Genomic DNA, 55444 nt, shown 5'->3' with positions numbered 1-55444 from the left:
GCGCGCGAGGATGCCGCGACGGCCGAGCGGCTGGCCGAGGCCGCCGCGCGCGATCTCGCAGTTGCCGAGGCGGCGCTGGCCGAGTTGCGCGCCACCCTGGCCGCCCGCGCGGGCGCGATCCTGCCCGGCCGCGACCCGGCCGATCCTCTGGCGGACCTGTCCGGCTGGCTTGCCCGGCACGAGCGGGCGCTGAACCTTGCCGACGAGGCCGAGGCTGCCGCCCGCGCCGCCGAGCGTGCCGAAGCCGAAGCGGCACAGGCCGAGGAGGCCTTGCGCACCCAACTGGAGGCCGCAGGCGAAACCCCCGAGGGCGAGTTGCGCGCGCTTGCCGCCCAAGCCCAGCGCTTGCTCGACCGCCACGAGGCGGAGGCCGCGCGCCGGGCCGAACGGCTGCGCCTGACGCGGGAACTCGCCGCCCGCCGGCAAGCCGAGGCGGCGGCGCGGCGGGCGCTGGACGACTGGCAGCGCACCCTGACCGAGGCCTGCGCCCCGACCTTCCTGGCCGAGGCCCCGCCCGATGCCGCCCGGCTGCGCGCCCTGCTGTCCCCGTTGCGAGAGCTTGGTGCAGCACTGGCCGTGACCGAGGACCTGCGCCACCGCACCGAGGCCATGCAGGAGGACCAGCACCGTTTTGCAGACGCCGTGGACGCGCTGGCCAGCGCGCTGGACCTGCCCCCCGGCGACCCGCTGGCCCGCCACGCCGTCGCCGCTGCCCGGCTGGCCGAGGCCCGCCGCACGGCCGAGCGCCGCGCGACGCTGGCTGAGGACCTCGCCCGGGCAGATGCTGCCCGCCATGCACTGGCCCAGCGCCGCGCGCGGCTGGACGTTGAGGCGGCGACCATCACCGCCCATCTGGGCGCCCCGGACCTGACCCATGCCCAGGCGGCGCTGGCCCGCATCGCCCGCCGCGCCGAACTGCGCGACCGCGCCGCACGCCTGGATGCGCAGATCCGCGCCGCTCTGGGTGTCCCCTCGCTGGATGAGGCGCGCGCGCGCCTTTCCGGCACCACACCCGACGAATTGCGCGCGGCCTTGGTCCGGGCCGAGGATGCTCAGGCCGAGACCGAGGGGCGGCTGGAATCCGCCCGCGCCGCCCTTTACGCCGCCCGCCACGCGCTGGACGCGGTCACGGGCGACGACCGCGTGGCGAGGATCGAGGCCCGCCGCCGCGCCCTGCTGATCGGGATCGAGGAGGAGGCCCGTGCCTGGCTGCGCCTGCGGGCGGGGGTGATCGCCACGGACCACGCGCTGCGCAGCTATCGCGACCACCACCGCAGCGGGATGATGGCCCGCGCCTCGGACGCCTTTGCCGCCATCACGGGCGGCGCCTACCGGGGCCTGACCTCACAGCCGGGCGAGGGAACCGAGCGGCTGATCGCCGTCGCGGCGGATGGCGGGTCCAAGGAGCCGGGGGCGCTGTCCAAGGGCACGCGCTTCCAGCTTTACCTCGCGCTGCGCATCGCGGGCTTCCACGAATGGACGGGGGCGCATGGGCCGGTGCCGGTGATCGCCGACGACATCATGGAAACCTTTGACGACACCCGCACCCGACTGGCGCTGAGGGCGCTGGCCGAGATGTCGCGGTCGGGACAGGTGATCTACCTGACCCACCACCGCCATGTCTGCGAACTGGCGCGCGAGGCCTGCCCCGAGGCCCGTATCCTGGAACTCGGCCCCTAGGCCGCCAGCGCCGCCCGCAGGTCCCAGTCCAGCCCCTGCAGCCGGTCCCACATGACCGGCGCGCCCGCCAGCAGCTTGCGCGCGGCCATGTGCCGCCCGGCCTGATTCACCGCTTCGACCGCGATCAGCCGCTCGTCGCGGAAGGCCAGCACCGTATCCACCGCGCCCGTGGCGTCGGTCAGGACATGGGTATCGTCCCAGCCGGTGGACAACCCCGCGATCTGCAGCTTGAGCGGCCCCTGGTCCGACCAGAACCAAGGCAGCGCGTCATAGGGCGGCTGCCCGGCCCCGGTGATCGTGCGGGCGACATGGCGGGCGTGATCGACCGCCGCCTGCACCGATTCCAGCCGCGTGGCGATCCCCCCCAGCGGGAAGTTCGCGCAATCGCCGATGGCGAAGATGCGCGGGTCGCTCGTGCGCAGGTGTCCGTCGACGACGATGCCGTTGGCGACCGCAAGCCCGGCTTCGGCGGCAAGTTCCATGTTCGGGCGGACGCCCACGGCCAGCAGGACGAGATCGGCCGCGACCTCCTGACCATCGGCCAGCGCGACGCCCTCGGCCGCCCTGCCGCCCAGGACGGCGGTGCCGAGCGCGCCCAGGCGGACATCGACCCCCGCCGCGCGATGGAAGTCCAGGAAGCGCTGCGAGATCGGCGGCGTCACGGCACGGGACATCAGCCGGTCGGCGGCCTCGATCACGGTGACATGGATGCCGCGCGCGGCGGCGACGGCCGCAAACTCGAGCCCGATGAAGCCGCCCCCGATCACCGCGGCGCGGCGGACGCCCTCGGCCATGGCGCGCAGCCGGGCGGCATCGGCCAAGCCGCGCAGCTCGTGCACGCCGGGCAGGTCGATCCCGGGCAGCGGCGGGCGCAGGTTGCGCGCGCCGGTCGCCAGCACGAGATGATCGAAGCCCAGCCGCTCGCCATTGTCCAGCACCACCTCGCCCGCCGGCCGGTCGATCCCGGCGACAATGATGCCGGGACGGTAATCGATGCCGGCCGTTTCGAAAAACGAGGCGGGCTTCAGCGCCAGCCGGCTTTCGTCACCGTCCTTCATGTAGGCCTTGCTCAGCGGCGGCCGCTGGTAGGGCAGGCCGGGCTCGTCCCCGAGCAGCGTGACGGGTCCGGCGAAGCCTTCCTGCCGCAGGCTGGCCGCGACCTGCAGGCCCCCCTGCCCCGCGCCCACGATCACCACCCTGTCCGACATGCCTGTCCCCGCACCGCTCGATCGCGCGGACTTTGGGCAAGGGTCGGGTCGGGCGCAACCCCTCAGGTCCTACAGCGGCCAGCCGCCCCGGCGCATGGCCGCCAGCATCCGCGCGTCCGCGTTGGGCGCCTGCGCGTCGATCGCCTGCGACTTGAGGAACCAGTGAACATAGCGGTCGAGCGGGGGAGAGGCCTTGGCCGCCCGGGCCAGCGCGGCCCCGGCACCCAGGTCGGCCACGTTCAGGGCCACGTGGTGAAAGTCGATCTGCGCGAACAGGACCGCAGGCTTGCCCAGGATCATGCCATCGAAGGCGACCGCACTGTTCTGGGTGGCGACAAAGGCGCAGTCCCGCAGCAACGCCATGGTATCGCCACCCAGCACCAGCTTCGGATGCCGGGCCGCCAGCCGGTCCAGCGCGGCATGGTCGGCGGCATCGTAGCTTTCGGACGGATGGAGCGTCGCCACCACCGGGCGACTGGTGCGGCAGACCGCCTCCAGCATCTCGATGGGGCTCATGGTCTGGAAGGACCGGGTGCGGCGCAGGTGGCCCTGCAGCGGCACAAGGACGTGATCCCCGCGCCGGGGCTCGGGACCCGGCAGGACGCGGGCGCGCAAGCGGCGGACGAAGGCGGCGGCCTCCTCGGCATCCACCGCGTCGGGGTCGAACCGCGCCTGCGCCACGGCAAAGCGCCACCGCTCGGCCACGGGCTCGATGCGCCAGAAGGGATAATGATAGGCGCGGCGCAGGGTCAGGGTGCGGGGATGGCGGGGCTGCTTCATGTGAAGCAACGCGTAGTCGCCCGGAGGGGGCGGGTTGTCCTGCGCGTGCGGCGAGGCGCGCTCGAACAGTACGCGCCAGCCCTGCGCCTGGACCGCACGCGCCAGCACGGCCATCGCCGGAAAGGTCCCCGCCCGCGCCGTGCGCAGCATCTGCCCGTGAAGATAGACGCGAAGGGTGGGGGGCGGCGGCATGGCGGCAGCGTAATCGGCGCGCCCGCGTTGCGGAAGCGGGCGCGCGCCCATATCTGGGGCCCGCAAGACCAAGAAGGGGAAGACAGCATGACCACGATCCTGGCGGTGCGCCGCGGCAATGAGGTCGTCGTCGCGGGCGACGGGCAGGTCAGCGTGGGCCAGACGGTGATGAAGGGCACGGCGCGCAAGGTCCGCCGCCTGTCGCCCGGCGGGCGCGACGTGGTGGTGGGCTTCGCGGGCTCGACCGCCGACGCCTTCACCCTGCTGGAACGGCTGGAGCGCAAGCTGGAATCCGCGCCGGGCCAGTTGCAGCGCGCCTGCGTCGAACTGGCCAAGGACTGGCGCACCGACAAGTACCTGCGCAACCTGGAAGCCATGCTGATCGTCACCGACGGTGCGCAGGTCTATGTCGTGACCGGCGCGGGCGACGTGCTGGAACCGGAACATGACGTGGCCGCCATCGGCTCGGGCGGGAACTTCGCGCTCGCGGCGGCGCGGGGGCTGATGGAAAGCAACCTCGACGCCGAGACGGTCGCCCGCCGCGCCATGGCCATCGCGGCCGACATCTGCGTCTACACCAACGCCAACCTGGTGGTGGAGCGGATCGCCGCCTGAGCGCAGACTTGGTCGGGAAGACCGGCTCAGCCCTCCGCGCCGGCCTCTCCGACCAGCACCGCCCCTGTCCAGGCGCCGTCCCGCACCAGGCCGCGCAGCGTGTCGCGCGCCAGTCCCAGCACCGCCGCGACCGCGCCCGTCACCGGGCGCCGCGCGGCATGGGCCAGGTGCACGTGGCGGCGCAACTGCGGGTCGCGGATCGGCCAGACCTGCAGCGCGCCCTGCGCCGCCTCGGCCGCGACCGCGTTGCGCGGCAGGATCGACCAGCCCATCCCCTCGGCCACCAGCGCCTTGATGTTCTGGTAGGAATCGACGTCGATCAGCGTCGCGAGCGGCTGGCCCAGGGTGGCCGCCTGCGCGTCCAGCAGCGCGCGCAGCCCGTGGCCGTCGCCGGGCAGGATCAGCCCGGCCCGCAGCGCCGTGACCAATGGCAGCGCCCCGTCCGGCATCTCGGCGGCCCGCGCGGGCGCGCCGATGACCACCAGTTCCTCCTCCAGCAGCCGCTCGGTCAGGATGCCCCGCCCGCCGGCCTCCTCGTACAGCACGGCGATGTCGATGCGCCCTGCCTCCAGCCAGTCCAGCACGAAGCCGCTCATCGCCTCGGCCACGCGCAGTTCGATCCGGGGATGACGGGCGCGGACCGCCCGGATCAGCGGCACGGCGAGGATCTGCCCAATGGTCCCCGGCAGCCCCAGCCGCACCAGCCCCGCCGGGTCGTCGCGCTGACCCCGGATCTCCTCCTCGGCTAGAGCCAGCTGGTCCAGCATCAGCCGCGCGTGCCGCGCCAGCGCCTGCCCGGCTTCCGTCGGCTGCACCCCCTTCGGCGTGCGCAGCAGCAACGCCGTGCCCAGATGCGCTTCCATCCGCCGCACGTGGCCCGACAGGGCGGGCTGGGCGACGCGCAGCACCTCGGCCGCGCGCGTCAGGCTGCCCTGCTCGACGATCGCCAGGAAATAGCGCAGCTGCCGCAACTCGATCATCCATATCGCTCCGTTATGGCGGGCAGACGCATCATGTATTTGGCTTATCGCTCTCGCCAGCCCTAATCTGCCGCCCAGCGACAGGAGGCCCGCGATGATCGCCCAGCCCGCCGACCAGTATCAGGACATCCGCGACGCGGTGCGCGCCCTTTGCGCGCAGTTCCCCGACGACTACCACCGCCGCGTGGACGAACAGCGCGCCTATCCCGAGGAATTCGTCGAGGCCCTGACCCGCGCCGGCTGGATGGCCGCCCTGATCCCCGAGGAATACGGCGGCTCGGGCCTCGGCCTCGCCGAAGCCTCGGTCATCATGGAGGAGATCAACCGCTCGGGCGGCAACTCGGGCGCCTGCCACGGGCAGATGTACAACATGAACACGCTGGTCCGGCACGGGTCCGAGGAACAGCGCCGGACCTATCTGCCGAAGATCGCCTCGGGCGAATTGCGGCTGCAGTCCATGGCCGTGACCGAGCCCACCACGGGCACCGACACCACCCAGCTTCGCACCACCGCTGTCCGCAAGGGCGACCGCTACGTGATCAACGGCCAGAAGGTCTGGATCAGCCGGGTCCAGCATTCCGACCTCATGATCCTCCTGGCCCGCACCACCCCCCTGTCCGAGGTCAGGAAGAAATCCGAGGGCCTCTCGATCTTCCTCGTGGACGTGAAGGAGGCGGTGAAGGGGGGCATGACCGTCCGCCCGATCCCCAACATGGTCAACCACGAGACCAACGAACTGTTCTTCGACAACCTGGAAATTCCGGCCGACAGCCTGATCGGCGAGGAAGGCAAGGGCTTCAGGTACATCCTGACCGGGCTCAACGCGGAACGCACGCTGATCGCGGCCGAATGCATCGGCGACGGCTACTGGTTCATCGACCGCGTGACGAAATACACCAGCGAGCGCACGGTCTTCGGCCGCCCCATCGGCCAGAACCAGGGCGTCCAGTTCCCCATCGCCGAAAGCTTCATCGAGATCGAGGCTGCCAACCTCATGCGCTGGGAGGCCTGCCGCCTGTACGACGCCCGCCAGGATTGCGGCGCCCAGGCCAACATGGCCAAGTATCTCGCCGCGAAAGCAAGCTGGGAGGCCGCGAACGCCTGCCTGCAGTTCCACGGCGGCTTCGGCTTCGCCGCCGAATACGACGTCGAACGCAAGTTCCGGGAAACGCGCCTTTACCAGGTCGCGCCGATCTCGACGAACCTGATCCTGTCCTATGTGGCCGAGCACGTCCTCGGCCTGCCGAGGAGCTTCTGATGCGTCCCCTCGAAGGCCTGACCGTTGTCGCCATCGAACAGGCGGTGGCCGCGCCCTTTGCCACCGCGCGGCTGGCCGACGCGGGTGCCCGCGTCATCAAGATCGAGCGTCCCGAGGGCGATTTCGCCCGCGGCTACGACTCGGTCGCCAAGGGCCAGTCCAGCTATTTCGTCTGGCTCAATCGCGGCAAGGAGTCGCGCGTCCTCGACCTGACCACGCCCGAAGGCAAGGACGCCCTGACCGCCCTGCTCGACGGCGCCGATGTGCTGGTCCAGAACCTCAAGCCCGGCGCGCTGGGGCGGCTGGGCTTTCCGCCCGAGCGGCTGGCCCGCGACTGGCCGAGGCTCATCACCTGCTCGATCTCGGGCTACGGGGAAAGCGGGCCGATGGCCGACCGCAAGGCCTATGACCTGCTGATCCAGGCGGAATCGGGCCTGTGTTCCATCACCGGCGGCCCGGGCGAACCCGCCCGCGTCGGCATCTCCATGGTGGACATCGCCACCGGCGCGACCGCCCATGCCGCGATCCTCGAGGCACTGATCGCGCGCGGCGTCACCGGCCGGGGCGCGGCGATCACGCTGTCGATGTTCGACGTGCTGGCCGACTGGCTGACCGTGCCGCTGCTGCAGCACGAGGGCGGCCAGACGCCCAGGCGCGTGGGCCTCGCCCATCCCTCGATCGCGCCCTACGGCGTCTTCCGCTGCAGGGACGGGGCCGAGGTGCTGATCTCGGTGCAAAGCGATCGCGAATGGCGCAAGCTGGCGGAAATCTTCCTCGGCCAGCCCGGTCTCGGCAGCGATCCCCGCTTTGCTACCAACACCGCCCGCGTGGCGAACCGCCCGGAAACCGACGCGGCCGTCGCCGCCGCCTTCGCCGCCCGCAGCCTGCCCGAGGCCACCGCCGCCATCGAGGCCGCCGACATCGCATTCGCCACGGTCAATGACATGGACGGCCTCTCGCGCCACCCGCATCTGCGGCGTATCACCGTGGACACGCCGAACGGCCCCGTCAGCTATCCCGCCCCCGCGCCCGTCTTCGCGGGCGAGATGCGCGACTACGGCTCCGTTCCCGGACTGGAGACAGCATGACCGACCTGGACATCGACCACCTGCGCCAGTGGATCGGCCGCGAGGAAACGAAATCCGAGCTGCTGACCCCCGCCGCCGTGGACCGCTTCAACGCGACCTTCGACTTCACGGGCGAGCCCCGCGACGGCGACGCGGCCCCGGTGATGATCCACCTCTGCCTCGCGCCGCCTGCCGCGCCGACGGCGCAGCTCGGTCCCGACGGCCACCCGGCGCGCGGCGGCTTCCTGCCCCCCGTGCCCCTGCCCCGCCGGATGTGGGCGGGCGGCAGCTTCGCCTTCACCGGCGACATCCGCGTGGGCGAGACGGTCACGCGGCGTTCCACCATCCGCGACGTTTCCGTCAAGCACGGCCGCACCGGCACGCTCTGCTTCGTGATCGTGGACCACCGCATCGACAGCAACGGCCGCGAGGCTGTCCGCGAGCGCCAGGACATCGTCTATCGCGGCACCGACTCCGCCCCCGCGAAGCCCGCCGAGCCTGCCCCTTACGGCGCCCACCGCCGCCGGGTCGAGCCCTCGGCCGCGCTCCTGTTCCGCTACTCGTCCCTGACCTTCAACGGCCACCGCATCCATTACGACGCGCCTTACGTCCGCGATGTCGAGGGCTACCCCGGCCTGATCGTCCACGGCCCCCTGCAGGCCACCCTGCTGGTCCAGTTCGCCGAGAAACTGCGCGGCCGCCGCCCTGCCCTTTTCGAGTTCCGCAGCCTTTCGCCCCTGTTCGACGACGCCGACTTCACGCTGAACGCGGCCGAGGACGGGGAGGCGCTGAGCCTCTGGACCTCCTACGCGGATGGTCCCGTCGCCATGCAGGGGCGCGCGACCTGGTGACTTGGCGTTTCCGCCCCGGCTGCATAAGTCGGCGGCACGGAAACCCTGAGGACGCCATGACCGACCTGACCCCCCGCGAGATCACCGCCGAGCTTGACCGCTTCATCATCGGACAGGCCGAGGCCAAGCGTGCGGTGGCCGTGGCGATGCGCAACCGCTGGCGCCGCCAGCAGCTGGCCGACGACCTGCGCGACGAGGTCTATCCCAAGAACATCCTGATGATCGGCCCGACCGGCGTCGGCAAGACCGAGATCTCGCGCCGTCTGGCGAAGCTCGCCCACGCCCCCTTCGTCAAGGTCGAGGCCACCAAGTTCACCGAGGTCGGCTATGTCGGCCGCGACGTCGAACAGATCATCCGCGACCTGACCGACGCCGCCATGGTCGAGACGCGCGAGCGGATGCGCGACGCCGTCAAGTCCCGCGCCCGCGAGGCCGCCGAGGCCCGCGTGATCGAGGCACTGGCCGGCGAGAACGCCCGCGACCAGACCCGCGAGCTTTTCCGCGGCAAGCTGCGCCGGGGCGAACTGGACGACACCGTGATCGAACTGGAACTGAACGACACCTCGAGCCCCCTCGGGATGGAGGTTCCCGGCCAGCCCGGCATGGGCCAGATGATGGACCTCGGCGCGCTGATGAAAGCCTTCGGCGGCCGCCGCGTGCGCCGCAAGGTCACGGTGGCGCAATCCTACGATCTGCTGATCGCCGAAGAAGCCGACAAGCTGCTGGACGACGAGCAGATCAAGGCCGCCGCCCTCGAGGCCGTGCAGCAGTCCGGCATCGTCTTCATCGACGAGATCGACAAGGTCTGCGCCCGCGCCGAGACCCGCGGCGGCGACATCAGCCGCGAGGGCGTCCAGCGCGACCTGCTGCCGCTGATCGAGGGCACGACGGTCAGCACGAAATACGGCCCCGTCCGCACCGACCACATCCTGTTCATCGCGAGCGGTGCCTTCCACGTGGCCAAGCCCTCGGACCTGCTGCCCGAGCTTCAGGGCCGCCTGCCGATCCGCGTCGAACTGCGCGCGCTCACCGAGGCCGACTTCGTCCGCATCCTGACCGAGACCGACAACGCCCTGACCCTGCAATATGCCGCCCTCATGCGGACCGAGGGCGTCGAGGTCAGCTTCACCGCCGACGGCATCGCGGCGCTGGCCCGCATCGCCGCCGAGGTGAACGGCAGCGTCGAGAACATCGGCGCCCGCCGCCTCTACACGGTGATCGAGCGCGTCTTCGAGGACCTCTCCTTCACCGCCCCCGACCGCAAGGGCGAGGCGATCACGGTCAACGCCGGTTTCGTCGAATCCCAGCTTGGCGACCTCGCCCGCTCGGCCGACTTGTCGCGCTACGTGCTGTAAGGGGAACCCCGGCGCGGCCAGCCCGTTGACGCAACAACGGGCCGGTCGCGCCCCCTCACTCACGGAGCCATCCCGATGAACTTCTTCGGCAGCATCTTCGGCCTGATCATCTTCGTCCTCGACATCTGGGCCATCGCCTCGATCATCAACTCGGGCGCCACGGGCCGTAGCAAGATCATCTGGGTGCTGGTCGTGGCGATCCTGCCGGTCGCCGGGCTGATCGCCTGGTGGATCGCAGGGCCGAAGGCGAAATACGGGGGGCGGAGGTGAGGGAGGCGGGTAGCGCATTTACCGAGCGTCTGGTCGGTTCTCGATGATTGTGTAGTAAGCTAGGACCGAACTGGTCTTGGCCTTTGAACGTCCACAAGGCGGAACGAAGCTGCTGTTCGGTGCACTTCTATTGTTGACGATAGAACTTTTCAGCGTTTTCGATTGTGGCGGGTGACTAGGTGACGTCCGGAGGTTGCTTTCGTCGGGCCAGAAGCTTGATTAGCAGACGGTCACCCTTTTGGGTGATGCCCCAGTAGCTTCCCCTATCATTAACTCCACGCTTCTTTATGCCTTGAGTTATCAATCCGAGGGCACGGAACTGTACCAGTATTTCACTCCAACACTCAACGGCCAGCGTGACGCTCAAGACTTCGTTCTCAGTATGGTGCAGTGAGTTAAACCTAGAAATCAGATTGATCAACTTATCTTCGGTCGTTTCGTTGATCAACGCTGGACCTATATCTCGAAAAAGCTCATTCCAAGACACGCTAACATGCCAGTTGGCTTCAATCCGGTTCCACTCCACATCACGTTCACGTCGCCACCCGTAAACGGTTACTCTATCGTCTCCTGATTCAAGACTATCATCATCCTCCTCGGCCTTCTGAGCCTCAAGCTGCTCCTGGAGCCGCTGATTTTCTTCTGAAAGATCATTAATCCGCTCCAAAAGAGAAATGGGGGAGGAGCCGTCGTTCCGTATCCAACCGGGCCGAGGAGAAATCTTTATCTCTCTAACCAATGAGCGCGACACAAGGCCACCTAGTTCTGAAGGAGTTTTCCAGCTCCTTATGGGATGAATAGCCATAACTTCAGACCGGAAGGAATCGAGTTTTTGACGCGAACCCGCATCCTTCTCTGTCTTTCCCACTGGAATGCTCTCGGGTTCGCCGTGGACAAACGCCAAGACGGGTAAACCTATCTCCTTTGCGTAACGATACTCTTTTTCTGTGTAACTCATACCTTCAGGGGTCATGGATCCGTAACGTCCCCCGATGATAAGAATGTAGTAGTCACACTCATCTATAACACGCTTGATCACATCCCATTGCCCCTCGTTGGATGCAACAAACGCCTCCATGCCGGTCGGGATGCAGTCTAACTCCCAGATCGCTTGAATAACTTCCGCCCTCTCAGCGGCGAGATCCGTGAACGTAGAGCTGACAAAAACTTGGTAACGAACAGAATAAGACAAAATCTTCCCACGTATCTCTAAATGAAGCCTCACGTCACATGGCACAAAAAAGGCTGACGACAAAGGCTAAAAGATCGCCGCGCCACTTTCAGCACGGCTGGGGCATCTGCTGTAGGTTCTTCGTGTCTATTGCTCACCTGACGAAGAACTTCGATTTCCTTTGAACGAAGCACCGGATCGTGCCGGCGGCCCGCCCGTACCATGCTCCACCCGGATCAACCCCTCCACTTGGAACCCCCGGTCCACCGCGATCCCCACGAGCTGCCGGTATAGCTCCTCCTCCATTCCCGGCTGGCGGGCGAGGATCCACAGGTAGCCCCGGTCCGGGCCCGAGATCATCGCCCACTGGTAGCCCTCGTCCAGGGCGAAGACGTGGTAGCCGCCGGGAAAGCCGGGGAAGAAGCTGACGGCGAGGCTCGCCACATCCGGGGAGCCCTTGAAGCGGGCGGTGCCCTCGACCGACTTGCGGCGGCCGTTCCTGACGCCGCTGTTGATTACCCGCACGCTGCCGTCCGCGTTCAGCGCATAGTCGGCGGTCACGTCACTCATGCCGCGCTCGAAGCGGTGGTTCAGGCGCGCGATCTCGTACCAGCGGCCCATGTAGAGCCGGGCGTCGAAGCCGGTAACGGGCTCGATGCCCCTCGGCACGCGGGTCATGATCGCGCGCGAGGCGGCGGAGAGGGCGGCGAGGGCGGCAAGCCCCGTGGCGATGGTGCGGATACGCATGGGTGAACCTCCGTCAGTCGGGGGTCCAACGCCCCGAGGGGGCAAAAGGGTTGCGTCTGCATCACCCGTGCATCGGATGTGCATCGGTCGTGCATGGTCCGTGCGGGGAACGGGATCAGAACAGCGGCGGCGCCGAGAAGCTCATCGTCGCGTTGCTGTCGGGGTGCCGCAGCCGCAGCGACTCGGCATGCAGCATCAGCCGCGGGTGGTCGGCGGCGGGTCCCTCGGCGTAAAGCGGATCGCCCAGGATCGGATGCCCGAGGCTCGCCATGTGGACCCGCAGTTGGTGGCTGCGCCCGGTCAGCGGATAAAGGCGGACGCGGGTCTCGGCGTCGGAGGCGCGGATCACCCGCCAGTCGGTCTGCGCCGGGCGGCCCTCGGCATGGTCCACCTTCTGCCGCGGCCGGTTCGGCCAGTCCACGATCAGCGGCAGGTCCACCCGGCCTTCCTTGCCCTCAAGCCGACCCCAAACCCTTGCCACGTATGCCTTTTTCACCTGCCGCCGCTCGAACTGCTGGCCGAGGTGCTTCTGCGCGTGCGGCGTCAGCCCGAAGACCATGATGCCCGAGGTGTCCATGTCCAGCCGGTGCACCAGCAGCACCGTCGGAAAGGCCCCGCGCAGCCGGTTGATGAGGCAGTCGGCCCGGTCCTCTCCCCTGCCCGGCACGGACAGAAGGCCCGCGGGCTTTTCCACCACGAGGATCTGGTCGTCATGGTGGATCAGGCGGGGCTGTTCCTGGGTCGGCTGATAAACGAAGCTCATGGCCCCGACTTAGCGGGCGACCAGCCGCACCGCCAGCCCGGCGAACATCACCGCCGCGATGCGGTTGAGGATGCCCAGCCGCCCCGCCAGCCGCATCCCCAGCCAGCCCGCCGCGATCCCGTAGGCCATGGTGATCAGCGTGCCGGTGAAGGCGAAGATCAGTCCCAGACCCAGCAGCTGGTGCCAGACCGGCCCATGCGCAGGACTGGTGAACTGCGGCAGGAAGGCCAGCAGGAACAGCACCGGCTTGGGGTTCAGCACGTTCGACAGGATGCCCCGCCGGATCACGTCGCGCGAGCGCACCACCGGCCGCGCCGAGGGGTCCGGCGCGGGCGCGGTCCAGGCCTTCCACGCCAGATACAGCAGGTAGCCTGCCCCGATCCACTTGATCGCCGACAGCGCCTCGGGGTGGGCGGCGATTACCGCGCCCAAGCCCAGCGTCGTCATCGTCACGTGGAACAGCACGCCGATGCCAACGCCCAATCCCGCCAGCGCCCCGGCCCTTGGCCCACCCTGGATGCCCGAGGCGGTGGCGAAGAACACGTCCTGCCCGGGCGCGGCGTTCAGCACCAGCCCCCCCGAGATAAAGGCCAGAAGTTGCGGCAGGGGGATGTTCCCCAGCGTGTCCCAGATCATTCCTGTCCGTCCTGCGGCACGCCGTCCGCGATCTCGTAATAGTCGCCCTTGTCGCCCACCCAGATGTGGCGCTGCAGGTGCAGGCCGGTGGGCGGCTCGATGCAGCCCAGCGCCACGTCGGTCTCGCCCCGGCCGAAGGCGCGCCAGAAGATCGAGCTGCCGCAGGTGTCGCAGAAGCCGCGTTCGGCCTTGTCCGAGGACTTGAACCAGCGGAGGTGATCCTCGCCCTCGATCTCCAGCCCGTCGTCGGGGACGGGGACGGCGGCCCAGACATGGCCGGACCAGCGGCGGCACTGGCTGCAATGGCAGGCGGCGATGTCGTCCAGCTCGCCCCGGATGGTGGCGCGGACCGCGCCGCAGAGGCAGCGGGCGTGGCGCGTGGTCATGACTGCGCCTGCTGCGGCAGGCCGTCGGCGATGTCGTAATAGTCGCCCTTGTCGGCCACGTAGATATGTCCTTCCAGCCGCAGTCCCGTCGGCGGCGTGATCGCGCCCGCCGAGACGACCGTGCGGCGCGAGCCGACCTCGCGCCAGAAGAGCGACGATCCGCAGTTCGAGCAGAAGCCGCGCTCGGCCTCCTGGGACGAGCGGAACCAGCGCAGCGGCTCGCCCTCGATCAGCGGATCGCGCAACTCGGCACCGGCCCAGAAATGCCCGCTCCAGCGCCGGCATTGGGAACAGTGGCAGGCGCCGACCGGTTCGGAGGTCAGCCGCCCGGTGAAGTGGACTGCGCCGCAGAGGCAGGCGCCGCTGATCTCAGAGCGTTCCGAAGACATCGCGCATCATCCCTTCCAAGGCCTCGGCATCGGCTTCAGTGAACGCCTCCGGCCGGTCACTGTCGATATCCAGCACGCCGATCAGCCGATCATTCGCGCCGATCACCGGCACGACGATCTCGGACCGGGTCGAGGAGGAGCAGGCGATATGGCCCGGGAATGCCTCGACATCCGGCACAAGCTGCGTCTGGCGGGTGCGGGCGGCGGCTCCGCAGACCCCCCGCGAGAAGGGGATCACCAGGCAGCCGTGGCCGCCCTGGTAGGGGCCGATCTTCAGCACCTCGGGTCCGGTCACGCGGTAGAAGCCGGTCCAGTCGAAACGCGCGTCGGCATGGTGCAACTCGCAGGCGACGGTGGCCATCAGCGCGACCTCGTCGCTTTCGCCCTCGGTCAGGGCGCGGATGCGGGCGGAAAGCTCGGTGTAATCTGTCATGCGCGCCACGCTACAGCCGCGGCCTTCGGCGGAAAAGGGGCGGCGCGCTGGACTGTCGCGGCCCGTGACGCTAGGGACGGCGCGACTCCCCGGCTTGCCATCGAAGGCCCGTCCCATGACCGACCGCATCGACCTGCGCCGCGCGCTGATTTCCGTCTCGGACAAGCAGGGGCTTGTCGACTTCGCCAAGGCCCTGGCCTCGCGCGGGGTCGAATTGCTCTCCACCGGTGGCACGGCCAAGGCCCTGCGCGACGCCGGGCTGGACGTCCGCGACGTTGCCGACGTCACCGGCTTCCCCGAGATGATGGACGGCCGCGTCAAGACGCTGCACCCGGCCGTCCACGGCGGCCTTCTGGCGCTGCGCGACAATGCCGAGCACCGCGCCAGCATGGAAGAGCACGGAGTCGCCCCGATCGACCTGCTGGTGGTCAACCTCTATCCCTTCGAGGAAACGGTGGCGAAAGGCGCAGCCTACGACGACTGCATCGAGAACATCGACATCGGCGGCCCGGCGATGATCCGCGCCGCGGCCAAGAACCACGCTTACGTCACGACAGTGGTGGACGTGCAGGATTACGACGCCGTGCTGGCGGAACTGGACGCCAACGGGGGCGCCACTACCCTGCCCTTCCGCAAGCGCATGGCGCAAGCCGCCTATGCCCGCACCGCCGCCTATGATGCGGCCGTCTCGACCTGGATGGCGCAGGCCATCGGCGAGGAAACCCCGCGCCGCCGCGCCTTCGCCGGGACGCTGGCGCAAAGCCTGCGCTATGGCGAGAACCCGCACCAGGCCGCGGCCTTCTATACCGACGGCTCGGCCCGTCCGGGCGTGGCCACCGCGCGGCAGTGGCAGGGCAAGGAACTCTCCTACAACAACATCAACGACACCGACGCGGCCTTCGAACTGGTGGCCGAGTTCACCGAAGGCCCCGCCGTCGCCATCATCAAGCACGCCAACCCCTGCGGCGTGGCCCGTGCCGAGACGCTGGAACAGGCCTATCGCCGCGCCTTCGACTGCGACCGCACCTCGGCCTTCGGCGGCATCGTCGCGCTGAACGGGCGGCTGGACGCACCCACGGCCCGCGCCATCGCCGAGATATTTACCGAGGTCGTCATCGCGCCCGAGGCGGACGACGAGGCCCGCGAGATCTTTGCCGCCAAGAAGAACCTGCGCCTGCTGACGACCGGCGGCCTGCCCGACGCCCGCGCGGGCGGGCTGACCTTCCGGCAGGTGGCGGGCGGCTTCCTCGTCCAGACCCGCGATAACGGGCATGTGACGCAGGCTGACCTGCGCGTGGTGACAAAGCGCCAGCCCTCCGAGGCGGAGCTTGCCGATCTCATGTTCGCCTGGACCGTCGCCAAGCACGTCAAGTCGAACGCCATCGTCTATGCGCGTGACCGCGCCACCGTGGGCATCGGCGCGGGGCAGATGAGCCGGGTCGATTCGACCCGCATCGGTCGCCGCAAGTCCGAGGACATGGCCGAGGCCTTGGGCCTTGCCGCCCCGCTGACCGAGGGTGCGGCGGTGGCATCCGACGCCTTCTTCCCCTTCGCGGACGGCATCGAGGCCCTGGCCGCGGCGGGCGCCCGCGCCGTGATCCAGCCTGGCGGGTCCATGCGCGACGAGGAAGTGATCGCGGCGGCCGACCGCCTCGGCCTCGCCATGGTCTTCACCGGACAGCGGCACTTCCGCCACTGATGAGCGACGACGCCGAAGCCCCCAAGCCGAAGAAGCCGCGCCGCAAGATCGCGGCTACCGCCGGCGACGCCGTGCCCCCGGCTGCGGTGCCGGCCGGCAGCGCCCCCAAGCGCCGCCGCAAGCCCCCGGCGCCGCCTGCTCCTGCGCCGCGACCAACCAGCCTCTGGTGGGCGGCGGGTACGGCACTGGTGATCCTGGCGCTGGACCAGCTGACGAAATGGATCGTGGTCCATGCGCTGAACCTCCCCGAGGTGCAGGCCATCGACGTGATCGATCCCTGGCTGAACCTGCGCATGGCCTGGAACCAGGGGGTGAACTTCGGGCTCCTGTCCTCGGATGTCGAGGTGATGCGATGGGTGCTGATCGCTGTGGCCGTGGTGATCTGCGCCTGGGTCGCGGTCTGGCTTTTCCGCGCGCGCCCCAGGCGGCTGGCACAGGTCGCGGCCGGGCTGCTGATCGGGGGGGCGGTGGGCAATGTCATCGACCGCCTGGCCTATGGCGCGGTCGCGGATTTCCTGAACATGTCGCTGCCCGGCTGGCGCAACCCCTACAGCTTCAACGTGGCCGACATCGCGATCTTCGCGGGCGCGCTGGGGCTGGTCTTCCAGCCGGGTCCGGCCACCCCTGCCCCGGCCCCCGACAAGAGCCGTGACGACCGGCGCAAGACACGCTAGAAGGGCCGCGACGCTTTTCCTTGGGTGGTGCCATGCGGGCCTTTCTGCTGACCCTTTCCGTGCTGGCGCTTGCGGCCTGCGGCAACGACGGACGGCTGATGAACCTGTCCGGTTCGGACGACGGCCCCGAGGAATTCGCCATCGTCCCCACCCGGCCGCTGGAATTGCCGCCCGACCTCGCGCAGCTGCCCGCGCCCACGCCGGGCGGCGCCAACATCACCGACCCGAACCCGGCGGGCGACGCCATCGCCGCCCTGGGGGGCAATCCGGGCCACCTGGCCCAGCAGGGCATCGGCGCGGGTGACGGGGCGCTGGTCACCTATGCGGGCCGCGCGGGCGTGACCCCCGGCGTGCGTCAGGTCACGGCCGCCGAGGACCAGGCCGTGCGCGCCCGCCGCGGCCGCCGCCCGCTTGAGGTTCTGGGTCGCGTCAACGTCTACCAGCGCGCCTATGAGCCGCAGACGCTGGACAGTTGGGCCGAGCAGGACCGCTGGCGCCGCGCGGGCGCGCAGGTTCCGGCCGCGCCCCCCACCGCCTCGGACCGGTAAAGTCCCGCTCACCACCGCTTGACCGGGGCCCCGCTTGCGCGCGGCTTCCGATGCGACCAACCTGCGCCGGCACCCGCAACCCCGGAGGCCGCCCGATGATGCGCCGCACCCTCGCCTTCCTGCTGGCCACCGCCGCCACCCCGGCCCTGGCCGAGATGCCCGCGGGCGTCAGCCATTTCACGCTCGACAACGGGCTTGAGGCGGTGGTGATCGAGGATCACCGCGCCCCGGTCGTGGTCCAGATGCTGTGGTACCGGATCGGCTCGGCCGACGAGGTGCCGGGCAAGTCGGGGCTGGCGCATTACCTGGAACACCTGATGTTCAAGGGCACCGAGAAGCTGGACGCGGGCGAGCTGTCCAAGACGGTCACCGCGAACGGCGGCATGGACAACGCCTTCACCAGCTATGACTTCACCACCTATTTCCAGCGCATCGCCTCGGACCGGCTGGACCTGGTGATGGGAATGGAGGCCGATCGCATGGCAAACCTGCGGATCGGCGAGGACGACTGGCAGGCCGAGCGGCAGGTCGTGCTGGAGGAACGCGCCCAGAGGACCGACAGCGACCCCCGCGCGCTGTTCGGCGAGGAACGCTCGGCCGTCCAGTTCTACAACCACCCCTATGGCCGCCCCGTGATCGGCTGGCGGCAGGAGATGGAGGCGCTGACCCGCGAGGATGCGCTGAAATGGTATGACGACCATTACGCCCCGAACGTGGCCGTGCTGGTCGTCGCGGGCGACGTGACGGCGGACGAGGTGCGGGCCCTGGCCGAGAAGCACTATGGCCCGATCCCGCCCAAGCCCGATGCCCCCCGCGACGCCCGCCCGCAGGAGCCCGAGCAGCGGGCCGAGCGGCGCATGACCATGACCGACCCGCGCGTGCCCCAGCCCGTGCTGACGCGCAGCGTGATCGTGCCCGAACGCAACCCGGGCGACCAGAAGACCGCCGCCGCGCTCAGCGTGTTGGCCGAGCTGCTGGGCGGCTCGCCCCAGACCTCGTTTTTGGGCCAGCGGCTGGTGCTGACCGGGCAGGCCCTGGGCGTGGGCGCCTGGTATGACGGGCTCAGCGTCGATCCGACGACCTTCACCGTGACGATGGCCTATGCGCCCGGGACGGACGACGCTGGGGCCGAGGCTGCGCTGGATGCAGCGATCCGCGACTTCCTGGCGCAGGGGCCCGATCCGGCGCATCTGGAACGCGTCAAGACGCAGCTGCGCGCGGCCCGCATCTATGAACGCGATTCAGCCCATGGGCGGGCCTATGACTATGGCCAGGGCCTCGCCGTCGGCCTGACGGTCGAGGACGTGAACGACTGGCCCGACATCCTTGCCGCCGTGACGGTCGAGGATGTCCGCGCCGCGGCCGAACGGGCCTTGGGCGGCCGTGCCGGCGTCACGAGCCTGCTGAAGCCTGCCCCGACCGGAGAAGTGGGCACGGTGCAGGCAGCCGCCGAAACGGACGCTGCCTCCGTCGCGGTGCCGGGCGCGGCGGCAGGTGGCCCTGCCCCGGTTACGGCCGATGCGGATGCGGCCCTGGCGGACTCGCCGGAGGAACTGGGCACCCCGCCCATGGCCCTGGATGCGACCGCCGGGGCAGCGCCCGTTCCCGCCGACACGCCGCATCCCGCGCAACCGGCCCCGGCCTCGCCCGCCCCTGCGGCGCCCGCGAGCGATCCCGCGCAATCCCCGGCACCGGAGCAGACCCGATGATCCGCAGCTTCCTTTCCGCCATCGCGCTTTCGCTTCTTGCGGCGCTGCCCGCCCACGCCATCGACATCCAGGAGGTCACCTCGCCCGGCGGCATCACCGCCTGGCTGGTCGAGGACGATTCGATCCCCTTCGTGGCGCTCGAGATCGCCTTCCGGGGCGGCGCCTCGGTCGATGCACCCGACAAGCGCGGCGCGATCAACCTGATGACCGCGCTGCTGGAGGAAGGCGCGGGCGACCGCGACGCCGTGGCCTTCGCGCAAGGGATGGAGGAGCTTGCCGCCTCGGCCGGCTTCGACGTCTCGGACGACGCGGTCAGCATCAGCTTCCGCGCGCTGACGGAAAACCGCGACCAGGCCGCGGACCTGCTGGCCGACGCGCTGGTCCGCCCCCGCTTCGACGCCGACGCGATCGAGCGGGTGCGCGCGCAGGTCCAGTCCTCGATCCGCGCGCAGGACAGCGACCCGCAGGCGATCGCCTCGAAGGAGATGGCGCTGCGGATGTGGGGCGACCACCCCTATGGCTCGGTCATCAGCGGGACCGGGCAATCGGTGGCGGGCCTGACCCGCGACGACCTGCTGGCGGCCAAGGACCGGGTGCTGGCCCGCGACCGGGTGCTGGTTTCGGCGGCGGGCGACATCGACGCCGAAGCCTTGGGGCTGCTGATCGACCGCATCCTGGGCGGCCTTCCGGCCGAGGCCACGGCGCCGCTGCCGCCGGACGCCGAGCTGAAGGTGACCGGCGCGACCGAAGTGATCGACTGGGACAGCCCGCAGACCGTGGTCAGTTTTGCCCAGCCCGGCCTGCCGATGGACCATCCCGATTATTTCGCGGCCTTTGTGCTGAACCATATCCTCGGCGGCGGCGGTTTTTCCTCGCGCCTGATGGAGGAGATCCGCGAAAAGCGTGGCCTGACCTATGGCGTGGGCACGGGCCTGTCGAACATGGTGCTGGGCGAGACCTGGGCAGGCGGCATGGCCACCGCCAACGACCGCACGGGCGAGGCCGTGGCGCTGGTGCGCGAGGTCTGGGGCGCGATGCGCGAGGGCGTGACGGACCAGGAGCTGCGCGACGCCAAGACCTACCTGACGGGCGAATATCCCCTGCGCTTCGACGGCAACCGCCGGATCGCGGGGATCCTGTCGGGGATGCAGCTGATGGGAATGCCGCGCGACTACGTCAACACGCGCAACCAGAAGATCGAGGCCGTGACCGCCGCCGATGTCCAGCGCGTCGCCCGCGAGGTGCTGGACCCCGGGAAGCTGGAATTCGTCTTGGTCGGCCGCCCCGAGGGGATCTGAGCGCCGCTTATGAAAAGGGCACAGGAGGGGTTTCCCGTCCTGCGCCCTTGCATCGTCCGTGCGGGTCTTCGGCTCAGGGGTTGACCTGAACCGCGCCGGTGCCGCCCAGGACCGCGCCTGCGGCCGCCCCCACCGGGCCGCCCACGACGGCGCCCGCGCCCGCGCCGGTCGCCGCGCGCTCGGTCATGTTGTCGCCGCAGCCGGCCACGGCCAGCGTCAGGCCGCAGATCAGGATTGCTGCCGTCTTCTTCATGATGATCTCCTGCGAATTGTGAACGTCTGCTGCACTTGACAACGACGCAACGGACGCCCCCGGTTCCCTTCCGATTTGCGCAAACCCGCAAGGTGGCGCGGAAATCTATCCTGCACCGTCCTGTTCATGCTAGATCGGGACCCATGACGCGCCATGACCCCGACATCCGGCCGGTGATCCGCCAGCTCGACGAATCCGCCGCCAACCGCATCGCGGCGGGCGAGGTGGTGGAACGTCCCGCCTCGGCCGTGAAGGAACTGGTCGAGAATGCGCTGGACGCGGGCGCGACCCGGATCGCCATCGCCATCGCGGGCGGCGGCAAGCGTCTGATCCGCGTCAGCGACGACGGCTGCGGGATGACGGCCGAGGACCTGCCGCTGGCGCTGGCCCGTCACGCGACCTCGAAGATCGACGGCTCGGACCTTCTGGACATCCGCTCCTTCGGCTTTCGGGGCGAGGCGCTGCCGAGCCTCGGCGCCGTGGGCCGCCTGACCATCACCAGCCGCGCGGCCGGGCACGAGGCCGCGCGCATCGCCGTTTCGGGCGGTCGGCTGGAACCGGTCCGCCCCGCCGCCGCCAACCGCGGCACGGTGGTGGAACTGCGCGACCTCTTCTTCGCGACGCCCGCCCGGCTGCGCTTCCTGCGGAGCGACCGGGCCGAGACGCAGGCCATTGCCGAGGTCGTCCGCCGCCTCGCCATGGCCGAGCCCTCGGTGGCCTTCACCCTGACCGAGGAGGACGAGGGCCGCGTCCTCTTCCGCGCGGACGCCGAGCAGGGCGATCTGTTCGATGCGCTCTCGGCCCGCATCGGCCGGGTCATGGGGCGCGAGTTCATCGAGAACGCCATCCCGCTCGACTCCGAGCGCGACGGGCTGCGCCTGACGGGGCTTGCCGCGCTGCCCACCTATTCGCGCGGCGCGGCGGTGGCGCAGCATCTCTTTGTCAACACGCGCCCGGTCCGCGACAAGCTGCTGACAGGGGCGCTGCGGGCGGGCTACTTCGACGTGCTGCCGTCGGGCCGGCACCCGGCGGCGGTGCTGTTCGTCGCCTGCGATCCGCAGGGCGTGGACGTGAACGTCCATCCCGCCAAGGCCGAGGTCCGCTTCCGCGAGCCCGACGCCGCGCGCGGGCTGGTCGTCGCCACGCTGCGCCATGCGCTGGCCGGGGCAGGGCATCGCGCATCCTCGACCGGAGGGGCGGCCACGCTGGCGGTGATGCGCCCCGAAACGGCGCCGAGCTTCTGGCGCAGCCAGACGCCGTCACCTGCGGCGGTCGCCGCGGCCCACGCGGCCCAGGCACCGCTGGCGCCGGTTCCCACGGCACCGCAGGGCTTCGCGGAAACCTCCGGCCCCGCCTTCCCGGCCGCCGCACGGGTCGAGCCGATGGTCGAGGCCCCCGACGCCCCCTTGGGCGCGGCACGGGCGCAGCTGCACGGCAACTGGATCGTGGCGCAAAGCCGCGACGGGATCGTGATCGTGGACCAGCACGCGGTCCATGAGCGGCTGGTCTATGAGCGGCTGAAGGCGCAGGCGGCGCAGGCGCGGGTTCCCTCGCAGGCGCTGCTGATCCCGGCCATCGTGGATCTCGGGCCGGAGGCCGAGCGGGTACTGGCGGCGGCTGGCGAACTTGACCGGCTGGGCCTCGTCGTCGAGCCCTTCGGCCCGGGCTGCGTGGCAGTGCGGGAACTCCCCGCCGCGCTGGGGCAGGCGGATGCCGCGGCGCTCTTGCGCGACATCGCCGACGATCTGGCCGAGCATGGCGCCTCGGACCGGCTGCAGGGGCGGCTGGACGCGGTGCTGTCGTCCATGGCCTGCCACGGCTCGGTGCGCTCGGGCCGCAGCCTGACGGGCGAGGAGATGAACGCACTGCTGCGAGAGATGGAGCGGACGCCGCGGTCAGGCCAGTGCAACCACGGCCGCCCGACCTGGGTGGAGCTGCGGCTTTCCGACATTGAGCGGCTGTTCGGGCGCTGATTGACGCGGACCCGGCTGCGGGCGAGAGTCGGGGAAAAGGGGAAGTGCCATGCTGGAACTCGGCGCCGACAAGATCGCCTTCGTCATCCTCCGCGCCCGCGACTATGACCACGGGCCGGATGGCCGCGGCGGGCGGAACGCCTTCGAGCTGCGCGACTTCATCGCCGACCTGACCGAGGACGAGCAGGCGGAGCTGACCGCCGTCATGTGGATCGGCCGCGGCACCTTCGAGGCGGATGACCTCGAGGAGGCGATCTCGACCGCGAAGGCGGAACGGACCACGCCCACCGAGGACTACCTGATGGGCGAGCCGCACCTGGCCGATTACCTGGAAGCCGGGATGGAGGCTCTGGGCCTGACGCCCGGCGAGGAAGAGGACGACCTGCTGCGGGGCTGAAGGCCCCCTGAAGGGCGGGGATGCACCCCGCCCTTGCCTGAAAGGCTGCGCTTGGCCGGGTTTACTGCCGCGTCACCCGCACCAGTTCACCGTTGTCCTTGTCGGTCAGCAGCAGGATCGAGCCGTCTGGGGCCAACTCCACGTCGCGCACGCGGCCAATGCCCTCGAGGTGACGCGCTTCGCCCGCGACCCGGTTGCCTTCCAGCTGCAGCCGGACAAGGCCATGGTCGCCCTGCAGCGCGCCGGTCAGCAGGTGGCCGTTCCATTCGGGGAACATCTCGCCTTGGTAGAAGGTCAGCCCCGCGGGCGCGATCACCGGGTCCCAGTAATAGACCGGCTGCTCCATGCCCTCGCGCGCGGTGATGCCCTCGTTGATGGGCGCGCCCGAGTAATCCACCCCATAGGTGATGACCGGCCAGCCGTAGTTCTTGCCGGCCTCGATCCGGTTCAGCTCATCCCCGCCCTTGGGCCCGTGCTCGATGGTCCAGAGCTGCCCGCTGCCGTCCAGCGCCGCCGCCTGCACGTTGCGCAATCCCTTGGCATAGGTCTCGGGCAGGCCCATCGCGGGATTTCCGGGCGCGGGCGCCCCGGTCAGGGCATCGATGCGGACGATCTTGCCCAGGTGGTTGTCGTCCCGCTGCGCCGTGTCGCGGATCGGCACGTCCGAGCGCTCGCCCAGTGTCACGAACAGGTTGCCCTGCCCGTCCGGCACCACCCGGCTGCCGAAGTGCTTGTCGCCGTCATAGACGGGAACCTGCGCGAAGATCTGTTGGACACTTTCCAAGGTCGCGTTGTCCGTCGACAGCGTGGCCGTAGCAACGGCCGTGTGGTTGCCGCCCTCGGCCGGGGCGGCGTAGCTGATCCACAGCCTGCGGCTTTCGGCGAAATCGGGGGCGATCGCCACGTCCAGAAGACCACCCTGCCCACCCGCCGAGATCTCGGGCAGCCCGCCGATGGGATCGGACAGCGCGCCTTGGGCCGAGACGATCCGCAGCCGGCCCGGACGCTCGGTCACCAGCCAGCCGCCGTCGGGAAGCTGCGCCATACCCCAGGGATGTTCCAGCCCGTCCGCGATGACGGTGGTTTCCAGCTCGATGTCGTCGGCCAGAGTGGGTGCGCGGGTCTGGCCCTCAAAGGCGGGCGTCTGGCCGGATGCGTTCGGAGGGGCGCTGTTGAAGCCTTGGGCGCAGGCGGCCAGCGGGGCGAGGATCAGGGCGGCAAAGGCCGCGGTCGAGCGGAGGAACAGCATCGGCGACTCCATTGGCATATGCCTGAGGGAACGGAAGCCGCAGAAAAACGTTCCGGCGGTTGACTGAAGCGTGAAGGCGGGCAGGCGCCAAAAGGGGGCGCTGCACCCGGCCTTCGGCCTCCCCCGGGATATTTGCGCGAAAAAGAGGATCCTTGGGCCGCGCTGACCTGGAGCACGGCCCTGGGTTGCCGTCAGGCTTTCAGGTGATCCACCTTGGCCATGTGATCGGCGATCCCGCCCACTTCGGCCAGCCAGCGGTCCACGAGTCCCGGGTCATCCGGGGCGGCGTGGACGCCGGGCGGGAAGGCGTCAGCCAGCACGGATTCAACCGCCATGGCCACGGGGATCGACACGAGCTGCGCCATGGCCGTGCCCTTGTCGTTCCCCTGCGCGTCCAGCACCCATTCCTTGTCGAAGACCGGCTGGCCGTCGCGGCTCGCGCCCAGGCGGACGAACAGCACGACTCGGTCGGGTTCGCCTTCGGCATAGGCGTGCCGGGACCAGAACTCGTCGGCCATCTCGCGCAGGCGGGCATCGCCCTCGGGACCCGACAGGCCCTCGACCTCGGTGAAGACGGGGGCCCAAGCCTCGGCCCAGCCCTTCAGCCGGATGGTACCGCGCACGAAGTCGCGCAGCTTCCAGTCCGGGTCGAAACCGTATTGACCCACGAAGGCAGTGGAGTCGCGGTTCGGATAGACCTCGAAGCGTTCGGGCACGGGCAGGGGCGCGTCATAAGGCTCGATCGCGTGCCAGGGGCGGTCCACCCGGCGCTCGGCGCCATCGCGGATCGACAGCGACGGCGAGCGCAGGGCGCGCAGCACCCCCAGGGGCGACCACGAGAACTTGTAGCGGAAGGGGTTCGGGTGCTTCGGGATGCCGCCGCAGTAGCTTGCGAAGCTGATCTCGTCGCCCGGCTGCGCCACATGGCGATAGTCGGCGACCAGTTCATGCGCCATCAGGTGGTCGATGCCGGGGTCGAGGCCCACCTCGTTCACCAGCGCCACGCCCGCGTCCATCGCCGCCTGCTCCAGCGCCGCCATCTCGGGCGAGATATAGGAGGAGCTGACGAAATGCGCCTTTCTCTCGATGCAGATGCGCGCCAGCGGCGGATGCTGGTCGGCGGGCAGCATGGACACCACCACGTCACCGGGCTGGAGGGCCGCCGCCAGCGCCTGCGAGGTGTATTCGCGGATGTCGGAGGTCAGGTCGCCCACGGCCTCGCGGGCCTTCTCGACCGTGCGGTTCCAGACGGCGACGGGCGTTCCGCCCTTCAGCAGCCGCCGCAGTCCGGGGACGGCGGAAAGTCCGGTCCCGACCCAGTGGATCGTCATGGCGCAAGCCCTTTCAGATGGGTGTCACAGATGTCGGCGGCGCGGCCCCAAGGGCCCGTCTCGATGGCGTCAAGCGCCCGCAGCACCGGCAGCAGCTGGGCGGCATAGTCGAGGCTCGATTCCCGCGGCAGCATTGAGGGCAGGTTGTCGATGGCCATGACGTCCAGCGGCGGGTGTTCCGCCACGCGCAGGACCGGGGCGTCCCAGGTCGTGGTGCGGTCATAGACGCGCACCGGGTTGAACGCGCTGGTCGGGTCGCAGGCGATGTCGCCGATCGCGGTCAGGGCGCGGCCGGGGTTCACGGCGCTTTCGGGGACGAAGACCGGGCAGCCGGGCTGCGCGAGGATGCAGTTGAGGAAGACCTCGTGCAGCAGGATTTCCGGGAAGGGGCCGCCATGCGCGGTTTCCGCCATGTCCCACTTGGTGACGCGCACGCCGACCTCGGCGCACAGGTCCGAGGCGCCGCTGCCCACGCGGCCCCTGGCGCCGATGACGATGGCGCGGGGACGCGGCAGGCCCGTGCCGTCGAGTTCCGCCCGCAGTTCGGTGGCAAGCGCGTCCTTGTCGGGATAGGTGCCCACGGGCGGGCAGATCTCGCCCCGGTGCTGCGCGGCCCAGGCCTTCAGCGTGACCGCCGCGCCCGCGTAGCCCGCCCAGTAGCCGAAGGCGGCGAGCCGGCGGCCATTGTCGTCCAGCAGGTATTCGAGGTCGTAAAGCCGCCCGCCGCCCTCGCGGAAGCGGCGCAGCAGGTCCTGCCCAGCGGGCTGGCCCTTGAAGGCATGGCCGAACATGATGTGGCGGTGCATCAGCGGGCTGCCGTCCTCGGGCAGTTCCTTGAGGCCGAAGACGATGGCGTCCACCGGTGCCTCGGGCCAGGAGCCTTCCGGCGCGATCGAAGCCCCGGCGGCGCGGTAGTCGGCGGTCGGGATCACGCGGCGGGGGCTTTCCTCGACGGTGACGCGGAAGCCGCGGCGGATCAGGTCGCGCACGCCCTCGGGGGTGATGCCGACCCTGTCCTCGTTGGGGCGGCTTTCCGCCCGGACCCACAGATGCACCATCAGACCCCCTCCTCCTGCTGCCGCTGGTCGGCGGCAAGCCGTTCCTCAACGCTGCGCGACAGTTACGGAAAGGCGATGCGGTCGTCCAGTCGGGGGCGGCGCGCGCCGAGGAAGAGACCATCGCCCGCCGCATCGATGCGGGCGATGGCGGCGGCGATGTCCTCGGTGATGACGGACATGGTCCACGCGGTCGCGTGGATCATGGTGGCCGGGTCCAGCGCCAGCGCGACGTGGCCCGGCCAGAACAGCAGATCGCCGCGCTGGATGGTATCGGTTACCGGGAAGGCGTCGCGCTGCAGGTCGCTGTCGCCCGGGCAGGCGATCCCTGCCCCGTGCAGCGCCGCCTGTGCCAGCCCCGAGCAGTCAATGCCCCAGCGGCTGTTCCCGCCCCAGAGATAAGGCGTGCCGATCAGGCGCAGCGCGACCTCGACCGGGTCCTCGGCGGGATGGTCCGAGATATGCTGGAGCGGCACGAAGGTGCCGCCTGCCAGCCGCGCAAAGCGGCCCTCGGTTCCCGTGACCGCCAGCCGCGCGCCCATGGGCAGGCTTCCCTGCTCGGGCCGCTTGAAGTCGGCGGTGGAATAAAGATGCGTGGCCGCTGCCATCACGAGATGAGTGATCGCGGGGCGTTCGTCTGTCAGCGCGGATAGCACGATCCAGCCGCAATAGCCGTCCGCCGCCGCCTGCACGAAGCCCCAGCCGTCGCGTTCCTCGATCAGCGTCACGTCCGCTCCGTGCAGAAGCTGGCGGTCCCTTGCGCCACCGGGGGCGCGCAGCAGGTCGGCAACAGGCGCGCTAACCCGCATCGGGCGGCCCTCCGTGATCCCATCCCGCGCGATCCCCGATCCGCGCAGGGCCACGCGGTCAGTGGCGGGGGTCAGGCGGCGGTCCATCAGGCGATGGTCGGCAGCGCGTGCAGGATCGCGCGCATCCCTTGGCCTACGCCGCCCTTGGGCCGGCCCGGTGCCGCCGAGGGCTGCCAGCCGTAGATGTCGAAATGCGCGTAAGCCCCCGCGCCTTCGGTAAAGCGGCGCAGGAACAGCGCGGCGGTGATTGCACCGGCGAAGCCTCCGCCCGGCGCGTTGTCGAGATCGGCGATGGCGGGCTCGATCATGGCTTCGTAGGGCTCCCAGAAGGGCATCCGCCAGATCGGGTCGGCATGGTCGCGGCTCGCCCGGAACAGCGCATCCGCCACCGCCTCGTCGTCGCAGAAGAAGGGCGGCAGATCGGGACCAAGGGCCACCCGCGCTGCCCCCGTCAGCGTGGCCATCGAGACCAGCAGGCGCGGGCTTTCCTCTGCCGCATAGGCCAGCGCGTCGGCTAGGATCAGGCGGCCCTCGGCGTCGGTGTTGTTGACCTCGACCGTCACGCCCTTGCGGCTGGTCAGCACATCACCGGGGCGGAAGCTGTCGCCCGCCACCGCGTTTTCCACCGCCGGGACCAGCACCCGCAACCCGCCCGCGCGGCCCAGCCGCGCCAGTGTATTGGTCAGGCCCAGCACGTTCGCCGCCCCGCCCATGTCCTTCTTCATGATCAGCATCGAGGCGGAGGGCTTGATGTCCAGTCCCCCGGTGTCGAAGCACACGCCCTTGCCGACCAGCGTGACCGCAGGCCCCTCGCCCGGAAAGCGCAGGTCGATCAGCCGCGGGGCGCGGCCCTGCCCGGCGGCGCGGCCGACCGCGTGGATCATGGGGAAGCCCTCGGCCAAGGCCTCGCCAGTGATCACCTCGACTGAGGCCCCGTGGCGCGCCGCCAGGTCGCGCGCGGCGGCCTCCAAGTCGCCCGGACCCATGTCGGACGCAGGCGTGTTGATCAGATCGCGGGCTAGATACTCGCCGGCGGCCATCGCCAGCACAGCCTCGCGGTCGACGCCCTCGGGGCAGACCAGCCGCGCCTTCGGCGGCTCGGCCTTCTTGTAGCGGTCGAAGCGGTATTGCGCGAAGAGCCACCCCAACGCCCCATGTGTCAGGTCATAGCTGTCGGGCACACCGGCGAGACGCCACGCCCCTTCGGGCAGCGTTTCGGCGGCACGTGCCAGCGTGAAGCGTTCACGCGCCGGGCGGTCAGCGGGGCTGGCGGGCTTGCCGATGCCGAACAGCGCACCCGCGACTCCGTCCTCACCCGGCAGCAGGCAGATCTGGCCCGGCTTTCCCGTGAACCCCGAGGCCTTCGCAAATGCGGAATCTACACTTTCGGGCCAGATCGGCCCATCGTCGCCTTGGACGACCAGCCACAGGGGGCGGCTTTCGGCATCGGCGGGGGCGAACTCGGGCTCGGTCATCGGCATCTCCTGTCCTGCGGCACAGTTTCTGCGGCGATCCGGAGCGGAAGGAAAGACCGGTAAGCTCTTCCTGACACAGATACCCATTGCACCGGTGCAGCCTTCACTTCGCCGGGGTTTTCGGCTATGGCCCGCCGTCTTGTTCGTGAAAGGGACGTCGATGGGCTACAAGGTCGTCGTCGCGGGGGCCACGGGGAACGTGGGCCGCGAAATGCTGAGCATCCTGGCCGAGCGCCAGTTTCCTGCCGATGAGGTGGTGGCTCTGGCCTCGCGCCGGAGCCTTGGCACCGAGGTCAGCTTCGGTGACAAGACGCTCAAGACCAAGGACATCGACGGCTTCGACTTCACCGGCTACGACATGGCGCTGTTCGCCATCGGCTCGGACGCCACGAAGAAATACGCCCCCATCGCCGCCAGCCAAGGCTGCGTCGTGATCGACAACTCGTCGCTCTACCGCTACGACCCGCAGATCCCGCTGATCGTGCCCGAGGTGAACGCCGACGCGATCGAGGGTTACCGCAACAAGATGATCATCGCGAACCCCAACTGCTCGACCGCGCAGATGGTGGTGGCGCTGAAGCCCCTGCATGACCGGGCGCGGATCAGGCGCGTCGTCGTCTCGACCTACCAGTCGGTGTCGGGCGCGGGCAAGGAAGGCATGGACGAGCTCTGGTCCCAGACCAAGGGGATGTATGTCCCGGGACAGGAGGTCGAGCCCAAGAAGTTCCAGCGCCAGATCGCCTTCAACGTCATTCCCCAGATCGACGTCTTCATGGAAGACGGCCAGACCAAGGAGGAATGGAAGATGGTCGCCGAGACCAAGAAGATCCTCGACCCCTCGGTGAAGGTCACCGCGACCTGCGTGCGCGTCCCGGTCTTCGTCGGCCATTCGGAATCGATCAACATCGAGTTCGAGGACTTCCTGGACGAGGACGAGGCCCGCGACATCCTGCGCGAGGCGCCGGGCGTGCTGGTGATCGACAAGCGCGAACCCGGCGGCTACGTCACCCCGATCGAATCCGCGGGCGAGGACGCAACCTACGTCAGCCGCATCCGCCAGGACCAGACGGTGGAAAACGGCCTGAACCTGTGGTGTGTCAGCGACAACCTGCGCAAGGGCGCGGCCCTGAATGCGGTCCAGATCGCCGAGCTGCTGGGCAACCGCATCCTGAAGAAGGCCTGACCGGCCAGCCGCAAGCGGCCCGCCCGGCTGCTTGCGGACCCAAGGGCGGCCCTCCGACGAGGGCTGTCCTGCCGGCGCGCAGAATGCGCCCCCTCTCCCTTCTCATTCCTGCCTGAACCACGCGCCGTCGCGGCTTTCCGCCGACGCACGATCTCGTGAGCGAACAGGCTTGGCGCGGCCTGCGTTGGCCGCAGCATGGCTCGCGGGGCGGTCACGCGCGGCACGCCGCAAGGTGATGCACGGGTGAACGCCCCCGGCCCTAGGATGCGGCAGGCGCGATCGGCGCAAGGCTTGGGAGATCAGGATGGCTTACAACGGCATCATCGGGACCGGGACGTCGAGGTCGGGGGCGATCTCGCCCATTGGCGAATACGACAGCTTCAACACGACCTTCATCAGCGGCCTGACCTATTCGGTCGCGGCCAAGGGCACCTCCAGCGGCAATGGCACGCTGGCCGACCCGAACCTTGCCCTCTACGACTCGTCCGGGAATCGGCTGCTGTTCAACGACGACGTGTCGCCGGGCACGAACAGGGACGCGCAGCTGACCTTCAAGATCGGCGCGGGCGGGACCTCGACCTATACGCTGGTCGTGGGAGAGCAGGGCAACAACGCGACCGGCAGCTATGTGCTGACCGTTTCGGCGGGCTACGCGACCAACGCGGCCGACCGCGTAACCGGGACCTCGGTCAATGATGCCATCAACGGCATGGCCGGGAACGACACGATCAACGGCGCGGGCGGCCATGACAACCTGATCGGCGGGGCGGGCAACGACCTGCTGCTGGGCGGTGCCGGGGCTGACGTGCTGCAGGGACAGGCGGGCGACGACGTGCTGCGGGGGCAGGCCGGGAATGACGTGCTGTTCGGCAGCACCGGGGCGGACGATCTTTACGGCGGTACCGGGGCGGACCGTTTCGTCTTCAACAGCCACACCGACTCGAACGCGCGCTTCGGCTATGACGTGATCGCGGCGGCCGATGGCGCCCTGGCCTTCGAGGGCGTGGGCGTCGCGGGTGGCGACCGGATCGACCTTTCGGGGATCGACGCCAACCTGAACGCGGCCGGCAACCAGTCCTTCGTCTTCAGCGCCTCGCGCGCGGCAGGGACCGTGGTGCTCAGCGAGCAGGGGACGAACACGATCCTGTCGGCGCATGTCAACAACGACGGGCTGGCGGATTTCCAGCTGATCATCGCGGATGGGGCGATCCGGGCCTACGACTACAGTTCGGACGAATTCATCCTTTAAACCCCGCAGGAACCGGGAAAGGGGCCGCCGCCGCGCGGCCCCTTTTTTCATGCGCTCGCCGGCTGTCCCTGCGGCGCGGCCAAGGGCCGGTTGCCGGTCAGGCGGCGGACGGCCACGTAAAGGCCCGGGATCATGAAGATCCCCAGGAAGGTGGCCGAGATCATCCCGCCCATGACCCCGATCCCGATCGAGTTCTGCGCGGCCGCCCCCGCCCCCGTGGCGATGGCCAGCGGCAGCACGCCCAGGATGAAGGCCAGTGAGGTCATCAGAATCGGCCGCAGCCGCAGCTTGGCGGCCTCGACCGCCGCCTCGGCGGTGGACCGGCCGCTCACCTCGAGATCGCGGGCGAATTCCACGATCAGGATGGCGTTCTTGGCGGCAAGGCCGATGGTCGTGAGGATGCCCACCTTGAAATAAACGTCGTTCGACTGCCCGAAGATCAGCGCGGCCAGCACCGCGCCCAGGACCCCTACCGGCACGGCCAGCATGACCGAGAAGGGCACCGTCCAGCTTTCGTAAAGCGCGGCCAGGCACAGGAACACCACCAGCGCCGACAGGGCGTAAAGGAAGGGCGCCTGGTTGCCCGCCTGCTGTTCCTGATAGCTGAGGCCCGTCCAGGCCACACCGTAGCCGCCGGGCATCTGCCGGACGAGTTCGGCCATCGCGGCCATGGCCTGCCCCGAGGTCGCGCCCTCGGCCTCGCTGCCCGAAAGCGAGATCGCGTCAGTGCCCTCGAAGCGCGACAGGCGCGGGGCCACGGGCACCCAGCGGGTGGACATGAAGGCGCTGAAGGGCACCATCTCGCCCGACGAATTGCGGGCATACCAGTCCTCGAGATCCTCGGGCTGCATGCGGAACTCGGCACCCGCCTGCACGATCACGGGGCGCAGCGTGGCGCCCATGGCGAAGTCGTTGACCTCGCGCCCCGAGAAGATCGTGGCCAGCATCCCGTTGACCTCGGACAGGCTGAGCCCCGCCGCCTCGGCCCGCTGGGGGTCGATGTCCAGCCGCAGGGCCGCGTCGTCCTCGTCGCCCTGAGCGCGGACGTTGACCAGTTGCGGATGGGCGTTCCCGGCCTCTTCCAGCGCCTGCGCGGCGTCGCGCAGGGCGGCGGTGCCCTGGGCCGACTGGTCGATCAGATACATCTGGAAGCCCGCGCTGTTCCCCAGGCCCTGGATGGGAGGCGGCTGGACGAAATTGATCCGGCCCGCGCGATGGGTGGCGAAGCGCTGGGTCGCGCGCTGCACGAGGGCCGAGGCGGACAGTTCGGGGTCGGGCCGTTCGTCGAAATCCTTGAGCCGGACGAACAGCGTGGCCCGCCCCTGCCCCGTGCCGGAAAAGCCGAAGCCCAGCGCCCCAAAGGTCGAGGCGACGGCGGGCTCCTCGTTCAGCAGGTAGCTTTCGATCTCCTCGACTACCGCAAGCGTCTGCTGGGTGGTCGAGCCTTCCGACAGGTTGATCTGGGCCATCAGCACGCCCTGATCCTCGGTCGGCAGGAAGGTCGAGTTCATCCGCGTGAACAGCTGCCAGACCGCCACCGAGATCACCGCCAGTGCCAGCAGCACCAGCATCGGGTGCTTCACGGTGCGGGCGACGACGCGCGTGTAGCTTTCGGTCGCCCGGTCGAAGCCGCGGTTGAACCAGCGCGCGGGCGCAAAGCGCGGCGGCCCGTGATGCGGCCGCAGCATCGACGCCGTCTGCGCAGGCGTCAGGATCAGGGCCGCGGCCAGCGACAGCATCATGGCGGTGATGATTGTGACCGAGAACTGGCGGTAAACCACCCCGGTCGAGCCCGCCATGAAGGCCATGGGCAGGAAGACCGCCGACAAGACCACCGCGATGCCGATCAGCGCGCCCGTGATCTGGCGCATCCCGACCTCGGTCGCGCGAACGGGGTCGAGCCCGTCCTCGCGCATGATGCGTTCCACGTTTTCCACGACCACGATTGCGTCGTCCACCAGCAGGCCGATCGCCAGTACCATGGCGAACATGGTCAGCGTGTTGATCGTATAGCCCAGCGCGAACAGGACCGCGAAGGTCCCCAGCAGCACGACCGGCACCACGACCACCGGGATGATCGTCGCCCGCCAGCTTTGCAGAAAGATCAGGATCACGGCGATGACCAGCAGGATCGCCTCGAAGAGCGTGTGCCAGACCTTCTCGATCGAGCGTTCCACGAAGGGCGAGGTGTCATAGGCCACGCGCAGCTCGACACCCTCGGGCAGCGCCGGTTGCAGCGACTCCAGCACCGCGCGCACGCCTGCGGCGGTGTCCACGGCATTGGCCCCGGTTTCCAGGTTGACGCCGAAGCCCGCCGCGTTCGCGCCGTTGAAGCGGCTGTTGGCGCCGTAGGCCTGCTGGCCGATCTCGATCTCGGCCACGTCGCCCAGCCAGACCGAGGCGCCGTCCTCGCCCGTGCGCAGAAGGATGCGCTGAAAATCCTCGACCGAGGTCAACTGGCTTTGCGCGGTGATGGTCGCGGTGAACTGTTGGCCCGGCACCGAGGGCTGGCTGCCCAGCGAGCCCACCGAGACGGTCGAGTTCTGTTCCGCCACCGCCGCCGTGATGTCCGAAGGCGTCAGCTGGTACTGCGCGAGCCGTAGCGGGTCGAGCCAGATCCGCATGGCATAGCCCGAGCCGAAGATGTCGATTCCGCCCACGCCCGGGACGCGCTTGACGGGACCCTCGACCACCTCCTCCAGCAGGTTGCCCAGTTCGACCGTGGAATAGTCATTGCCGGCCGAGACCAGCGCCCCCACCATCAGGATCGACGAGGTCGAGCGCGTGACCGACACGCCATCGTTCTGCACCGCCGAGGGCAATCGCGATTCGACGCTGCGCACCCGCGACTGCACGTCGTTCAGCGCATCCGTCGGGTCAACGCTGTCGTCGAAGGTCAGCGTCAGCGAGGACCGGCCCCGGAAGGAGGAAGACTCGAAGTAGAGAAGCCCCTCAAGCCCGGTCAGCGAATCCTCGATCGGCGTCGTGACCGAGTTCTGCACCGCCTCGGCGGTGGCACCCGGGTAGCTGGCCGAGATGCGGACGGTCGTGGGCGCGATGTCGGGATATTGCGAGACGGGCAGGTTCAGGACGCCCCAGAGGCCCGCCAGCATGGTCACGATCGCCAGCACCCAGGCGAAGACCGGGCGATGGATGAAGAACTGCGCCATCAGTTCGCAGCCGTGGAGGCAGCGGGGCCGCGGGCCGGGCCCGCCGCCGAGGGAAGCTCGGCCGCGGCGGCCTGCGCGGCCATGGGTGGCGGCGTCCTGGCATCCCCTGCCGCGACTTCGACGCCGGGTCCGCCCGCGCTGCCGGGGCCGGCCGGGGCGGGATCGTCCGCCGCCAGTTCCTCGGCGCCGGAAAGCTCGCGCACCACGCCCTCGGGGTCGATGGTCACGGCCAAGGTGGTGATCTCGTCCCCGTCCTCAAGGTTCGTCAGCCCGTCCAGGATCAGCAGGTCGCCCGCTTGGACGCCCTCGGTCACGATCCAGTTGCTTTCGTGGGTACCGGCCTCGGTCAACACCACCTGCTCGGCGCGCCCCTCCCTGGCGACGAAGGCCGTCAGTTCGCCCGTGGCCGAGCGCCGGGTGGGGCCCTGGGGCACCAGCACGCCCTCGACCGCGCCGATGGTCACCTGGACGCGCACGAACTGCCCCGGCAGGATCAGCCGGTTGGGGTTGGGGAACTGCCAGCGATAAGGCACGGTGCCGGTTGTCGAGGACACCTGCCGCCCCGGCGCCACGATCTGGCCGGGTTCGGAATAGGCCTGCCCCGTTTCCAGGATCAGCCGGGCATCCGCCGCCTCGGGGCGCATCAGGATGCCCGCCGAGCGGCGTTCGCGGTTGCGCAGCACGCTGGCGCGGGACTGCGAGACATCGACATAGATCGGGTCGAGCTGCGTGACCGTGGTCAGCGCCTCGGCCTGGTTGGCGGTGACGAGATCGCCGATCGAGACATTGGCAATGTCGGGGATGCCGTCGATGGGACTGCGGATGGCGGTCCGGTCCACGGCCAGTTGCGCCAGCGCCCGCTCGGCCTCGGCCGCCGACAGGCTGGCGCGGGCATTGGCAAGCGCGACCTGGGCGGTTTCCAGTTCGGCCTGGCTGACGCCTGTGCCCTGCAGGCGGTCATAGCGGCCAACGGTCGCGGTGGCGCCCTGAACGGCGGCCTCGGCACTGGTGACGGCGGCCTCGGCGGCCGACAGCGTCGCCGCAAGCTGGTCGTCGTCCAGGCGGAACAGCACGGTTCCTGCCGTCACGCGGACGCCGGGCTGATAGGCGATCTCGACGATCTCGCCCCCGACCTGGGGGCGGATGGCGGTTTCCTGATAGGCCACGGCGCGGCCCGGCAGCGTGACGGTGACGGGCACGGTCTGGCGTTCCAGCCGCATCACGCCCACCTCGCGCGGCCCCTGGGCGCCGGGCCCTCCGGGACCGGGGGGTGCCTGGGCCAGGCCCGGGTCGGCCAGCATCAGCGTCAGCGCGGCCAGCGCCGCGACCGCCGCGGCCCGTCCGGCGTGGAGTTTCCACAAGGGCAAGTGCAGTCGGAGGGTCATGGCACCAGCATTGCAGCCGTCCCGCAGCCCGACAAGGGCACGAATCCGTTACGTCAGGCGGTCGAGCCAGCCAGCGAAGCCCAGGGCTTCGTCCAGCACCGCAAGGCTGCCGGCGGAGGTTCCCGACGCGACCTCCAGCGGGGGAAGACCCATGGCCGCGCGCGGTGTGTCCGTCGCCATGGCAATGCAGCTTTCCAGGGGAACGCCGCCCTGCCGGTGCAGCCGTGCCATGCCGGTCAGCATGTCCACATGCGCACCCGCCAGCGCACCCTCGGCATTCACGAGCCGGCCGTTGCGGACCTCGATCGGCTGGCCGTAAAGCATGAAGGCGTCGGGACCGCCTACCGTGGGCATGGCGTCCGAGACGATGAAGCAGCGGTCGGGTCTGGGCCGGGCGGCCAGGGCCAGCCGCAGCATGGCCCAGTCCACGTGGATGCCGTCGGGGATCAACCCGATCCAGGCGTCCGACAGGATCGCGGCGGCGGCAAGCCCCGGATCGCGGTGGTGCAGGGGCGGCATGGCGTTGAAGAGATGCGTGACCATCGTGACGCCTTGGGCAAGGGCCGCCTGCGCCTGCTCGGCCGTGGCCGAGGAATGGCCCGCCGACAGCACGACACCCCGGCCTGCCGCCCGCGTCAGCAGCGCCGGGTCGGCGCGTTCCGGCGCCAGCGTCAGCAGAACCGGGATGCCCGCTGCGCGCAGGCGCTCCAGCACGGCCAGGGTGCGGCTGTCCAGCGGCCGGATGTGGCGCGCGTCATGGGTGCCGCGCCGCTCGGGTGCGATATGGGGGCCCTCGATGTGGATGCCTGCCACGCCGGGCGTGCCCCAGGCGGCGATCACGGCAGCGGCCGCGGCTTCCAGCACCTCGGGCGCGTCGGTGATGACGGTGGGCAGGAGCGCATGGGTGCCCAGCCCGTGATGCGCCACCCGGATCGCCGCGATGCCCTCGGACGAGGGGTCGGCGTTGAACAGCACGCCCCCGCCCCCGTTCACCTGCAGGTCGGTCGCGCCGGGCATCAGCAGGTGCACCCGCAGATCGGGCGTACCGGTCCCCAGCGGCCCAACCGAGGCCACGCGGCCATCCCGCAGCCGGACCCCCAGCCCTTCCTGCAGCCTGCCCTGAATCCAAGTCAGGTCGGGGGCGATCAGGAGGTCCAAGGCTCTTCCGCCGCCGTCATCCGCGCCAGCAGGGCGGCGCCGCGCACGCCGCTGGCGTCCCCATGGCGGGCAAGCCGCAGGGTGGGACGCGGGGTGCCGGGGATCAGGCGCGCGGGCAGCGCCGCCTCAAGCCGGTCCACGAAGCTTGGCATTTGCGACAGGCCGCCCCCCAGCACCACGATCTGCGGGTCGATGGTCATCTGCAGGATTTCAAGCGCCTCGGCGGACAGGTCGGCCCAGGTGGCCAATACCGCCTCGGCCTGAGCGTCACCGGCTGCGGCGCGGGCGGCCAGTTCAGGCGGCGCGATCTCGCCCATGCCCATGTGCGCGGCCAGGCGGATCAGGCCTGGCCCGGGGATGTAGGCCTCGATGCAGCCGTCCCGCCCGCAGCCGCAGCGCCACTGGCCGAGGCCATGGCGGGCGAGTGCCCGGCCGGGCATCCCGCAATGGCCCAGCTCGACCGCGATGCCGCCGTAGCGCGCGGCGGGGCGGCCGTTGATGCAGATACCCGCGGCGACGCCGGTCCCGAAGATCAGCCCGACGACCGCCGCTGCGCCATCGGCCGCACCGCCGTTCGCCTCGGAAAAGGCCAGGGCCATCGAGTCGTTCATCACCGGCAGGGGGCGGCCCGCGACGGCGGTCAGGCGCTCGGCCATGGGCTGGCCGCTGATGGGCAGGTTCGCGGTCTGGGCAAGGCCCGTGTCGGGTTCGACCACGCCGGTCATGGCGATGCCGATGGGCAGGTCACCGCCGGCCCGTTCCCGCAGCCAGGCGACCTGTTCCCCCACTGCCGTGAAAAAGGCATCCGCGTTGTTGCGGGGCGTCGGCACCCGGTGCGAATGGGTGGCGTTCAGCCCGGCGTCGAACAGCCGCGCCTCGATCTTCGTTCCACCGATGTCCAGCCCCGCGCAGATCATGAACCCCTCGCGCCCTGTTTCCCAAAGGTTCCTAGCGCGTGCGGGGCGGCTTGCCAAACACCCGGCGCGCACCCCGCAGGGACGCGCGGTCCCGGCGGGTCAGGCGGCGCGCGAAAGGACGGGCACCTTCTTCTGCCAGGCGGGGTTCCTGGCCTGCAGCTTGGCGCTGATCGCCTCGACCCAAGGGCCGGTCACGCCGTTGCGGATCGCGAGATCCCGAAGCTGGCGGAACCGATCCATCTGCACCTTGTTGTTTGTCGGACAGCTGAGGATGTCGGCCACCGAAATCTCGGCCTTGAGGCTTTTCGGAATCGCATGGCCATTGGCCAGGAATCCCAGCGCCGTGCGGATGCATTTCTCGCAGGTGCCGCAGTTCTGCGAAGGGTCGGGATTGCGCCAGCAGACGCGCAGGTTGTCGGCCGCCACCGGCCAGCCCGCAATGGCGTCGATCTTGTCATTGCGCGACCGCCCGCATCCGTCGTGATGGATCGTCATGGCTGCGCCGCCCGTCAGCGGATCGGTGATCGGGTTCGAGCCCCAGGGAATTTCCAGCGCATCATAGGGACCGCTGCTGCCGATCAGGCCCTGATTGAATTCATCGGAAAACTGCATCAGCGCACAGGCGATGGCGGCACCGTGGAACATCTCCCAGTCGATGCGGATCGCGTTCTTCAGGTTGGTCTTCATGCGAAACAGGCGCACATCGACCGTGTCGAGGATCGCGCGCCCCTGATCGTAGATGATCTGCATGGCGCTGTCGTCGCGGGGCGAGATGTCGAAGCCCTGCACCAGCAGCCCCGCCTGCAGAGGCTTGCGCGCCGGTTCAGGCCCGCCGATCCTGTGGTACCAGGTGGTGTAAAGCGCATCCAGTCCGCCGCTGAACGCTTGGATCGCACGGAGCGGACGATTGTCCACGTGGTCCACGATGCTTTCGGCCTCGATCCCGATGCGCGAGAACAGCGCCGGGCGCCAGCTGACCCAGGCTTCGACGAATTCGTAAGCGTTGTGGATCATCCGGCGCGAGACCGGGCCCTGAACAAAAAGGTCCCGGCCCTCGGCCATCGCCAGCATCAGCGCGGGCGCGACATGGCAGTCCAGCAGCGCCGGACGGGCCGTGACTCCCTCGGGAATGTCGAAAAAGATCCGGTCATGCCGCAGCCTGCGCAGCGGCGTTTCGGATTCGACGATCAGAAATCTTCGCACGCCTTGGCCAAGGCGCTTCTGATCCGCGCGGATGGTGATCTTTGACACGAGATACCTGCAACATGCACACAGCCGACAAGTCGGAAATGACGCGAACGGTCCCAGTCTGGAGCGCATCTCCGGCCCTGCCGCGATGATAGGCGAAGAGGGTCAATTGACAAAGGCCGTAATTCCATTGGCCCGCTTTTCCAGGCCATTCGCCATGCGAGGGGGAAAGCAGATACCGCGCATGAAAAAGGCCCCGGCAATTACCGGGGCCTTCGTATGTCACAAGCCGGGGATCACTCGGCCTGCGCGTCTTCCTTCTTCGGCTCGGTGATCTCCTCGCCGGTTTCCTGGTCGACCATCTTCATGCCAAGGCGCACCTTGCCGCGGTCGTCGAAGCCCAGCAGCTTCACCTTGACCTCTTGGCCCTCCTTCAGCACCTCGTTGGGGTGCTGAAGGCGCTTGCCCGAGATCTGGCTGACATGGACCAGGCCGTCGCGCTTGCCGAAGAAGTTCACGAAGGCGCCGAAATCCACCAGCTTGACGACCTTGCCGGTGTAGATCTTGCCTTCCTCGGGCTCGGCCACGATCGAGTAGATCATGTCATAGGCCTTCTTGATCGAATCGGCATTGGCCGAGGCGATCTTGATGGTGCCGTCGTCGTTGATGTCGACCTTGGCGCCCGAGGTTTCCACGATCTCGCGGATGACCTTGCCGCCCGAGCCGATCACTTCGCGGATCTTGTCGGTCGGGATGGTCATCGTCTCGATGCGCGGGGCATGGGCCGAGAACTCGCGGCGGCCCTCGGTCAGGGCCTTCGACATCTCGGACAGGATGTGCAGGCGGCCGTCCTTGGCCTGCGCCAGCGCCTGTTCCATGATCGCGGGGGTGATCCCCTGGACCTTGATGTCCATCTGCAGCGAGGTGATGCCGTTCTCGGTGCCAGCGACCTTGAAGTCCATGTCGCCCAGGTGATCCTCGTCGCCGAGGATGTCCGTCAGCACGGCCCAGTTGTCGCCGTCCTCAAGCACAAGGCCCATGGCCACGCCCGCAACCGGCGCCTTCAGCGGCACGCCCGCGTCCATCATCGACAGCGAGCCGCCGCAGACCGAAGCCATGGACGACGAGCCGTTCGACTCGGTGATCTCGGACACGACGCGGATCGTGTAGGGGAAATCGGTCGCCGCCGGCAGCACCGCCTGCAGCGCGCGCCATGCCAGCTTGCCGTGGCCGATCTCGCGACGGCCGGGCGAACCCACGCGGCCAACCTCACCGACCGAATAGGGCGGGAAGTTGTAGTGCAGCAGGAAGTTGGAACGCGAGTTGCCGTGCAGCGCGTCGATGATCTGCTCGTCGTCGCCCGTGCCCAGCGTGGTCACGACCAGCGCCTGGGTTTCACCGCGGGTGAACAGGGCCGAGCCGTGGGTACGCGGCAGGATACCGACTTCCGAATCGATCGGGCGAACCGTGCGGTTGTCGCGGCCGTCGATCCGGGCGCCGCCGCGGATGATGTCGCCGCGCAGGATGCCAGATTCCAGCTTCTTCAGCGCCGAGCCCAGGTTCGCGTCGGCCAGCTCGGTCTCGTTCAGGCCGGCCACGATCGTCTCGCGCACAGCCTGGATGGCGTCGCGGCGGTCGGACTTGTCGATGATCGCATAGGCCGCGCGCATCCCTTCCTCGCCCAGCGACTTCACGCGCTGGTAAAGCTCGGAATAGTCGGGCGACTGGAAGTCGAAGGGCTCCTTCGCGGCGTCCTCGGCCAGGTCGATGATCAGGTCGATGACGGGCTGCATCTGCTCGTGGCCGAACTTGACCGCGCCCAGCATCTCTTCCTCGGTCAGCTCATAGGCTTCCGATTCGACCATCATCACGGCGTCCTTGGTCCCGGCGACGACCAGGTCCAGACGCTGTTCCGGGTTGCCCCGCAGGTTGTCCATGTCGGCCACGTCCGGGTTCAGGACGTATTCGCCATTGGCAAAGCCCACGCGCGCAGCGCCGATCGGGCCCATGAAGGGCACGCCCGAGATCGTCAGCGCGGCGGAAGCCGCGATCATCGCCACGATGTCGGGATCGTTGACGAGGTCGTGCGACAGCACGGTGCACATCACCAAGACTTCGTTCTTGAAGCCCGGCGCGAACAGCGGACGGCAGGGGCGGTCGATCAGGCGGGCGGTCAGCGTTTCCTTTTCGGTCGGCCGCGCCTCGCGCTTGAAGAAGCCGCCCGGGATCTTGCCGGCAGCATAGTATTTTTCCTGGTAGTGGACGGTCAGGGGGAAGAAGTCCTGACCCGGCTTCGGCTCCTTGGCGAAGGTGACGTTGGCCATCACCGAGGTCTCGCCCAGCGTGGCGATGACCGAGCCGTCAGCTTGGCGGGCAACCTTGCCCGTTTCCAGCGTCAGCGTTTCACGGCCCCACTGGATCGATTTCTTCACTTCGTCGAACATGCAGTTTCCTCGGGGGCGCACCGGCCCTCCGGCCGCCCGTGTCATATGGCGGCCCCATTGCCGCCTCCCCCAATCCTTCGCATGCGGCCGGGGGCGGGCCTCACGTCGCAGATTGACCGGCCTTACAGGAAAACCGGTCTCGTGAAAAGCATATTGGTCGTCGCCCGCGTGCTGACAAGGGACGGAGGCCATTGATCAGGAAAGGGACGAGCGGCGGCCTTTGAGACCGCCGCCCGCAAGGGCACCGACGCGGGATCAGGCGCGGGCCAGGGTCTTCGGCTCGGCCGGTTGGGCTGCGCGGCCGGGCCTGTCGCTTTCGGCTGGGGCCTTCGCCTTTTCGGGCTGCTCGGCCGTGCGGGCGATCCTCTCGATCATGCTCAGGGTGTTTTCGCGCGCAAGGGACCTGACCGCCCAGGCCCGGGCCATAGCCTCGTCGTCCGGAGCCATGGGCGGGGGCAGTCGCGCCGGTTCAGGCGAAGCCGCAGCGGGAACGCTTCTCTGCCCGGTTCCGGCGGCCCCGGAACTTGCCGTCGCTGCGCCTGCCGCCGCCCCGGCCGGCGGGCTGCTGGCGGCAGGCGTGCCGTCTGCTACCGCAGGGGGCAGGGCAGCCGCGGGGACATAACCTGCAGGCGGGCCGGCCGTCACGGGCGCCGTTTCGCCCGAAGCCGTCACGGGTGCCGCTTGCACCGCTGAAACCGAGAAGTCGAACCGGACGGCGCTGTCGCTGCTGTCCGGCGCGGCTGCGGGAAGCTGCGGCGCCGGTGCGGCCTGCGCGGTGGGCGCCTCGGGGACAGGGGTACCGCCTTGCCGCCCCTGACTCTTGAGAAGTCCGAGCAGGCCGATGATCGCACCGGGAAGGCCCGCATTCACGTTGATGGGCATGATCAATCCTTTGTCTGACTACAGGCAAAGGATCACGAAAGGGAGAAAGGGAATCCAGAAATGGAAATGCAGGATTTTAATGGATCGTTAACCACGAGCCCCGGACCCGAAAAAGGAAAACGCCCGCAGCTTTCGCCACGGGCGTGATGAGGATCGCGGAAGGGCGCGGCAGATGCGCGCCCTCGGGCTCAGCGGCGCAGGCCCAGGCGCGCGATCAGGTCGGTGTAACGCGCCTCGTCCTTCTTTTTCAGATAGTCCAGCAGCTTGCGGCGCTGCGCGACCAGCTTCAGAAGGCCACGACGCGAGTGGTTGTCCTTCTTGTGGGTCTTGAAATGCTCGGTCAGCGTGGCGATGCGCGAGCTGAGGATGGCCACCTGCACTTCGGGCGAGCCGGTGTCGCCGGCTTTGGTGGCGTATTCGCCCATGACGCGGGCTTTTTCTTCGACGGTGATCGACATCGGGGTCTCCTGATGTGAAGGGTGATGGCACAGGCCGGGATGTCGTCCAGCACAGGCCCGTGGAGGCTCCGCCCGAATCGCCGGGCGGATCGGGGGCATATAGGGGAAAGGGCGGCGGAAGGAAAGCCTGCTCAGCCCGCGCGCAGCCCGATCCGGGCAGCATCGAGCCCGGCGGCGTTCAGCACATGGGCCACCGGCTGCCCGTTCAGAAGCACGAGCCCCGTGCCATCGGGCTGCAGGTCGAGCGTGATCTCGGCCGCAGCCACCTCAGCCTCGGGCAGCACCAGTTCCAGCCGGTCCTCGGCCGCGTCGAAGTCGGCGATGGTCGCGGGCGCCTGGCCCGCGATTGCGTCTGCGGGCAGCGTGAACAGGTCACGGTCCGCGCCGCCTTCCAGCCAGTCGTCGGACGCCCCGACCAGCGTGTCGTTGCCCTCGCCGCCATGCAGCCAGTCGCGCTCGCCGTCCCGGTCACCCGCCACCAGCAGATCGTCACCCTTGTCGCCCGACAGGTCGTCGGCGCCCGCGCCTGCCTGCAGCGTGTCGTTTCCTGCGCCGCCCGCCAGCCAGTCGGTGCCTTCTCCGCCCCGGACCAGGTCGTCTCCCTCGCCTCCGAACAGCGTGTCGTCGCCCGTCCCGCCGTCCAGCACATCCTGGCCGCCATCGCCCGCCAGCATGTCGCGGCCCGCATCGCCCAGCAGCGTGTCGTCGCCGAAATCCTCCAGCGTGTAGTCGCCGTGGATCACGTCGTCGCCGTCGCCCCCCGAGACATGGTCGCCGCCGCCGCCCGCCCGGATGTCGTCGTCGCCCCCGGCCCCGTCGATCCGGTCGTCCTGATGCAGGCCTTCCAGCCACTCGTCCGAGTCGGTGCCGATGATCGCCGAAACAGCCTCCTCTGCGGGGTCCTCGGACGCCGGGGCGTCGGGATCGTCGGAGGACAGGAAGTCCTCGTCATCCTCCTCTCCGTCGTCGGAGGAGGGGTCGATGACAAGCGCCAGCATCATCACGCTGGCAAGGCTGAGCAGCACGAGCATCACAAGCCCCCGGGGGTCCATCGCGGCGCAGGCGCCGCCTGTCCCTGCCCTAGCGCGAAACCACCCGCTTTCGCATCCGAAAGGTTGCTAAAGGGTTAAGGCGCGCCTGCTCCGCGCGCACGGCGCAGGTAGACGTAATAGGCCCCGCCGCCGCCATGGCGGACATGGGCGGGAACGACCTGCAGCACTGCCTGGGCCGCGGGAGCCATGTGCAGCCAATGGGGCACCTCGTGGCGCAGCGCGCCCGAACGGACGGGCAGCGGTCCCTGGTCGCCCTTGCCCTTGCCGGTGATCACCAGGACCAGCCTGTGGCCCGCCGCCTGCGCCCGCAGGATGAAGCCCGTCAGCTCGGCCTTGGCCACCGCCAGGGTCATGCCATGCAGATCGATCCGGGCGTCCGGCCGCAGCTTGCCCCGCACCAGCGACCGATGGGTCTTGGCATCCATCCGCAGGGGCTGCGCCGCAAGCCGTTCGGCGGGCGAGGGGAGATGCGCCACATGCACCCGCGCGGGCGCGGCCTTGCGGCCGAGGCCGAAGTCCCCGGGCAGCGCAAGGCGCGGGACGGAAACGGGTGCGGGGGACGGCGCGGGGACACGGGGCGGCTCGGCCGGGGGCGTGGCGAGGCGCCGCCGCTCGGCCGCCATGGGGCTCACGCTGCGGGCAACCTGCGCCCACAACGCCTTGTCATCCTCGGACAAGCCGCCCCGGCCGCGGCGGGCCATGTCAGGCGGTTGCGACGAGCTGCCAGTTCGGGTCGTCCTGACCCATCCGGCGTGCAAAGGTCCAGACGTCGCGCTGCTTGCGCGCGGCCTTCGGGTCGCCCTCGACCACGTTGCCCCCTGCGTCGCGATGGACGGCGATCAACTCGCCCACGAAGCGGACGGAAATCTCGCCCGCGCCGGTCTGGGGATCGAAGCTCGCGCCCTGCAGGGCGGTCTCGCGGGTGCCGAGATACTGCACCTCGGTGCGGATGCCCTGAGCCTGGCGCTGCGCGATCACGGCGTCGAAGGCCTCGGCCACGGGGGGCGCCAGGAACGGGCGGACTTCGGACAGGTCGCCCCGCTCGAAGGCGGTCAGGATCATCTCATAGGCCTGGCGCGCACCCGACAGGAAGGGGCCGACCGCGAAGGAGGGCTCGGCCCGCTGCATCGCGCTCAGCGCCTCGGCGGCGGGCGTCCCGGCCTCGGCATGGTCCAGCACGTCGCTTTCCTCGGCAGGCACGGCCACGGGCGCGGGACGCGCGGCCTGCACGGGCTGGGGCGGCCGTTCGAAGCCCTCGCGGGTGCCCAGGACATTGCGCAGGCGCATGATGAGGAAGACGGCAATGGCCGCAAGCACGACGATCTGAAGCATCGTATTGGACATTCTGCGCTTTGGCCCCAAGGGTCTGGTCTGGAAGGATCGCTCGATTATGTAGGTGCCGAGGGCCGCCAAGTCCAGTTGCGGCCCATGCGCGAGGTTCAACATGTGGTTTCTGGTCCCCTTCGTCCTGCTGCCGATCCTCGAGATCGCGCTGTTCGTCCAGATCGGCGGAGAGATCGGGGTGGGTGCGACGATCCTGTGGGTGCTGGCCTCGGCGGTCATCGGCATCTGGGTGATGCGCCGGCAGGGCGCGGCCGCGATGGCCGACCTGCAGCGCGCGGTGCACGAGTTCCGCGACCCCGGCCAGCCTATCGCCCATGGCGCGCTGATCATGCTGGGCGGGGGGCTGCTGGTGCTGCCGGGCTTCTTCACCGATGCGCTGGGGATCCTGCTGCTGATCCCCCCGCTGCGCAGCCTGCTGCTGCGGACCCTGGGCCGCCGGGTCCGGGTGACGACCGCCGGCTTCGGCACCGGCCGCCACGGCACGCCGCCGGGCCGCGCCACGGTGATCGACGCGGAATACGTGGAGGTTGACGAAAGCCCCGACGACCTGCCCCCGTCGCTGCCGCCGCGCGGGCCCCGTCGCCCGTCTGGCTGGACGCAGCATTGAGCGGCGGCCGACCCGGTGCTAACAGGCGGACGAACCGCTGACGCGAGGACGCAAGATGAGCGATGAGACCACCAACGGCGCCCCGGGCGGCGCATCGGGCGCGCAGCCGGCCCAGCCGCAACCCGCGGCCCAGCCCGGCGTCCGCCTGAACATCCTGGCCCAGTTCACCCGCGACCTGTCCTTCGAGAACATCGTCGCCCAGAAGGGCATCGGCGGCGAGGTTTCGCCCGAGATCCAGGTGCAGGTGAGCCTCGACGCCCGCAAGCGCCAGGCCGATCACCAGTACGAGGTGATCTGCAAGTACCGCGTCACCTCGCAGAACAGCTCCGACCAGGCCAAGCTGTTCCTGTGCGAGCTGGACTATGCCGGCGTCTTCCACATCGAGGGCGTGCCGGAAGAGCAGATGCATCCCTTCCTGATGATCGAATGCCCCCGGATGCTGTTCCCCTTCGTGCGCCGCATCCTGTCGGACGTGACCCGCGACGGCGGCTTCCCGCCCTTCAACCTGGACCCGATCGACTTTGTCGCGCTCTACCGGCAGGAAGCCGCACGCCGCGCCCAGTCGGGGGCCGAGCGCCCGCAAGGCCAGCCGCTCTCCTGACGGCGATGCGCCCTGACACATTTCATGGGCCGCCCTGCCTCGGGCGGCCCTTTCTCATCCTCGGGGGTCCCTGCTGATGGCGCGCGCAAGGGCATGGCAGCGGATGCTGTCGGGCCGCAGGCTGGACCTGCTGGACCCCACGCCGCTGGACATCGAGATCGAGGATATCGCCCACGGGCTGGCCTTCGTCGCCCGCTGGAACGGGCAGACGCGCGGGGACTGGGCCTATACGGTGGCCGAGCATTCGCTGCTGGTCGAGGAGATCGTGAGCCGCACGGACCCGGGCATCGCGCCACAATGGCAGTTGGCGGCGCTGCTGCATGACGCGCCGGAATACGTGATCGGCGACATGATCTCGCCGGTCAAGGCGGCGCTGGGGCCGGGCTACCGCGAGATGGACGCCCGGATCGCTGCGGCGGTGCATCGCCGCTTCGGGCTTCCGGCGGTAATTCCGCGAGTGATGAAGGCGCAGATCAAGCAGGCCGACCGGCTGTCCGCCCGTCTCGAGGCAGTCGAGATCGCCGGCTTCAGCCCTGCCGAGGCGGACCGCCTGTTTCCGCTGCCCCCAGGTGCGAGCACCGGGGGGCTGGCGATCCGGCTGCGCCCGCCGACCGAGACGCGCGCAGCCTTCCTGGATCGTTTCGCCGCGCTGATGGCCCGCCTGGACGGCTGAAGCCCGCGCGGGCCGAGGCCGTCAGGCCCGTAGGTCTTCCAGCGACTTGCCGGATTCGATCTGCTCGGTCACCCAGCGCGGGCGGCGGCCCCGGCCGGACCAGGTCTGGCTGGGATTTTCGGGATGGGCGTATTTGGCCTGGCCTTCGCCCGAACCGCCACGACGGCCGCGGGACGAGGCGCCGGTCAGCTCATTCAGGTTGAACCCCAACTCCTTGGCGGTCCGCTCCAGCGCGGCCATTGCCTCCTTGCGGCGGCGGGTTTCGTAGGAGCTGATCGCCCGATCAATCTGGTTGCGCAGGTCGCGCAGATCATCCAGCGACATCGAGTCCATGTCTATTTCCAATGCTCATTCCTTTCGCGCGAAATGGAACGACCGAATGGCAAATCCTTCGGGAAGCCGCAACCCGAAAATTTCAGCGCGGGCTTCGCTTGGCGAGAATGCGCTGCAGCGTGCGCCGATGCATATGCAGGCGGCGTGCCGTTTCGCTGACATTCCTGTCGCATTGTTCGAAGACGCGCTGGATATGTTCCCAGCGGACGCGATCGGCCGACATCGGATTTTCGGGCGGCGGCGGCAATGCGTTTGCCTGTGCCAGCAGGGCATTCATCACCTCGTCGGCATCGGCGGGCTTCGACAGGTAATCCGCAGCGCCCATCTTGACGGCCGCAACCGCCGTGGCGATCGCGCCATAGCCTGTCAGCACCACGATGCGGCAGCTCTCTCGGCGTGACCGCAGGGCATCCACAACATCTAGTCCGCTGCCATCCTCAAGCCGCAGATCGACCACAGCATAGGCTGGGGCGGCCTGAGCCACCATCTCGCGCGCGGCGGCCACGCTGGTGGCGATCCGGGGCTGGAAACCCCGGCGCTCCATCGCGCGGGAAAGCCGCGTCACGAAAATCTCGTCATCATCGACCAGAAGCAGGCTGGGGTCCTCGCCAATGCGGGCGGCATTTTCTGCGTTCATGTCGATCTCGTTTTCTTGATCAGGATCATCGATGGTGGAATTGCGCGATTTGTATCAGCCGGAGATCACGCAGCGTCGACAAAACAGGCGATCTGTTCGGCCATCTGTTCCGGGCTGGTGTCGCGGGTAAAGAACTCGACCGTTCCATGACCCGGAAGAACCAGAAAACTCTGGGTGGTGTGATCGACCAGATAGTTTTCCTTGTCCTCGGCATCGTTCAACCGGAAATAGCCGCGCCAGGCCTGGCTGACGGCCGTCACCTCTTCGGGCGATCCGGTAATGCCCAGCATTTCGGGATGCATGGCGTCGGTGAACTCGCGCAATCTTTCGGGCGTGTCGCGCGCCGGATCGACCGACAGGAAGACGGGCTTCACGGACATGCCCTGCTCGGCCAGAATGTCCACGGCAGCAGCGTTGCGCGCGGCATCCATGGGGCAGACATCCGGGCAATAGGTATAGCCCATGTAGAAGATTGACGGCCGGTCGAAGACCTGCGCCTCCGTCACCCGAGCGCCGGTTTCGTCCGTCAATGTAAAGCTGCCGCCCAGCGATCCTGCCCCGCCTGCCACGACCGAGCGGCGGCAGCCGGCAAAGGGATCGCCCGAGGCGGGACGCAGCCACAGCCATCCCGTCAGCAGCACCAGCACGGTGGCAAGAAGCCCCAGCATCATCAATCGGCGGTCGGTCATGCGTCCATCCTCTTCGTTGCCGCGTTCGGCGCCCGTGGCTATCAACCGTCACGCCAACGAGGCAAGGCCCGCATCATGCCACCGAAGTTTTCCACACGCCACGACCCTCTGCCCGCCACCAACGGCGCAAGGCTCCTGCAGGGCCGCCTTCGTCCAGGACCCGTCCGCCCGCGCACGCTGATCGCCGCCCGCTGGATCGCGCTTGTGGGACAGGCCGCAGCGGTCGTGGGGGCCTGGGCCGTGGGCGCGCGCTTCCCCTTGGCCCCCGTGGCACTGGTGATGGCGGCAGCGGTTGCGATGAACCTGCTCCTGGGCATCAGGGTGCAGCGTACGGATGACCGGCATGCGCTGGCGCAGCTGGGCTTCGACACGCTGCAGACGGGGGCGCTGCTGACCCTGACCGGCGGCATCGGCAATCCCTTCGCGCTGTTCGTGCTGTCGCCCCTGACCATCGGCGCAACGGTGCTGCCCCTGCGCCACATCCTCGTGCTGGCAGCCACCACGGCGGCGATGTTGGTGGTGATGACGGGCGCGGGCGTGCCGCTGACCTTCCTGCCCGGACCCCTGCGCCCCGAGGTGGCGCTGTATGTCGGGCGCGTGCTGGAACTGTTCATCGGCGGCGCCTTCTTCGCCCTCTGTGTCTGGCGCGTCTCGTCGGATCTGCGCGCGACGGCGGACGCGCTGGCCGCGACGCAGATGGGGCTCGCGCGCGAGCAGCGGCTGCAGCACCTCGGCGGGGTCGTCGCGGCGGCCGCGCACGAGATGGGCACGCCCCTTGCCACCATCAAGCTGATCGCGGGCGAACTCGCCGACGAGTTCGCGGACCGCCCCGAGATCGCCGAGGACCTGGCCGAACTGCGCCGCTCGGTCGATCGCTGCCGCGACATCCTGCGCAGCATGGGCTCGGCCGGCAAGGACGACCTGCTGCTGCATTCCGCGCCCTTGGCCGATGTGCTGGACGAGGCCGCGGCGCCCCACCGCCAGCGCGGCGCCCGGATCGGAATGGAGCTTGGCGCGGCGGGCGCCCTGGTCATCCGGCGCGACGCGGGGCTGATCCACGCCCTGCGCAACCTCATCCAGAACGCGGTCGATTTCGCCTCGGCCAATGTCGAGGTCCACGCCAGCCACGAGCACGGCCGGATCGTGGTGGAGATCCGGGACGACGGCCCAGGCTATCCGCCCCATCTGCTGGGACGGTTGGGCGAGCCCTATCTGTCCACCCGAAAGGCGGGGACGTCCTCTGGCCCCTACGAGGGGATGGGACTCGGCCTCTTCATCGCGCGGACGCTGCTGGAACGCAGCGGTGGCACGGTGGCCTTCTTCAACCGGGAGGGCGCGGTCGCCCGGGTGACCTGGCCCCAGGCGGCGATCCTGGCCGATGATCGTGCCGCCCTCGGGCCCAACCCCGCAATCGCGGATTGATCGCGGCATGGTTGCCGCTTAACCATTTCTTAAGGCGCAAGCTGCTATCACGCTCGCCGGACAGGACGCGGCGGACGGCGCATGACGGATGGCATCACGGTGGGGCTGGCCCTTGCGGCAGGGGTTGTCTCGGTCCTGGTCGGACTCGCCCTGGCGCAGTGGACAGGCATGGGACGGCGCGCGCAACGGACCCCTGCGGCGCGCCCCGACGCCGAGCCGGTCGCCTTCCTGTTCCGCGACCGTTGCCTGATCGACGCGACCGGCCCGGCCAAGACGCTGATCGAGGCCCTTCCTGGTGAAGGGGACTGGGCGCAGCTCTGGACCTGGCTTGCCCAGCGGTTCGATGAACCCCAGCGCCTTCTGGAATTGGCGGCGCAGGACGGCACGGCCACGCTGGCGGCGCAGGGGGGCCTTTCCGGCTTGCGCCTGGACCTGCAGAACCTGGGCAGCGGGCTTGTCCGGATCGAGGTCGTGGACCCGCGGCTCGAACATGCCGGGATCACCGTCAACGCCCACTCCCTTGCCGCGCTGGAGGATGAGCTGTCGATCCTGCGGGACTCGGTCGATCATGCCCCGGTGCTGATCTGGCGCGAGAATGACGCGGGCGCGGTGGTCTGGGCGAATGCCGCCTATCTCTGCGCGGTCGAGGCGCAGCTGACGGACGAAACGCGCTGGCCCCTGCCGCGCCTGATCACCCTGCCGCCCGAGGCCGAGGGCACGACCCGCGCCCAGATCGAGGGCGACGAGCAGCTGCGCTGGTTCGACTGTCACCTGCAGCCGGGCGAGGGGCACCGCACGATCTTCGCGGTGCCCGCCGACAGCGCCGTGCGGGCCGAGCGCAGCCTGCGCGAATTTGTCCAGACGCTGACCAAGACCTTCGCCGACCTGCCGACGGGGCTTGCGATCTTCGACCGCGATCGGCGGCTTCAGCTGTTCAACCCGGCCCTGATGGACCTGACAGGGCTGTCCATCGGCTTTCTGACCGCCCGCCCCACCCTGCACGCGCTGCTGGATGGCTTGCGCGAGCTGCGCATGGTGCCCGAGCCCAAGGACTATGCCAGCTGGCGCAACACCATCGCCACCCTGGAGGCCGAGGCGGCCTCGGGCCGCCATGTCGAGACCTGGTCGCTGCCGGGCGGACAGACCTATCGGGTGACCGGGCGCCCCCACCCCGATGGGGCTATCGCCTTCCTGTTCGAGGACATCACGGGCGAGATCGCCATGACGCGCCGCTTCAAGGCAGAATTGTCGCTTGGGGCCGAGATCCTGGACGGGATCGACGCGGCGGTCGCCATCTTCGATTCGGACGGTCGCGTGCTCAGCGCAAACCGCGCCTTCGAAGCAATCTGGGGCGCCAGGGCGGCCGAGAGCCTGCGCGGCTACCTGGACCTGTGGCGGCGCATCGCGGCGGACAGCCCCGGCTACCAGAGCCTGCGCCGCGCGCTCGCCTCGGACCGGGGCGAGGCCCCCCTGCAGGGCGCGATCGCGGGACCCGACCGCTCGATCCTGTCCTGGCGGGTGCGCCCCTTGTCGGCCGGCCGCCGGATGGTGCAGTTCGCCCCCCCGATGACGGGCACGCTGACCACGGACGCAGCCGTCTTGCTAGCAGGACGGGAGCCCTCGGGCAGCGCGGCAACTCGGGCGACGGCAGGAGCAGCCTGAGGAATCCTATCTGCCCGAGGCTCGCCAGTCAGACCGGAGGCGCGGGTCTGGCGGCAGTTCATGCGTTCCGCAATGGAAGGTGAACGCCTGCCGGAAAGTGTGCCAAGGTCGTCCTGCCGGTCCGGACGCTGCGGCTGCAATCCCGCCTGTGTTATGTTCCTGGGATGATGTCTCTGGCGTGTTTCAGATATGACGCGAGTGGGTAATCGACGGCCATGTCGCCGACTTCGGCATGCGACAGTCTGCGCCACGGCCAGCCCCCTTGGGCATCCGGCCCAGCGTTCCGGCGCCTTGTCCCGGTATCTCCAGCCATACCTGCGGAACGGTACAGCGCGTCCGTCATTGGGGACACTCCACAGGAGTTGGCCCGCTCCCAAACGGTTCCGCATCGGGAGATGCGACGCCGCTCTTCAGGCTGCGGGCTTCCGCTTGCTGGACCGGAGGATGCGGCGGCATCCTTCCGGATCAAGAATATCGGGCATCTGGCCAGAAGGGGGTGCAGTCGGCTCAGGCATGCCCTGGCAACCATGGCGACCTCGCCGGACCCTAGTCCGAGGATGCCGGGTCCGCGTCTCCGGCTGCCCTCTTCGGTCGTTCGCCGAAGATTGCGCTGCCCACCCGCACATGGGTCGCCCCCTCGGCGATGGCGGTCTCGAAATCCGCGCTCATGCCCATGGATAGGCCGTTCAGGCCGTTCCGTTCGGCGATCACGCGCAGCAGACGGAAATGCGGCAGCGGGTCTTCTCCTTCCGGCGGGATGCACATGCAGCCTGCGACCGGAAGATCGAGGCTGCGGCAGAGCGCGATGAAGCCGTCCGCCTCGGCAGGCAGGATGCCCGCCTTCTGGGGCTCGTCCCCGGTGTTTACCTGCACGAACATCCGGGGCGTGCGGCCCAGGTCCTGCACGCTGCGCGCCAGCCGCTGTGCCAGCGAGGGGCGGTCCAGGCTGTGGATCGCGTCGAACAGCTCGACTGCGGCGCGCGCCTTGTTGGACTGCAGCGGGCCGATCAGGTGCAGCTCGACCCCCGGGCGGCCGTCGCGCAGCGCGGGCCATTTCCGCTGCGCCTCCTGCACATAATTCTCGCCAAACACGCGCTGGCCTGCATCCAGCGCGGCTATCACCCGCGCGTCGGGCTGCAGCTTGCTGACCGCGATCAGGGTCACGTCCGCAGTGTCACGACCCGCCGCTCGGGCCGCCGTCTCGATACGCTGCCGGATGTCGTCAAGGCTCATGGCATGCCATCCTTTCACGTTCGGCGAATCGCAAATGAAAAGAGCGGGCACAAGGCCCGCTCGATCCGTTTCAAGCCTGATCGAAGGGATCAGAACTGGAACTTGATACCCACGTCGGCGCGGGTCTCGTTGTCCTCGAACACTTCGTTCTTGATGATCGCACCAGCCAGGGTCGCACCGGCGCCCAGATCGTAGGACGCACCGATGCCGTAGGCGTCGTAGGTGTCTTCCGCCAGATCGGCGAAGCCTTCCAGGATCTCGACCTCGCGGCGGATCCACAGACCCTGGATGCCGACGCCGTTGGCCATCGCGTATTCGACCGACAGACCATAGGCCCGGTCGTAGTCGACTTCGAAGGTGGTTTCGTCGTCGTCGAAGTTGTACTCGAAGTCGCCGAGCTGGGCGATGTCGCGGTCCTTGTAGTCCGCGTAGAAGGCCTTGATCTTGAACTCGTTGATCGCAGCGGTACCGCCCAGAACGATCTCGCGACCGTCACCGTTCTCCGAGTAGGCCAGAGCGACGTTGTAGGCGCCGAACTCGTAGCCCGCAGCCAGCGAGAAGGCGACGTCGGTGCTGTCGTCTTCGTCGAAGTCAAAGCACTCGAGGTCGCCGACGATGACGTTGCTGGCCGAGCAGTCGCGACGCGAGCCGTCGGTCATCGACGCGAACAGGTTCACGCCGTTGAAGGTGTATTCGTACAGAGCGGTCGGGCCCTGCTCTTCGTTCTCGCCGTCGCCGGTCAGGAAGTCGATTTCTTCCGGGTTCGACGCGAATTCGCCGCTGGTGTAGCCGAGTTCCGTCAGGTCGCCGATCGCGGCTTCAGCAGCCGAGACGACGTCGCCCATCGACAGCTTGCCGAAGGTGCCCGAGACATAGACCGAGCCGGCGGTCCCGTGCGCAGCCGAACGGCTTTCCGGAGCAGCGGAGTAGTTCTCCTGGTCGACGCGGAACGAACCACCGAACGACAGACCCGAGTCGGTTTCGCCCGACAGGTTGAACTTGGCGCGAACGCGGCTGGAGAACTGCGCGTTTTCACCGTCCCACACCAGACCCATGCGGCCGTCGCCGGTCAGGGCGACCTCAGCGGACGCGGCACCCGTCAGGGCAACCAGCGCGCTGGTGGCGATCAGAAGCTTTTTCATGGCTTTCCCTCTTGTCTCTCTCTGTCCCCAATCCGATTGAGCAGAATGGGTGTGCTTCAGGTCTCGCGCTTTAAGGTCCACATTGCAACGAATTGGCCCGGGCCATGGCGACTTGACGAGACCGTGATGCACAAGCGCCACAGTCCGTTGCGGCAGGGCGTCGCCCCTGTCCCGCCTGCTTGCGGGACGTCTTCTGCAGGGGCGCTTGTCGTCCCGCGGGCAAACAAGCTATGCCTGCCCCAACGCCCTGACACCGGGGCCTTCGGGATGATCCTGCCATGACCATTCGCGCCGCCTTGACGATCCGCCACCCGATGCGCCTTGCCGCGGTCCTGTCGCTTTGCGCGCTTGCGGCCTGCGGCCAGGGCGGGCTTCCCGCCTCGCAGCACGAGGCGCGCGAGGCCGCCCAGCCGCGCCGCTCCACGATCTGGGACCTGTTTTCCAACAGCGGCGATCCGCAGCGCATGGTCGCGGTGAACCGCTACCTGTGGAACGCGAGCCTCGAGGTGCTGGACTTCCTTCCGATCCAGACGGTCGATCCCTTCACGGGCGTGATCGTCACGGGCTACGGCACGCCTCCGGGCGGGGGGCGCGCCTATCGCGCCACGATCAAGGTGTCGGACCCGGCGCTGGATGCGCGCAGCCTCAAGGTCTCGCTTCAGGGGGCCGGCGGCGCGGCCGTCGCACCCGACACGGTCCGGGCGGTCGAGGATGCCATCCTGACCCGCGCCCGGCAGCTGCGCGTCCGCGACGGGCAATTGTAA

General features: G+C 69.2%; 54 protein-coding genes (1 of these 54 running past the window's edge). 22 read left to right on the top strand and 32 right to left on the bottom strand.

From position 1 onward, the window contains the following. On the top strand, window positions 1-1680 hold the 3' portion of the coding sequence (locus BLQ03_RS19030; protein ID WP_090756573.1) for an AAA family ATPase. Its footprint begins 1752 nt before the window's first position; the window shows 1680 of its 3432 coding nt (coding positions 1753-3432); its start codon lies off the left edge, out of view; it ends in the stop codon at window positions 1678-1680. Here BLQ03_RS19030 and BLQ03_RS12435 read toward each other — a convergent pair. Together BLQ03_RS12435 and BLQ03_RS12430 are read right to left on the bottom strand one after the other, a co-directional pair. After that, window positions 1677-2888 (bottom strand): NAD(P)/FAD-dependent oxidoreductase, encoded by a 1212-nt coding sequence (locus BLQ03_RS12435; protein ID WP_090756571.1) that lies wholly within the window; start codon window positions 2886-2888, stop codon window positions 1677-1679. The two genes, BLQ03_RS19030 and BLQ03_RS12435, sit on opposite strands and share 4 nt — an antisense overlap. Window positions 2889-2957: 69 nt before the next feature. After that, complete coding sequence (locus BLQ03_RS12430; protein WP_245688878.1) at window positions 2958-3911, bottom strand: hypothetical protein; 954 nt, start codon at window positions 3909-3911, stop codon at window positions 2958-2960. 36 nt (window positions 3912-3947) lie between these two features. On the opposite strand from BLQ03_RS12430, the gene hslV reads away from it, so the two are divergent. Continuing rightward, window positions 3948-4475, top strand: coding sequence for an ATP-dependent protease subunit HslV (gene hslV / locus BLQ03_RS12425; RefSeq protein ID WP_090756569.1), 528 nt, complete (start codon window positions 3948-3950; stop codon window positions 4473-4475). Window positions 4476-4501: 26 nt separating this feature from the next. Here the strand turns inward: hslV and BLQ03_RS12420 are convergent, their stop codons facing one another. Further along, window positions 4502-5455, bottom strand: a complete 954-nt coding sequence (locus tag BLQ03_RS12420; protein WP_090756567.1) for a LysR family transcriptional regulator — start codon at window positions 5453-5455, stop codon at window positions 4502-4504. 94 nt (window positions 5456-5549) lie between these two features. On the opposite strand from BLQ03_RS12420, the gene BLQ03_RS12415 reads away from it, so the two are divergent. From BLQ03_RS12415 to BLQ03_RS12395, 5 genes are all read left to right on the top strand, one after another. Next, a complete protein-coding gene (locus tag BLQ03_RS12415) occupies window positions 5550-6713 on the top strand; it encodes an acyl-CoA dehydrogenase family protein (protein WP_090756565.1) in 1164 nt (387 codons plus the stop codon). After that, a complete protein-coding gene (locus BLQ03_RS12410) occupies window positions 6713-7801 on the top strand; it encodes a CaiB/BaiF CoA transferase family protein (protein ID WP_090756563.1) in 1089 nt (362 codons plus the stop codon). Before BLQ03_RS12415 ends, BLQ03_RS12410 begins: the two co-directional genes overlap by 1 nt. Then, a complete protein-coding gene (locus tag BLQ03_RS12405) occupies window positions 7798-8631 on the top strand; it encodes an HTD2 family dehydratase (protein WP_090756561.1) in 834 nt (277 codons plus the stop codon). Before BLQ03_RS12410 ends, BLQ03_RS12405 begins: the two co-directional genes overlap by 4 nt. 56 nt (window positions 8632-8687) lie before the next feature. Further along, complete coding sequence (gene hslU, locus BLQ03_RS12400; protein ID WP_090756559.1) at window positions 8688-9986, top strand: ATP-dependent protease ATPase subunit HslU; 1299 nt, start codon at window positions 8688-8690, stop codon at window positions 9984-9986. A gap of 75 nt (window positions 9987-10061) precedes the next feature. Then, window positions 10062-10256, top strand: a complete 195-nt coding sequence (locus BLQ03_RS12395; protein ID WP_090756557.1) for a PLD nuclease N-terminal domain-containing protein — start codon at window positions 10062-10064, stop codon at window positions 10254-10256. A 175-nt stretch (window positions 10257-10431) separates the two neighbouring features. Here BLQ03_RS12395 and BLQ03_RS12390 read toward each other — a convergent pair whose 3' ends face one another. The 7 genes from BLQ03_RS12390 to BLQ03_RS12360 all read right to left on the bottom strand — a co-directional run bounded on the left by BLQ03_RS12390 (window position 10432) and on the right by BLQ03_RS12360 (window position 14781). Beyond that, window positions 10432-11448, bottom strand: a complete 1017-nt coding sequence (locus BLQ03_RS12390; RefSeq protein WP_175558863.1) for a DUF4062 domain-containing protein — start codon at window positions 11446-11448, stop codon at window positions 10432-10434. 126 nt (window positions 11449-11574) lie between these two features. After that, complete coding sequence (locus BLQ03_RS12385; RefSeq protein ID WP_217629726.1) at window positions 11575-12174, bottom strand: lipocalin family protein; 600 nt, start codon at window positions 12172-12174, stop codon at window positions 11575-11577. A 115-nt stretch (window positions 12175-12289) separates the two neighbouring features. Beyond that, window positions 12290-12937: an RluA family pseudouridine synthase gene (locus tag BLQ03_RS12380; RefSeq protein ID WP_090756549.1), complete on the bottom strand. Its 648-nt coding sequence runs from the start codon at window positions 12935-12937 to the stop codon at window positions 12290-12292. 9 nt (window positions 12938-12946) lie between these two features. After that, window positions 12947-13573: a LysE family translocator gene (locus tag BLQ03_RS12375; protein WP_090756548.1), complete on the bottom strand. Its 627-nt coding sequence runs from the start codon at window positions 13571-13573 to the stop codon at window positions 12947-12949. Then, window positions 13570-13959 (bottom strand): GFA family protein, encoded by a 390-nt coding sequence (locus tag BLQ03_RS12370; RefSeq protein WP_090756546.1) that lies wholly within the window; start codon window positions 13957-13959, stop codon window positions 13570-13572. The genes BLQ03_RS12375 and BLQ03_RS12370 overlap by 4 nt, the downstream gene beginning before the upstream one ends. Then, window positions 13956-14348: a GFA family protein gene (locus tag BLQ03_RS12365; protein WP_090756545.1), complete on the bottom strand. Its 393-nt coding sequence runs from the start codon at window positions 14346-14348 to the stop codon at window positions 13956-13958. Before BLQ03_RS12365 ends, BLQ03_RS12370 begins: the two co-directional genes overlap by 4 nt. After that, window positions 14329-14781 (bottom strand): GAF domain-containing protein, encoded by a 453-nt coding sequence (locus BLQ03_RS12360; RefSeq protein WP_090756542.1) that lies wholly within the window; start codon window positions 14779-14781, stop codon window positions 14329-14331. The genes BLQ03_RS12365 and BLQ03_RS12360 overlap by 20 nt, the downstream gene beginning before the upstream one ends. A gap of 115 nt (window positions 14782-14896) precedes the next feature. Between BLQ03_RS12360 and purH the strand changes: the two genes are divergently transcribed. The 5 genes from purH (at window position 14897) to BLQ03_RS12335 (ending at window position 20709) form a co-directional block, all read left to right on the top strand. Beyond that, window positions 14897-16480 carry a bifunctional phosphoribosylaminoimidazolecarboxamide formyltransferase/IMP cyclohydrolase gene (gene purH, locus BLQ03_RS12355; protein ID WP_090756539.1) on the top strand — a complete coding sequence of 528 codons (1584 nt, stop codon included), beginning with the start codon at window positions 14897-14899 and terminating at the stop codon, window positions 16478-16480. After that, a complete protein-coding gene (gene lspA, locus BLQ03_RS12350; protein WP_090756537.1) occupies window positions 16480-17154 on the top strand; it encodes a signal peptidase II in 675 nt (224 codons plus the stop codon). The genes purH and lspA overlap by 1 nt, the downstream gene beginning before the upstream one ends. A 32-nt stretch (window positions 17155-17186) precedes the next feature. Then, window positions 17187-17702: a DUF3035 domain-containing protein gene (locus BLQ03_RS12345; RefSeq protein WP_090756535.1), complete on the top strand. Its 516-nt coding sequence runs from the start codon at window positions 17187-17189 to the stop codon at window positions 17700-17702. 95 nt (window positions 17703-17797) lie between these two features. Then, window positions 17798-19411 (top strand): M16 family metallopeptidase, encoded by a 1614-nt coding sequence (locus BLQ03_RS12340; protein WP_245688877.1) that lies wholly within the window; start codon window positions 17798-17800, stop codon window positions 19409-19411. Then, window positions 19408-20709 carry a M16 family metallopeptidase gene (locus tag BLQ03_RS12335; RefSeq protein ID WP_175558862.1) on the top strand — a complete coding sequence of 434 codons (1302 nt, stop codon included), beginning with the start codon at window positions 19408-19410 and terminating at the stop codon, window positions 20707-20709. The genes BLQ03_RS12340 and BLQ03_RS12335 overlap by 4 nt, the downstream gene beginning before the upstream one ends. A gap of 73 nt (window positions 20710-20782) precedes the next feature. Here BLQ03_RS12335 and BLQ03_RS12330 read toward each other — a convergent pair whose 3' ends face one another. After that, entirely contained in the window at window positions 20783-20962 is a 180-nt protein-coding gene (locus BLQ03_RS12330; RefSeq protein ID WP_090756533.1) for a hypothetical protein, read from the bottom strand. A gap of 143 nt (window positions 20963-21105) precedes the next feature. Between BLQ03_RS12330 and mutL the strand changes: the two genes are divergently transcribed. Beyond that, a complete protein-coding gene (mutL, locus tag BLQ03_RS12325; RefSeq protein WP_090756531.1) occupies window positions 21106-22935 on the top strand; it encodes a DNA mismatch repair endonuclease MutL in 1830 nt (609 codons plus the stop codon). 49 nt (window positions 22936-22984) lie between these two features. After that, window positions 22985-23332: a DUF3775 domain-containing protein gene (locus BLQ03_RS12320; protein ID WP_090756529.1), complete on the top strand. Its 348-nt coding sequence runs from the start codon at window positions 22985-22987 to the stop codon at window positions 23330-23332. A gap of 61 nt (window positions 23333-23393) precedes the next feature. Here the strand turns inward: BLQ03_RS12320 and BLQ03_RS12315 are convergent, their stop codons facing one another. The 5 genes from BLQ03_RS12315 to BLQ03_RS12295 form a co-directional block, all read right to left on the bottom strand. Further along, window positions 23394-24581: a PQQ-dependent sugar dehydrogenase gene (locus BLQ03_RS12315; RefSeq protein ID WP_090756615.1), complete on the bottom strand. Its 1188-nt coding sequence runs from the start codon at window positions 24579-24581 to the stop codon at window positions 23394-23396. Window positions 24582-24772: 191 nt separating this feature from the next. Beyond that, complete coding sequence (locus BLQ03_RS12310; protein WP_090756528.1) at window positions 24773-25912, bottom strand: saccharopine dehydrogenase family protein; 1140 nt, start codon at window positions 25910-25912, stop codon at window positions 24773-24775. Next, the gene (locus tag BLQ03_RS12305) at window positions 25909-26970 is read right to left on the bottom strand and encodes a saccharopine dehydrogenase (RefSeq protein WP_090756526.1); all 1062 of its coding nucleotides are present in this window, start codon (window positions 26968-26970) and stop codon (window positions 25909-25911) included. The genes BLQ03_RS12310 and BLQ03_RS12305 overlap by 4 nt, the downstream gene beginning before the upstream one ends. A 62-nt stretch (window positions 26971-27032) precedes the next feature. After that, complete coding sequence (locus BLQ03_RS12300) at window positions 27033-27863, bottom strand: C40 family peptidase (protein ID WP_090756524.1); 831 nt, start codon at window positions 27861-27863, stop codon at window positions 27033-27035. Further along, the gene (locus BLQ03_RS12295; RefSeq protein ID WP_425415737.1) at window positions 27863-29257 is read right to left on the bottom strand and encodes a leucyl aminopeptidase family protein; all 1395 of its coding nucleotides are present in this window, start codon (window positions 29255-29257) and stop codon (window positions 27863-27865) included. Before BLQ03_RS12295 ends, BLQ03_RS12300 begins: the two co-directional genes overlap by 1 nt. Window positions 29258-29411: 154 nt before the next feature. Here BLQ03_RS12295 and BLQ03_RS12290 point away from each other — a divergent pair, with 154 nt between their 5' ends. Together BLQ03_RS12290 and BLQ03_RS12285 are read left to right on the top strand one after the other, a co-directional pair. Continuing rightward, window positions 29412-30434 (top strand): aspartate-semialdehyde dehydrogenase, encoded by a 1023-nt coding sequence (locus BLQ03_RS12290; RefSeq protein ID WP_090756522.1) that lies wholly within the window; start codon window positions 29412-29414, stop codon window positions 30432-30434. A gap of 304 nt (window positions 30435-30738) precedes the next feature. Further along, on the top strand, window positions 30739-31683 hold the full coding sequence (locus BLQ03_RS12285; protein WP_090756520.1) for a calcium-binding protein: 945 nt from the start codon (window positions 30739-30741) through the stop codon (window positions 31681-31683). Between the two features lie 47 nt (window positions 31684-31730). Here BLQ03_RS12285 and BLQ03_RS12280 read toward each other — a convergent pair whose 3' ends face one another. From BLQ03_RS12280 to BLQ03_RS12230, 11 genes are all read right to left on the bottom strand, one after another. Next, entirely contained in the window at window positions 31731-34853 is a 3123-nt protein-coding gene (locus BLQ03_RS12280) for a multidrug efflux RND transporter permease subunit (protein WP_090756519.1), read from the bottom strand. Beyond that, window positions 34853-36238 carry an efflux RND transporter periplasmic adaptor subunit gene (locus BLQ03_RS12275; RefSeq protein ID WP_090756517.1) on the bottom strand — a complete coding sequence of 462 codons (1386 nt, stop codon included), beginning with the start codon at window positions 36236-36238 and terminating at the stop codon, window positions 34853-34855. Before BLQ03_RS12275 ends, BLQ03_RS12280 begins: the two co-directional genes overlap by 1 nt. 48 nt (window positions 36239-36286) lie before the next feature. Beyond that, complete coding sequence (locus BLQ03_RS12270; protein WP_175558861.1) at window positions 36287-37396, bottom strand: N-acetylglucosamine-6-phosphate deacetylase; 1110 nt, start codon at window positions 37394-37396, stop codon at window positions 36287-36289. Continuing rightward, on the bottom strand, window positions 37384-38313 hold the full coding sequence (locus BLQ03_RS12265) for an ROK family protein (protein ID WP_090756515.1): 930 nt from the start codon (window positions 38311-38313) through the stop codon (window positions 37384-37386). The genes BLQ03_RS12270 and BLQ03_RS12265 overlap by 13 nt, the downstream gene beginning before the upstream one ends. Before the next feature lie 99 nt (window positions 38314-38412). After that, a complete protein-coding gene (locus BLQ03_RS12260) occupies window positions 38413-39564 on the bottom strand; it encodes a hypothetical protein (RefSeq protein ID WP_090756513.1) in 1152 nt (383 codons plus the stop codon). 233 nt (window positions 39565-39797) lie between these two features. Next, the gene (gene pnp / locus BLQ03_RS12255; protein WP_090756511.1) at window positions 39798-41945 is read right to left on the bottom strand and encodes a polyribonucleotide nucleotidyltransferase; all 2148 of its coding nucleotides are present in this window, start codon (window positions 41943-41945) and stop codon (window positions 39798-39800) included. A gap of 255 nt (window positions 41946-42200) precedes the next feature. Then, complete coding sequence (locus BLQ03_RS12250) at window positions 42201-42827, bottom strand: hypothetical protein (protein WP_090756509.1); 627 nt, start codon at window positions 42825-42827, stop codon at window positions 42201-42203. A 188-nt stretch (window positions 42828-43015) separates the two neighbouring features. Further along, window positions 43016-43285: a 30S ribosomal protein S15 gene (gene rpsO, locus BLQ03_RS12245; RefSeq protein WP_090756507.1), complete on the bottom strand. Its 270-nt coding sequence runs from the start codon at window positions 43283-43285 to the stop codon at window positions 43016-43018. Between the two features lie 131 nt (window positions 43286-43416). After that, window positions 43417-44316 (bottom strand): calcium-binding protein, encoded by a 900-nt coding sequence (locus BLQ03_RS19025; protein ID WP_175558860.1) that lies wholly within the window; start codon window positions 44314-44316, stop codon window positions 43417-43419. 95 nt (window positions 44317-44411) lie between these two features. Further along, complete coding sequence (locus tag BLQ03_RS12235) at window positions 44412-45038, bottom strand: Smr/MutS family protein (RefSeq protein ID WP_090756503.1); 627 nt, start codon at window positions 45036-45038, stop codon at window positions 44412-44414. Window position 45039: 1 nt separating this feature from the next. Next, a complete protein-coding gene (locus BLQ03_RS12230; protein ID WP_090756501.1) occupies window positions 45040-45681 on the bottom strand; it encodes a Tim44/TimA family putative adaptor protein in 642 nt (213 codons plus the stop codon). Between the two features lie 100 nt (window positions 45682-45781). Between BLQ03_RS12230 and BLQ03_RS12225 the strand changes: the two genes are divergently transcribed. From BLQ03_RS12225 to BLQ03_RS12215, 3 genes are all read left to right on the top strand, one after another. Then, on the top strand, window positions 45782-46288 hold the full coding sequence (locus tag BLQ03_RS12225; RefSeq protein ID WP_090756499.1) for an FxsA family protein: 507 nt from the start codon (window positions 45782-45784) through the stop codon (window positions 46286-46288). Between the two features lie 55 nt (window positions 46289-46343). Further along, the gene (gene secB / locus BLQ03_RS12220) at window positions 46344-46889 is read left to right on the top strand and encodes a protein-export chaperone SecB (protein ID WP_090756497.1); all 546 of its coding nucleotides are present in this window, start codon (window positions 46344-46346) and stop codon (window positions 46887-46889) included. 76 nt (window positions 46890-46965) lie between these two features. Then, on the top strand, window positions 46966-47562 hold the full coding sequence (locus BLQ03_RS12215) for an HD domain-containing protein (RefSeq protein ID WP_090756495.1): 597 nt from the start codon (window positions 46966-46968) through the stop codon (window positions 47560-47562). 21 nt (window positions 47563-47583) lie between these two features. Here BLQ03_RS12215 and BLQ03_RS12210 read toward each other — a convergent pair whose 3' ends face one another. The 3 genes from BLQ03_RS12210 to BLQ03_RS12200 all read right to left on the bottom strand — a co-directional run bounded on the left by BLQ03_RS12210 (window position 47584) and on the right by BLQ03_RS12200 (window position 49221). Beyond that, entirely contained in the window at window positions 47584-47907 is a 324-nt protein-coding gene (locus tag BLQ03_RS12210; protein WP_090756493.1) for an H-NS histone family protein, read from the bottom strand. A gap of 70 nt (window positions 47908-47977) precedes the next feature. Continuing rightward, window positions 47978-48532: an ActR/PrrA/RegA family redox response regulator transcription factor gene (locus BLQ03_RS12205; protein WP_090756491.1), complete on the bottom strand. Its 555-nt coding sequence runs from the start codon at window positions 48530-48532 to the stop codon at window positions 47978-47980. Between the two features lie 65 nt (window positions 48533-48597). After that, window positions 48598-49221: an SCO family protein gene (locus BLQ03_RS12200; protein ID WP_090756489.1), complete on the bottom strand. Its 624-nt coding sequence runs from the start codon at window positions 49219-49221 to the stop codon at window positions 48598-48600. Window positions 49222-49296: 75 nt separating this feature from the next. Between BLQ03_RS12200 and BLQ03_RS12195 the strand changes: the two genes are divergently transcribed. Both BLQ03_RS12195 and BLQ03_RS12190 read left to right on the top strand, forming a co-directional pair. Continuing rightward, window positions 49297-50643: an ActS/PrrB/RegB family redox-sensitive histidine kinase gene (locus BLQ03_RS12195; protein WP_090756487.1), complete on the top strand. Its 1347-nt coding sequence runs from the start codon at window positions 49297-49299 to the stop codon at window positions 50641-50643. Between the two features lie 81 nt (window positions 50644-50724). Continuing rightward, entirely contained in the window at window positions 50725-52305 is a 1581-nt protein-coding gene (locus BLQ03_RS12190; protein ID WP_090756485.1) for a PAS domain-containing protein, read from the top strand. Between the two features lie 546 nt (window positions 52306-52851). On the opposite strand, the gene BLQ03_RS12185 is transcribed toward BLQ03_RS12190, so the two are convergent. Next, window positions 52852-53538: a YggS family pyridoxal phosphate-dependent enzyme gene (locus BLQ03_RS12185; RefSeq protein ID WP_090756483.1), complete on the bottom strand. Its 687-nt coding sequence runs from the start codon at window positions 53536-53538 to the stop codon at window positions 52852-52854. Between the two features lie 89 nt (window positions 53539-53627). Continuing rightward, a complete protein-coding gene (locus BLQ03_RS12180; RefSeq protein WP_090756481.1) occupies window positions 53628-54680 on the bottom strand; it encodes a porin in 1053 nt (350 codons plus the stop codon). Window positions 54681-54958: 278 nt separating this feature from the next. On the opposite strand from BLQ03_RS12180, the gene BLQ03_RS12175 reads away from it, so the two are divergent. Beyond that, window positions 54959-55444, top strand: coding sequence for a DUF3576 domain-containing protein (locus tag BLQ03_RS12175; protein ID WP_245688875.1), 486 nt, complete (start codon window positions 54959-54961; stop codon window positions 55442-55444).

Origin of the sequence: Paracoccus chinensis, assembly GCF_900102885.1 — a bacterium.
Lineage (GTDB): Bacteria > Pseudomonadota > Alphaproteobacteria > Rhodobacterales > Rhodobacteraceae > Paracoccus > Paracoccus chinensis.
Note: the sequence above shows the minus strand (reverse complement) of the source record. Positions and strands in the feature narration are given on the sequence as shown.

Excerpts from the sequence above, each read along its gene's own strand:
- BLQ03_RS12330 (WP_090756533.1), bottom strand. The coding sequence starts at position 20,962 with ATGAAGAAGACGGCAGCAATCCTGATCTGCGGCCTGACGCTGGCCGTG.
- BLQ03_RS12360 (WP_090756542.1), bottom strand. The coding sequence starts at position 14,781 with ATGACAGATTACACCGAGCTTTCCGCCCGCATCCGCGCCCTGACCGAG.
- BLQ03_RS12295 (WP_425415737.1), bottom strand. The coding sequence starts at position 29,257 with ATGCCGATGACCGAGCCCGAGTTCGCCCCCGCCGATGCCGAAAGCCGC.
- BLQ03_RS12285 (WP_090756520.1), top strand. The coding sequence starts at position 30,739 with ATGGCTTACAACGGCATCATCGGGACCGGGACGTCGAGGTCGGGGGCG.
- BLQ03_RS12275 (WP_090756517.1), bottom strand. The coding sequence starts at position 36,238 with ATGACCCTCCGACTGCACTTGCCCTTGTGGAAACTCCACGCCGGACGG.
- lspA (WP_090756537.1), top strand. The coding sequence starts at position 16,480 with ATGAGCGACGACGCCGAAGCCCCCAAGCCGAAGAAGCCGCGCCGCAAG.
- BLQ03_RS12415 (WP_090756565.1), top strand. The coding sequence starts at position 5,550 with ATGATCGCCCAGCCCGCCGACCAGTATCAGGACATCCGCGACGCGGTG.
- BLQ03_RS12200 (WP_090756489.1), bottom strand. The coding sequence starts at position 49,221 with ATGACCGACCGCCGATTGATGATGCTGGGGCTTCTTGCCACCGTGCTG.
- BLQ03_RS12365 (WP_090756545.1), bottom strand. The coding sequence starts at position 14,348 with ATGTCTTCGGAACGCTCTGAGATCAGCGGCGCCTGCCTCTGCGGCGCA.
- BLQ03_RS12180 (WP_090756481.1), bottom strand. The coding sequence starts at position 54,680 with ATGAAAAAGCTTCTGATCGCCACCAGCGCGCTGGTTGCCCTGACGGGT.
- BLQ03_RS12280 (WP_090756519.1), bottom strand. The coding sequence starts at position 34,853 with ATGGCGCAGTTCTTCATCCATCGCCCGGTCTTCGCCTGGGTGCTGGCG.
- hslU (WP_090756559.1), top strand. The coding sequence starts at position 8,688 with ATGACCGACCTGACCCCCCGCGAGATCACCGCCGAGCTTGACCGCTTC.
- BLQ03_RS12395 (WP_090756557.1), top strand. The coding sequence starts at position 10,062 with ATGAACTTCTTCGGCAGCATCTTCGGCCTGATCATCTTCGTCCTCGAC.
- BLQ03_RS12265 (WP_090756515.1), bottom strand. The coding sequence starts at position 38,313 with ATGATCTGCGCGGGGCTGGACATCGGTGGAACGAAGATCGAGGCGCGG.
- BLQ03_RS12195 (WP_090756487.1), top strand. The coding sequence starts at position 49,297 with ATGCCACCGAAGTTTTCCACACGCCACGACCCTCTGCCCGCCACCAAC.
- BLQ03_RS12370 (WP_090756546.1), bottom strand. The coding sequence starts at position 13,959 with ATGACCACGCGCCACGCCCGCTGCCTCTGCGGCGCGGTCCGCGCCACC.
- BLQ03_RS12435 (WP_090756571.1), bottom strand. The coding sequence starts at position 2,888 with ATGTCGGACAGGGTGGTGATCGTGGGCGCGGGGCAGGGGGGCCTGCAG.
- BLQ03_RS12175 (WP_245688875.1), top strand. The coding sequence starts at position 54,959 with ATGACCATTCGCGCCGCCTTGACGATCCGCCACCCGATGCGCCTTGCC.
- BLQ03_RS12230 (WP_090756501.1), bottom strand. The coding sequence starts at position 45,681 with ATGTCCAATACGATGCTTCAGATCGTCGTGCTTGCGGCCATTGCCGTC.
- BLQ03_RS12385 (WP_217629726.1), bottom strand. The coding sequence starts at position 12,174 with ATGCGTATCCGCACCATCGCCACGGGGCTTGCCGCCCTCGCCGCCCTC.
- BLQ03_RS12235 (WP_090756503.1), bottom strand. The coding sequence starts at position 45,038 with ATGGCCCGCCGCGGCCGGGGCGGCTTGTCCGAGGATGACAAGGCGTTG.
- BLQ03_RS12225 (WP_090756499.1), top strand. The coding sequence starts at position 45,782 with ATGTGGTTTCTGGTCCCCTTCGTCCTGCTGCCGATCCTCGAGATCGCG.
- BLQ03_RS12290 (WP_090756522.1), top strand. The coding sequence starts at position 29,412 with ATGGGCTACAAGGTCGTCGTCGCGGGGGCCACGGGGAACGTGGGCCGC.
- BLQ03_RS12345 (WP_090756535.1), top strand. The coding sequence starts at position 17,187 with ATGCGGGCCTTTCTGCTGACCCTTTCCGTGCTGGCGCTTGCGGCCTGC.
- BLQ03_RS12410 (WP_090756563.1), top strand. The coding sequence starts at position 6,713 with ATGCGTCCCCTCGAAGGCCTGACCGTTGTCGCCATCGAACAGGCGGTG.
- secB (WP_090756497.1), top strand. The coding sequence starts at position 46,344 with ATGAGCGATGAGACCACCAACGGCGCCCCGGGCGGCGCATCGGGCGCG.
- BLQ03_RS12305 (WP_090756526.1), bottom strand. The coding sequence starts at position 26,970 with ATGGTGCATCTGTGGGTCCGGGCGGAAAGCCGCCCCAACGAGGACAGG.
- BLQ03_RS12380 (WP_090756549.1), bottom strand. The coding sequence starts at position 12,937 with ATGAGCTTCGTTTATCAGCCGACCCAGGAACAGCCCCGCCTGATCCAC.
- BLQ03_RS12185 (WP_090756483.1), bottom strand. The coding sequence starts at position 53,538 with ATGAGCCTTGACGACATCCGGCAGCGTATCGAGACGGCGGCCCGAGCG.
- BLQ03_RS12205 (WP_090756491.1), bottom strand. The coding sequence starts at position 48,532 with ATGAACGCAGAAAATGCCGCCCGCATTGGCGAGGACCCCAGCCTGCTT.
- BLQ03_RS12215 (WP_090756495.1), top strand. The coding sequence starts at position 46,966 with ATGGCGCGCGCAAGGGCATGGCAGCGGATGCTGTCGGGCCGCAGGCTG.
- BLQ03_RS12320 (WP_090756529.1), top strand. The coding sequence starts at position 22,985 with ATGCTGGAACTCGGCGCCGACAAGATCGCCTTCGTCATCCTCCGCGCC.
- BLQ03_RS12310 (WP_090756528.1), bottom strand. The coding sequence starts at position 25,912 with ATGACGATCCACTGGGTCGGGACCGGACTTTCCGCCGTCCCCGGACTG.
- BLQ03_RS12300 (WP_090756524.1), bottom strand. The coding sequence starts at position 27,863 with ATGGACCGCCGCCTGACCCCCGCCACTGACCGCGTGGCCCTGCGCGGA.
- BLQ03_RS12250 (WP_090756509.1), bottom strand. The coding sequence starts at position 42,827 with ATGCCCATCAACGTGAATGCGGGCCTTCCCGGTGCGATCATCGGCCTG.
- rpsO (WP_090756507.1), bottom strand. The coding sequence starts at position 43,285 with ATGTCGATCACCGTCGAAGAAAAAGCCCGCGTCATGGGCGAATACGCC.
- BLQ03_RS12430 (WP_245688878.1), bottom strand. The coding sequence starts at position 3,911 with ATGGGCGCGCGCCCGCTTCCGCAACGCGGGCGCGCCGATTACGCTGCC.
- BLQ03_RS12420 (WP_090756567.1), bottom strand. The coding sequence starts at position 5,455 with ATGATCGAGTTGCGGCAGCTGCGCTATTTCCTGGCGATCGTCGAGCAG.
- BLQ03_RS12190 (WP_090756485.1), top strand. The coding sequence starts at position 50,725 with ATGACGGATGGCATCACGGTGGGGCTGGCCCTTGCGGCAGGGGTTGTC.
- BLQ03_RS12315 (WP_090756615.1), bottom strand. The coding sequence starts at position 24,581 with ATGCTGTTCCTCCGCTCGACCGCGGCCTTTGCCGCCCTGATCCTCGCC.
- BLQ03_RS12375 (WP_090756548.1), bottom strand. The coding sequence starts at position 13,573 with ATGATCTGGGACACGCTGGGGAACATCCCCCTGCCGCAACTTCTGGCC.
- pnp (WP_090756511.1), bottom strand. The coding sequence starts at position 41,945 with ATGTTCGACGAAGTGAAGAAATCGATCCAGTGGGGCCGTGAAACGCTG.
- BLQ03_RS12405 (WP_090756561.1), top strand. The coding sequence starts at position 7,798 with ATGACCGACCTGGACATCGACCACCTGCGCCAGTGGATCGGCCGCGAG.
- mutL (WP_090756531.1), top strand. The coding sequence starts at position 21,106 with ATGACGCGCCATGACCCCGACATCCGGCCGGTGATCCGCCAGCTCGAC.
- BLQ03_RS19025 (WP_175558860.1), bottom strand. The coding sequence starts at position 44,316 with ATGCTCGTGCTGCTCAGCCTTGCCAGCGTGATGATGCTGGCGCTTGTC.
- BLQ03_RS12335 (WP_175558862.1), top strand. The coding sequence starts at position 19,408 with ATGATCCGCAGCTTCCTTTCCGCCATCGCGCTTTCGCTTCTTGCGGCG.
- hslV (WP_090756569.1), top strand. The coding sequence starts at position 3,948 with ATGACCACGATCCTGGCGGTGCGCCGCGGCAATGAGGTCGTCGTCGCG.
- BLQ03_RS12340 (WP_245688877.1), top strand. The coding sequence starts at position 17,798 with ATGATGCGCCGCACCCTCGCCTTCCTGCTGGCCACCGCCGCCACCCCG.
- purH (WP_090756539.1), top strand. The coding sequence starts at position 14,897 with ATGACCGACCGCATCGACCTGCGCCGCGCGCTGATTTCCGTCTCGGAC.